The sequence below is a fragment of the Kribbella yunnanensis genome (assembly GCF_039529655.1).
Classification (GTDB): domain Bacteria; phylum Actinomycetota; class Actinomycetes; order Propionibacteriales; family Kribbellaceae; genus Kribbella; species Kribbella yunnanensis.
This window is the reverse complement of sequence record NZ_BAAANF010000016.1, coordinates 106,793-163,493: the sequence shown is the minus strand read 5'-3', so window position 1 is coordinate 163,493 and position 56,701 is coordinate 106,793. Positions and strand designations below refer to the sequence as shown.

The window sequence follows — 56,701 nt, the reverse complement described above, 5'->3', positions numbered from 1 at the left end:
TTCGAGGGCGCGGTCGAGCTCGAGGCGATCCGTGCACTCGGCAACAGGTTCCCGCAGGCCCGGATCACGATCGATCCGAACGGCGCGTGGCCGGTTCGCGAGGCCGTTGCCTTGTGCAATGGGTTGGACGACATCCTCGCGTACGTCGAGGATCCGTGTGGCGCCGAACCCGGGTTCTCCGGCCGCGAGACGATGGCCGAGTTCCGCCGTACGACGGGATTGCGGACGGCAACGAACATGATCGCGACCGACTGGCGTGAGCTGGCGCAGGCGGTCCGGACCGATGCCGTGGACATCCCGCTGGCGGATCCGCACTTCTGGACGATGGCCGGTTCGGTGCGGGTTGCCCAGCTCTGCAACGACTTCGGGCTCACCTGGGGTTCACACTCGAACAACCACTTCGACATCTCGCTGGCGATGTTCACCCAGGTCGGAGCGGCGGCTCCGGGTGAGATCACCGCGCTCGACACACACTGGATCTGGCAGGACGGTCAGGCGCTCACGAAGGAGCCGCTGCAGATCGTCGACGGCGCGATCGCCGTACCTACGCGGCCTGGGCTTGGCGTCGATCTCGACCGGGATGCGCTCGCTGCGGCTCACGCTCTCTACCTCGAACATGGACTCGGTGCGCGCGACGATTCGGTCGCCATGCAGTATGTGATGAAGGACTGGGCGTTCGATCCGAAGCGGCCCTGTCTGGTGCGCTGATGTTCATCTCTCGTTGATCGAGGAGTCTGGAATGCGTTGGCAGAAGCCGCTCGCCACTGCTGTTGTTCTGACCACTCTCACCACGCCACTCACCGCAACCGCTGCTGATCACCAAACCGGTGGAGCTTGCTCGCCGGATGCCCGCTTCCTCGGGTTCAGCGACGCACTGAACAAGACGACGTACGACGGGCAGCCGGTCGCCGGGTTGTCCGCGCTCAATGTCACCGGTCCGCACAGCGCGATCGCGCTGGTCGACAACGTGGGGACCACTCCCGCGCGCGTCTTCGATCTGAAGGTCAGTAGCAAGCCGACCGTCAGCGTCGACGGGATCACGATCCTCAAGCGCCCGGACGGTACGCCGTACACCGGACAGGACTTCGATGGCGAGGGACTGGTCGTCGAGCGCGGTCAGCGAACCGTCCTCGCGACGTCCGAGCGCGAGCCGTCGATCCGGCGGTTCCGGCTGTCCGATGGTCTGCAGATCGGGTCGCTGCCGGTGCCGGCGCGGTTCCAGGTGGCGCCGGCCGGTGAGGCGGTCTCGAACGGGACCTTCGAGTCGCTGACCGCGAGCCGGGACGGGCGGTCGGTGTTCGCGGGTATGGAGGAGCCGCTCGGACCTGACGGTCGGGATGCCGATGGGCGCGGGCGGAACCGGATCCTGCGGTACGCCGGGTTCTCCGGACATGACTACCGCGTTGCCGCGCAGTACGCGTACCACACCGACCCCGGGCTCTCGCTGGTCGAGTTGGCCTGGGTGAACCCGTCCGAACTGGTCTCGATGGAGCGGACCTTCGTGGCGGGCGTTGGGAACACCATCCGGGTGTTCACGGTGTCGTTGCGGCACGCAACCGATGTGACGGCGCAGGCCTCGCTCAAGGACGTGCCGGACAAGACGTTCGTGCAGAAGAAGTTGCTGTTCGATCTGGTCAACTGCCCGCCGTCCGGTGCGGTCGCCAAGCAGCCGCAGCCGAACCCGTTGCTGGACAACGTCGAGGCACTCGCGCTGGGCGGTCACCTGCCCGGTGGGCGTCGACAGCTGTACCTGCTGTCGGATGATAACAACGGCGCAACCCAGATCACCCGCTTCTACTCGTTGGCGGTTGACCTGCACTAGGCGACACTGTGCGTATGCGCGTGATCGTGGTGGGTGCCGGTGTTATCGGACTGACCTGTGCCGTTCGGCTGGCCGAGAACGGCTACGAGGTCGCAGTACTGGCTCGTGACCTGCCGCTGGAGACCACGTCTTCGGTGGCAGGCGCGATCTGGGGTCCCTACCTGGCCGAGCCCGCCGATCGGGTGGCCGCGTGGGCCAAGGCGTCGTACGACGAGTTCACCAAGCTGGCCGATCATGAGCCGTCGGTGCAGTTGCGGCACGGGCGTGAGCTGCTCGAGGAGCGGACTCCGGATCCGGCGTGGGCAGACGTCCTGCCGGATCTGACTCGGGTGGCGTCGCCGCCGACTGGGTTCGCCGACGGGTGGGCGTTCACGGCGCCAGTGGTCGAGATGCCGCAGTACTTGCCGTCGTTGGTGAAACGCCTCGAGAACGCAGGTGGCACGTTGACTCGCGCTGCATTGTCGGGCCTGCCCAGCTCGGCCGATCTCGTGGTCAACTGCACCGGTCTCGGTGCCCGGTTGACCGCGTCCGATCCGACGGTGACGCCGGTGCGCGGGCAGGTGTTGACCGTTGCGCAGTGCGGTCTTTCCGAGTGGCTGATCGCCGACTCCACCGTCGTGATCCCGCGCTCGAACGACGTGATCGTCGGCGGCACGAGCGAGGCAGGCGACTGGAACCTGGCCGCCGACCCAGCAGTCAGTACGGCGATTCTGGAGCGCGCCGCCGAGCTGGTTCCGCAGTTGCGTAAGGCAATGGTTCTGCGGGCGCGGGTCGGACTACGCCCGGCTCGGCCGTCTGTGCGTTGCGAGCTGGTGGACAGGGTCATCCACTGCTACGGCCACGGCGGATCCGGCGTGACGCTGTCCTGGGGTTGCGCCGACGACGTTCTGGCGTTGACCAATGGGCTCTGAGAAACCAATCATCCTCGACGGCGGTCTGTCGAACGCGCTCGAGGACCGCGGCCACGACCTGTCCGACGCGCTGTGGTCGGCTCGGCTGCTGAGGGACGCCCCGGCGGAGATCGCCGCCGTCCACCGCGCGTACTTCGAGGCCGGTGCGATGGTTGCGACGACCGCCAGTTATCAGGCGAGTGTGCCCGGGTTTGCGCAGGCCGGCGTACCGGTCGCGGAGGCTGAGCGGCTGATCGCGTCGAGTGTGCGGATCGCTCAGGAGGTCCGCGACGAGTTCGGTGGTGAGCGGCTGGTCGCCGCATCGGTTGGTCCGTACGGCGCGTTTCTCGCCGACGGCTCCGAATATCGCGGCCGGTACGGCGTCAGTGCGTCGGCGCTGCGTGATTTCCACGGGCCGCGGCTGGAGTTGCTGATCGGCGCCGGGCCCGACCTGCTCGCCGTCGAAACGATTCCTGATGTCGACGAGGCCGAAGTACTGGTTCAGTTGTTGCAGGAGCTCGACTTCCCGGCGTGGCTGTCGTACAGCGCCGCCGATGGCCGGACGCGGGCGGGGCAGCCGCTGGCCGAGGCGTTCGCGCTCGGCGGTATCGACCAAGTGGTTGCCGTGGGCATCAACTGTTGCGCGCCGGAGGAGGTCGCGGCAGACGTCGCTCTGGCAGCCACGGTCAGACCGGCCGTCGCGTACCCCAACAGCGGAGAGATCTGGGACGCCGACGCGCGCGGCTGGACCGGCTCGTCGGAGACTCTCACCGATCTCGCACCGGGCTGGGCCGCTGCCGGAGCTAAGTACATCGGCGGCTGCTGCCGCGTCGGCCCGAGCGGTATCCGCGCCCTGGCTGCCGCGTTGTCGGACGCCTAGCATCTGGCGGCCGCGGCAGGCTCTCAGACGCCTAGGACCTGGCAGAGCAGATCGAGGGCGCCGGGGTAGGCGTGGTCGGGCGGGGTGCCGTAGCCGACGATGACGGCTTGGCGGGTGGCTGGGGTCGGCGCGAAGTGGTAGGTGCTCATGCTGGTCAGGCCGAGGCCTTGGCGGGCGGCGCGTTCGACCATCTCGTCCGCATCGCCGGGTACGTCGAGCAGTACGTGCATGCCGGCCGCGATTCCGGCGACCTTGACGTTCGGGGCGCGTTCAGCGAGCAGTTCGACGAGGCGGTCGCGGCGACGGCGGTAGTGCAGGCGCGACCGCCGTACGTGCCGGTCGTAGTGGCCGGAGGCAATGAACTCGGCGAGGACCAGCTGCTCGAGCGTACCGGTCTGATAGTCGGCCACCCGCTTGACGGCGATCACTGGCTCGATCAGGTGTTGCGGGAGGACCATCCACGCCAGCCGCACGCCCGGTGCGAGGCTCTTGCTGGCGGTGCCCGTGTAGACGACTCGCTCCGGATCCAGCGCCTGCAGGGCTCCCACGGCCTGCCGGTCGTAGCGGAACTCGCCGTCGTAGTCGTCCTCGATCACCACCGCGCCCGACTTTGCCGCCCACTCGACGACCGCCGTACGGCGCTCTGGCGAGAGCGGGACGCCGGTCGGCATCTGGTGCGCGGGGGTCAGTAGCGCGGCTTGGCCGGTCAGCTGCGACACGTCGGCGCCGTACTCGTCGAGTGCGAGCGGGACAGGTCGCAAGCCACGCGCCCGGATGACGTCGCGGTGCAGGTCGTAGCCGAACTCCTCGGTGGCGACCGTCGTACCGCCGAGGTTGTGGACCGCCTCGCAGAGCAGGCTGAGGGCCTGGACGTAGCCGGAGCAGATCAGGATGCGTTCCGGATCGGCCCGTACGCCGCGGGCTCGGGCGAGGTAGTCGGCGAGGGTACGGCGAAGTTCGATCCGGCCGCGGGGGTCGCCCATGCCGAACGCCTCGTTCGGTGCGGCCGGCCAGGCCTTGCGGGCCGCGGCGAGCCACTCACCGCGTGGGAATGTCGAGACGTCGGGTGAGCCGGGGGTCAGGTCGTAGCGGTAGGTCCGGATCGGCGGAAGGGTCACGATCGGGGTTGGGGCGATGGTGGCGCGGCTGGCGACGACCGTGGCGGAGCCCTGTCTGGCGGTCAGCCAGCCTTCGGCGACGAGTTGGCCGTAGGCGTCGGCGACCGTGTTCCGGGCGATGCCGAGGTCCTTGGCGAGCGAGCGGGACGAGGGCAGCCGGGTCCCGGCCGGGAGCCGTCCGCTGCGGATCGAGGCGTGCAGGGCCTGGACCAGGTCGTTGCGGCCGCGCGACGCGGCCAGGTCGAGATGCAGATCAGCGCCGGCGGAATTGGCCCCTGAATCTTCCATGGAAGTGGACCATACACCTGGGCCGATCCACCTCTAGGTTGGAGCCATGAGCACAACGACCCGACGAGTGAAGCTGGCCAGCGTGGCCCCCGACTTCTACCAGGCCCTGATCGCACTGGACGAGACCGCGGGCGCCGGCCTCGACGCGAACTTCGCGAACCTGATCCGGACGCACGCCTCCCAGCTGAACGGCTGCGCCTACTGCACCGATATGCACGGCCTCGACTACCTGCACGGCGAAGGCCCGCAGCAGAAGCTGAACCTGCTGCCGGTCTGGCGTGAGTCCCGCAACCTGTTCACCGAGCAGGAGCAGGCCGCACTCGAGTTGACCGAAGCGATCACGCTGGTCAGCGACGGACATGTACCGGACTCGGTCTACAACCTGGCCGCCGAGCACTTCGACCAGAAGGAACTTGCACAGTTGATCGCATTGATCATCATGATCAATGCGTGGAACCGAGTCGGCATCACCGGCAAGATGGCCCCGGGCCACTACAAGCCATGACCGCCGAGGCGTTCCGCGCCCGGCACCACTCGGGCCCACCACTGATCCTGCCGAACGCGTGGGACCCGGTCAGCGCCCGGATCATCGCCGCCGGCGGCGCACCGGCGATCGCGACCAGCAGTGGCGCGATGGCGCGCGTGCTCGGGTACGACGACGGTCAGCTGACACCGGCTGCGGAGATGCTGACCGCGGTGGCGCGCGTCGTACGGGCTGTTGACCTACCGGTGACTGCGGATATGGAGGCCGGGTACGGTCTGCCGGCCAAGGAGTTCGCCGAGCGGTTGCTGGAGACCGGTGCGGTCGGCTGCAACCTCGAGGACTCGTTGTCGACTGGGCTGGTGGATCCGGTGGAGTTCGCCGACTACCTCGCCGAGGTGCGCGCGACTGCTGGTGCCGACCTGGTCATCAACGCGCGGGTGGACACGTTCCTGGTGCAGGGGACGCCCGCCGACGCCGTCGCGCGTGGACGGATCTATCGGCGGGCCGGCGCGGACTGCATCTACCCGATCTTCGCGCCACTCGACGTACTGCCGTCGCTGGTCAGTGAAATCGGCGGTCCGATCAACGCGCACGCCGCCATCGACGGACCGACGCCGGCCGAGCTGATCGCGGCCGGTGCGCACCGCATCTCCTACGGGACCAGCGTGCACGCGCATCTGATGGACTCGCTGCAGAAGCTCTTACCGAGCCTGCAGTGAAACAGGGTGGGCCGTTGCAGCGGCCCACCCTGCTCAGTTAGCTCACCACCACTTCTTCTTGCGGCCGTGGTAGGCGATGACGCCGCCCACACAGCCACCGATGCCCCAGCGGTACTTCATCTTCTTCAGCTTCTTCCAGCCGTTCTTGATGGTGTCCACAGTCAGTACGCCGAACGCACCGCCGAAGCAGGCCCGGACGTAGCGGTTGCGGGTCACCTTGCGCACGTACTTGTTCTTGTTGGCGCCCTTCCACCAACCCTTGAGGATCTTCTTCGTCGTCTTGTAGTGGCACCACGGCGTCCAGCAGCCCTTCTTGCCGTCGAGATCGACGCCGTTGATCGGGTCTGCACAGGTGTACTCGTAGGCGTTGCAGCTACCGCCGTACACCGGGTCCACCTGCAGGAAACGGCCGGTGACCGGGTTGTAGAGCCGGACACCCATCAACACGATGCCGCCGGGTGCGTCCGCAGCCCGCTGCTGCGCACCGAGCCAGCCGTACCGCTGCTTGCCCACCGTCTCCGAGTCGCCCGGCAGGCCGTACTCGGACACCTGGTTGGTAGTGGACAGCCCTTCCTCACCGGCGTGGATGGTGGCCACGATGTCGCCGGACAGGTCGGACACCTGCCACTCGGCCACTGCCGAGTCGCTGTCGACCACTGCGGTCATGCCGTCCAGACCCTGTACGACGCGCGTCCAGCGGTCCGGCCCTTCCTGGGTCCAGGCCGGGCTGTCCGTGTCGTCCTCGTAGTGATTGACGTTCTGCACCGCCGCACCGGTGGCGTTGTCGGACCAGGACCGGATCCGCTCCCCCATCACATCGATGGTGTAGTCGGTGGTCCGTCCGCCCTGGGTGATGGTGTCCACCAGGTCATCGGCCTGGTAGGTCGCGGTCAGGTTCCCCGCGGCCGGCGTACCGGTGTCTCCGGCAGGCACCGTCGTCGTGCGGCCGAGGGCGTCGTACACGTAGCCGGTGTTGGTGACCCGGCTGGCCGCGTCGTACGTCCAGGACTTGGAGCTGGCCGGACTGGTCGTCTGGCAACTGCCGTCTGCCGCCGGTCCGTACTCCTTGACGTCATCGCGGTCGGTGGCTGCACTGAAGCCGTAGACGCGGGTGACGCACTGCTCACCAGCGACTGCCTCCACCTTGGTGACCCGACCGGCCTTGTCCTGCGTGTAGACCTCGCTGGACAGTGTTGAGACCCGCTTGGCGGTGTCGCCGTGACCTGAGCTGGTCAGCACCTCCCGGAACAGCGTGCAGTCCGCTGCGGCACACCCTGGCTTGCTGTAGGTGATGCCGGACTTCTTGCCGGCCGGGTCGTACGTAGTGTCGACCTTGACGCCGTTCGGCCAGGTCTCGGTCCCGAGCTGACCGTCGGCGTTGTAGTCGCCGGTGTAGTTACCGGCCTGGTTGTCGGTGACGGAGGTCAGCAGACCACGGAAGTCGTAGCCATAGGTGCGGTCACCCTTGCCGTCGCTACTGGTGGCCTTCCGGCCGAGCAGGTCGTAGGTAGTTGTCGACAAGTTGCCATCGGCATCCTTGTACGACGTCATCCGGCCCTGCGTGTCGTAGGTGCGCACCACCTCGGACACGACCGTTCCGTTGACCACTGACTGGGTGCGGAGGATGTCACCGGTCGCAGCGTCGTACACATTGCGCTTGACCGGCGGAGTGCTGCCTAGACCGGCTGCCGCGACCACACTGGTCTCCAGCACCCGCCCGGCGGCGTCGTACGTGGTGGTGTTCGTGCGCAACACACCAGCGCTGGTCTTCTCGGTCTCCACGCGCGTCTGGTTGTAGATGTCGTACGTCGTCACATTGACCGCCAGCTCGGCGCCCGATGCGGGCTGACCGCCCGGCTGCACACGACAGGGCAGGTTGGCCCACTCCGGGCGCAGGTCGCATTCGGCGTACCCGGAACCGGAGGTGGCGCGGTAGTTGATCGTCTTGCGGGTGGCGGGGGTGTTGGTGCTCGTCCCGCCGGACGGCTGGGTGGTGGCGGTCTGCAGACCGGTCACCGGGTCCAGCGTGGTGCGTGTCGTCTGGCCGAGGCCACCGGGGTCGACAGTGACCACGGTCGGCTGGCGCAGCGCCCAGTTGTAGGCAGTGGTCTTGGACCGCTTGTCGGACTCGACCGTCGTGCCACCGGTGCCCCAGACCCGCACCTGAACGTCTTCGGTGGTGGCGAGGTTGTAGGGACCACCACTGGTCGGTGCGCCCTGGTCGTAGGAGCTGCGGGTCAGTTCACGACCCTTGGTGAGTGTGCCGTCATCCAGCCGTACGTCGGACTCCGGCGCGAGCACAGTCTCCAGTCGCACACCGTCGAGTGAGTAGGTGTTGATCGTCGAGTAGTTCTGGGCCAGCGTCTGCTCGGCCGTCTCGTTGTCGTTCGCCGACTGGTTGAGCGCCCGGGCCCGGTTGGCCGCGGTGAGCTTGCGCACCTCGTTGCCGAAGCCGTCGTACCAGGTGGAGGAGATCGCACCGCCCGGCTCGGCCTCGTTCACTGCACGCCCGTTGGCGTCCAGGTAGCTCAGGCTGGCCCGCTGGTAGTTGGAACCGTTGGGCTGCTGGTCTGCCGGGAAGACAGCGGTTGCGTCGGTCGGTGCCTCCGGCTGACCCCAACGCTTGGTCTGTGCCGGGGACAGGTCGTACGGCGCATTCAGCGGCACCTTGTAGACGACGGTCTCGGTCGCCGCCGCCCGCGTCATCTTCTGCAGACGGCCGGCACCAGGGTCGTTGGCCGTGGTGGTGTAGCTCAGCTGCCACGGGTCTTGCCCAGCCGGCTTCACCGATGCCAGTACGCCGTCAGCCTGGTAGCTGTACGTCTCTTGCGCACTCGTGCCGATCCGCGGGTCCCACGTCGAACGCAGGCGTCCAGTCGAGTCATAGTTGTACTGACGCATCGGAACGGTCCGCAGCGCCGGAGTGGTGAGGTCAGGATCCCAAGCAGTGAAGGAAACCTGCTTCACCCGGCCGATGTAGTCGCCTAGCGTGCTACCGGTCGCCGTGGTGGCACTGGCGTAGGTGAAGGTCAGTGCGCGGCACCCGCGCGACAACGTCGTGCAGTTGACGCCATCCGGTACCGGCGCGACCACTCTGGTCGGCCTGACCACCTCAGTCCCGTTGACGGTCACCTTCTCCCACGAGTACGACGTGGTCTGGTTGCTGCCCGGCAGCGTGGTCGTCGTCGGGAAGTACTTGCCCACCGCTGAGCCAGTCACCCGGCCGAACACCACAGCGGTGCCACGGTCATCAGTGAGCTTGTAGGTGTCGGACGAGCTGGTGTAGACGAGCTTCAGCGTCTCCTGGCCGACCTCGGGGTCGAAGTTCACCCCATCGCGTGCAGTGAAGCCGACGGTGTCTCCGTCTGGCGTGCCGATCTGCCGGAGGGAGCCGAAGACCTCGAGCGAGGTGTACGGCGTCTCCGCCTCGTCGACGATCGCACCGGAGATCCAACCCGGTCCGAACATGCCGGACGGGTCGGTCTTGGCCGCCTGCCGGCTGTTGTAGGTGCGGCTGACAGTCAGGTCGCTGCCATAGGCCTCGACCGTCACGTCGGTGTCGGAGAGCGTGACGTTGCCGGTCAGCAGGTTGACCTCACCCGGTCCGATCGGCTTCGACGCCGCCGTCGCGAGATTGCGGTCGAAGGTCAACTTCACGCCACCCGAATTGGCCGCCGTACCGCCGCTGAACGCACCACGGATCTGCAGCGGTCCGTCGCGCGGAATCGACAGGGCGTCGACCGCGGCGAGTGTCGCCTCCATGTCCCAGTTCAGCTTGGGGAACTGGCCATTTCCGGAGGTGGGCAACGGCCAAGTCACCGCGCTACCACCGGCAGCCTGCGTGACGTGACCGGCCGGAATGTTGGTCCACGTGTCGGTGTCGCCGCGACGCCACTGGTAGGTGACACCGGTCGCCGTACTGCGTCCTACACCGGTGATGGCGGTCTTGGCCGCGCTCACGTCACCCGGCTTGGGAGTCAGCACCGCTCCCCCGCCAACCGCGAACTGGTACGGCGTCAGGGGCGACCTGTTGCCGGCGCGGTCCCGGGTGCGGACCCACAGCGTGTGCGGTCCGTCAGTGGTCGGAGTGATCGAGACCGACGTACTGGCGCCGAGGCTGGCCGCGTTGACGACCTGGTCCGGCGGGTTCGTGTCGACGCCGTACTCGTAGGCGGCGATGTCACTCACACCAGAGGCGCCGAAGTTGAAGGTGCCTGAGGTACCGGCTGCTCCGGACCACTCCGACACCGGATAGGTCGTCGAGGCGACAGTCGGAGCTGCAGCCGGCGACATGGTGTCCACGGTGAACTCACACCAGTTGGACCACGCACCAGGCGCCGTACCGTCAGAGCCGCGGACTCGCCAGGCGTAGCTGCCGCCTTCGGCAAACGCGCCCTCCGGGATGTAGGTCCCGAGCCACGAACCGGATGCACCCGGTCCCTCGGTCACTGTGGTGCTGGCGGTGGCTCCGACCTGCTTGTACTCGAAGTCCCCGTACACGTTGGCAGCCAGACCGTCACTGACCTGCGCCCGCAACTGCGGTGTCAGGCTGGAGATGTACGGTCGGGTCGCACCGGTGGCACAGGTGGTGTCGGGTGCGGTAGCGACTGCGTCGACCGACGTCTTGGTCTGGTAGACGATCGTCACCGACGGCGGGTTGGCTGCCGCCTCACGGGAGGCGAACCGCTTCCAGCCGTAGCTGTCGGTCTCACTGGCCGCCTTGATCCCGACACTCGTCTTCGCGAGCTTGTTGGTCGCCGTGTACTGGAACGCGGCCGTCACCGGGATGGTGACCCAGCCGTCGCCACAGCCGGTCCCGAAACCCTTGGTCTGGGTCGAGGTCCCGACGCGGTCGTTCCAGGTCGGCTGGTTCGTCCAGCGGATCGCACTGGTGACGTCCGGCGTCCGGAAGGCCTGCCACTCCTTGGCGGTGCAGGAGTACGAGTGGTGTTCCCACAGGTTCAGCGTGGCGGATTGGATCTGCTTGTCCCACAACCACTCCTGGTTGTCGAACCGCAGGTAGGAGCGCGCCTTCGTCGTACCGCCGTCGTGGGTGCCCAGCTTGAGCTCTGTCGCACCGGACTGGTCGCTGGTGTACGAGGACTCGACGAAAGCGTCGAAGCTCGCACCAGCTGACTGCGACGGGTCGATCGTCACCGGGTAGACGGTCTTGGGATCCTTGAGGAACGCTGCGTCGGGTGTCAGCAGCAGTGCGTTCTTGGCCAGTCCGAGGCCGACCTTCGCCCGCCGGGTGTGCTCACCCGAGGCCTGGTCCACCGTCGAATCCCACATCAACGGAGCCGGTACGTCGTACTGCGTGGCGCCGGAGCGGACCGCGAGACCGCCCTTGCCGTCGGACTTGGCAGTCAGCCCGGTCATCGACCATGGCATCCGGATCTGCGCCAGCTGTGCCGCAGCGGACCGGTTCTTCACCAGCAGCCGCTGGGCATAGCCGGTGCGAGTCGCCTCGACCACGAGGTCGACTCCCGGCTTCACGTCGCGGTAGGTCGCGATGGTTCCATCGAGCTCCGGGGCGGGCAGCTCGCCGGACCAGCCGAGTGCAGAACGCTTGCCCTCGGCCCCCATCGAGACGAGCTGGTGATCGCCACGACCGGCTGCGCCGGCCAGCTTGAGCCCGTACGGATGCGCAATCGGAGCCACCGTGCCGTCGGACTGCCTGATGAGGTTGACGTCGACATCGATCCAGTCGCCGTCGGTATCGCGCATCCGGACCGGACCACCGGCGACAGTGGCCTCAATGCGCCCGTCAGGGAGCGCACGAAACTCGGTCGTCTCGGTGGTCCGGCCGGTGATCAGAACCGGCTTACCGGTGATCCGCGCAGTCACTGCGGCGGAGGCGTCGTCCGGTCGTTCCAGTGGAAGTTCGTCAGTGGTGGTGGACTGTGCGGCCGGTGGCGCTACCGCAACGGCGTCCTGGGGCAGGTACGTCGCAAGCAACGCCAGACCTGCGGTCGCGGCAACCCAGCGGGCCGATCGCCGGCTGGGGAACCCGTCGAACAAACGTGATCTCGGGAATGCGGACATGAGGTACCTCGAGAACTTGGGGGCGGGACGCTCCCAGAGTGAGGTTCACGAGTCCGGCTCGACAGAGCATTTGTGGACAGCTGCTGGAACTGGTCAGCGCTGCCCAGCAAAATTCATCCGAGCAACCCCAGTCGTTGGGCGGCTGCGCCGGCGGCGAAGCGGGTTGGCGCGTCGACGAACTCCATGATGGCGGCGATGTGACGCCGTACTGTGCGCACGCTGAGCTGCAGGTGGCGAGCGATTGCGTCGTCCTTGAGGCCGTGGACCAGTAGGCGGAGCACTTCGCGTTCGGTGCCACCTAGGCCCTTGGTCTGCGTCTGCACGACTGGTGTGGCGGCCTCCCACAGTTGGTCGTAGTACTGCGTCAGCGCAGCCACTAGTGGCGCTGAGCGGACCAGGAGCGCGCCAGTGCTGCCGCCACCGGCCAGACCGACCAGGGCGAAGTGGTCGTCGATGATGGCCATCCGAGTGGGCAGATTCCGGACTGTGCGAACCTCGACGCCCGCACTGATCGCAAGGTGGGCGCCGTGCTCGGCCAGGTACTCCGGTGTGCACAGCTCACGGAACTGCATGCTGCTGCACTGACCGTTGAGCGGCGACGGCAGCGCTGCCGGAGGGCCCTCGTCAGTGAGGACGGAGCGGTACGTGCACTGGACGGTGTGGATCGACGTCGTCCAGCGACCAGTCAGCTCATCCGGATCGGTCAGCACCTGGGCCAAAACCGACGGCACCTGATCGGCGCGACGATCGTGGAGCTGGAGCTGATGCATCTCGGCGGCGGCGACATAGCCCTGCAAGAGGCGGTCGTGCTGCTTGGTGAGCTCGTGGTGGACCTGGGTGAGCAGTCCGGTCACGGCGATCAACGGATCGACAGCACGCAGCAGTACGACGTCCGGTCCGTGCTGCAGGTACGCCAGGTGCCGGCTGAGCAGCTCCTGGTCGATCGGGTCCTCCGGATACGCCACCCGGGCACCTGCGTGTGTCAGGTCCAGGTAGGCATCGGCCACCTCATCGGGGAGCAGCTCGCGAACGAGCTTCTCGTGTTCGGACAAGTCCTGCGGCTGCCGGCTGAAGCCGGCCGTGACTCCTGCAACCACGGCGACATCCCCCACCACGATCGGCCACCAGGGCGGATGGCCTTCTTGTCGTGAAGTTACCATCCGGCACCCCTGCAAAGGTAGCTATCTTTCGTAAACTGCCGGTGGCATCTCTCACTCGACTGTGGTGCTTTTACCACCTTCCATCGTTAGAATGCAGAGTTCTTTCTGCGCAGGGCATACACCAGCGCCCAGTCCTGGTCGTTGGCGAGTGGGTCCGCGACATGCGCCGGCTGACCGTTCACACAACTCGGGTAGACGAACGCACAGGTCGCCGTACCGTCCGGTGCGAAGTTGACGAGGTTCGCGCGCAGGATGGCATCTGCCGCCGCATCCAGCCAGGCCGCCTGGGCGTCCGCCACCAGCTCGCGCGGCCAAGCGTCGTACACGGCCGCACTGAGCACCGACCAGTAGTGCGGGAAGACGTCGCCCCAGAGCCGCAGTCGTCCGAACCAGTAGCCGTCCCAGTGCCGGATCGGTACGTGCCGCAGCCGTACGTCGGGTTGGTCGGCAGCGAACGCGGTCAGCCACGGCAGTCGGCGGCTGAGCTCGGCAGCGTCGATCTGGTCGGGTGCAATCCGGTACGCCGCGACCAGGAGCTCGAGGAGTGGCGCGACCATGGATTGTTCGTAGTTGACCTCATGGGGCGGCAACTCGTCGCCGTACTGGAGAAACGTGCGCGCATGCCGGACTAGATGCTCATGCAGTCCCAGCTCGGTCAGCAGCGGCCCGAGGTCGAAGGCGAGGAAGTGGTCTCCACCCAGCTCGTAGTACCGGTTGAGGATGCGTACGGCACCGTCCCGGTCGCCCTGCCCCAGCAGGAACCGTGCGAACCACGGGAAGTTGTAGAGCCGCACCTCGCCGCGATGCTCGCTGTCCTCCTGGACCGTGCCGTCCTCGTCGACCAGATAGTCGTGGACGAAGCGCTCATACCCAGCCAGTGCCTCGTCGAGCTCAGCACGGTCACCCCAGCCACGATCACGGACCTCCTGGAGCAGCAGCGCCATGCCGATGCGCTCACGGCCGTCGGACCAGTCCCGCCAGTCGTTGGCCTGCACAGTCAGTCCGCTGTCGACGTCGTACGGGACGAAGGCGTACTGGCGACTGTCCGTCAGCTCGGGGCGACGCTGGTGATCCAGGACGAACCGCACGCGACGCTCTGCGATCACGCGCAGTGGCTCATGGAATAGCAACGCGATCCGCGCACCATCGGCCTCCACATACCTCAGGCCGGGCTGGGCACCGGTGACGGAGCCATGGCCATGTACCTCGATCGTCTCCCCCACCTCGGCGGCCAATCGGTCCGCAGCGAGCCGTGGCTGCCGATCGGCGTGGAACGCGGGCAGGTCGTCGTACCAACCAAGCTGCCAGGTCCACCGGTACGACGCTCCCGGGGCGAGGGTGATCTGCGGCTGACCGCCCATGGCGTGCGGTGCGCGTGCGTGGTCGGTGACGTGCAGGCAGAGGTGGCCGCGGGTGTTGCTGCCATTGCTGGGCTCACGGGACTCGACGGAGTACGCCCAGAGCTCGCCCTCTTTGAGCTGGAGCCCCAGACCGGGCCCACTGCCGTCCATCGGAACCGCCCACACCCAGGAGTCGGCTCCACCGGTCCAGACGTGCGCATGGACCGCACCGGTGAGGCTCTCGCGACTCGAGCGGTACACATCGCGGTACGGCGTACTGATCGCCAGCGAGCCGACCTCGACCGGCTCAGAGGTCGGGTTGCGGAGTTCGTAGGTCTCTGTCCAGTGGTCGCCGAAGCGGCGGCCGACCCGAAGCTCCAGGTCGCCCAGCTCGTACAGCAGGTCCACTCCGGTGCTCCGCCAGCGCATCAGCGCCGGCTGGTCGAAGCGGTGGCTGCCGCGGTCGGTGATGACGAACCCCTTGCCCCAGACGCGCTGGAGCACCTCACGGCCGTCTGGGTGCAGCACCTGAGCGACGGCGCCGTCGTCGGCGATCTGAACCGTCCCGGGACCGAATCCGAAAGATTCCACAATTCCCCAACCTACTGATGTCGAGGACCGCCGGATGGCTTCGTCCCCCTGATGAGAACACCAACCGGAAGGACTCGAAATGACCCCCGAAGAAATCTCCACGATCCTCGCCAAGCCCTACTCCCAGCAGCTGCTGAACGGCCCCGAGCCGGCCCGGTTCGCGTACGACGGCCTGGACGGCGACCCGCGGGTGGTCCCGATCGGGTTCTGGATGGAGGGCGGCAAGCTGCTCATCGCGACCGTGCCGAAGTCGGCCAAGGTCGCCGCGCTGAAGAAGAGCCCGAAGGTCGCGCTCACCATCGACAAAGGCGCCTTCCCGCCCAAGGTGCTGCTGCTGCGCGGCACCGCGGAGCTGGAGCTCGTCCAGGGCGTCCCCGAGGGCTACCTGGTCGCCGGCCACAAGGTGATGACCGACGACCAGTACGGCGACTGGGTGGCTGGTGTGAAAGGCCTCTACACCGAGATGACCGTCATCACGGTGACGCTGACCTGGGCGAAGCTGCTGGACTTCGAGACCACCATCCCGAAGGCCGTCGAGGACCTGATCAAGGAGAAGACGAGCGCCTAGAGGGCCAGGCTGAACGCGAGTAGTCCGGTTCCGGTCGCATTGGTAATCGCCGGCCCCGTCTTCAGGTGTCCCTGGTAGACGAGTGCGGTCGCACCGGTCGGCGTACCGGACAGGGACAGCTTGAGCGAGCCGTCGGCTTGGTAGACCACCGAGGTGACCGTGACGGTGGAGCCGACCAGGCGGAAGTCAGCGCCCACTCCGGCATCCACTGTCAGCGGGACAGTCGACCGGAGCTTCACAGTGAGGGTCGTACCGCTCTCAGTGACACTGGCCGGGTTCGGCGGAGCCACGCCGGCCGACGGGCCGCCGTACAGGTCTCTAGCCAGTACGGCGAACGTCTGGTCGCCCATCTCGCGGTAGCCATCGGCGTAGGCGTAGTGGCAGCCGTCGTGGCCGGGCAGGGCGGTAGTCGACAGCACAGTGACGTTGTGGGTGTCGCCGAGCTTGCGCTGCGCGTCGCGGAGGTTGATGTTCGTGGTGTTGTTACAGGGCGACGTGCGGACCTGGTAGACGAAGTACTTGGCAGTGGTCATCTCGGTTCGCCAGTCCGCCAGCAGTGAGGTGAAGCCGGAGACGTGGACTGAGGCGTTGTCGCTCTCCGCTTCGCCCTGGTACCAGAGCACGCCCTTGACCCGGCTGAGCACTCCGGACGCTTGCAAGCGGCTACGCAGCCGCCCGTAGTTGGTGGAGAGGTCGTTCGGGGTGGTGTCGTTGCGCTGGAAGAAGCTGACCGGCTTCCCGCCGTGAGAGCCGTTGAACAGCGCCACGGGAACCCCATAGGTGTCGACGATCTGGCGACCCATCCGGATCGCCCACTGGCCGGCCGAGCCGGACTGCTGCGTCACGTCACCAGTCGCGTAGTGCCAGACCCGGTCGGCACCGGAGATACCCGCTTCGGCGTTCGAGCTGCCGTAGCTCCTCAGGTAGGGCGATTCCTCGATGTTCGCGGCACCTGTGCGTTTGGCTGCCTCAGCGTTCGACTGGCCCTGTACGACGTACACATCACCGGAGACGATGCCGGTGCGCTTCGCCACGACCCGGTCGATTCCGGGCCCGGTGGCTCTCAGTTCGAAGGTGTAGTCCCACAGGCCCGCCAGGATGCGCGGTGTGAACCGGAAGGGCGCACCGGCCGGAGCTGTGAAGGTCTGCGTCTCGCCGTTGCCGGTGACGCGCAGCTCGACCTGATCCACCCCGGCCGCAGTGATTTCACCGGCCACTGCGGGGTTCGCGCCGTTCTGAGCGTCGCGCGGAATCAGCTTCAGGTCCTGGGGCATCTCGGTCAGCTTCACCAGCGACGGGCGGGCGTAGACGGTCAGCTTGCGCTGCGTGTACGACGCCGCATTGTCGGTCAGCGTCCAGTCGGGCGCCCCGCTGGCGTTGGTGCCGATGCCGAGCGCCAGCACCTTGCCGGCTGCTTCGGAGAACCTGTTGATCGATAGCACCGGCTTGGCAGGCACGCTCGACGGCTTGGTCGCACCGATCTGGTGAATCTGGAACGTGCCGTGGCCGATCACCGTCGTCGGGCTGTCGTCGGCGTCGTACCTGCTCGCTGAGGCGTTGGGCACCTGGCCGCTGGCGGAACCGCTGTACTGGTTCGGCCACATCTCGATGTAGCCGGTCTGGCCGGTCCCGGTCGTCACACCGGCGACGTTGGAGGCGACCTCGAGGTCGCCGACCTGCTGTCGGAAGAGCTGACCGGTGGACGTCTGCAGGCCCAGCCGCTTCGCATCACTGGTGAACGGCGCCATCGCCGTCCACACCCACTGAGGGCCCTTCGGACCGTTCAGCTCGATGCAGTAGCCGACCCGATCGAAGTTGGAGCCGATCGCCGCGGTGTTGTTCACCGTGTACGGCGGCGTCGTGTTGAGCCAGTTCGCGGACGTGGGCAGGTTGATCTGGAGAGCCGTGGTGTATCCGGCGGCAGCTGCGTCGCAACCGGCGGCCTGGGTATCGGCCGACGCGGGGCTGACGCCGAGAGCTGCGATGGCGGCGAGGACTGTGCTGACTATGGCAAGCGAGGACCGAGGCATGGCGGGACCTCCGACAGAGGGGCGATGTCGACTACGGGCGCCGGAAACCTACCACTGGACCACGATTGCCGGGGGAATCCTTCGCGCGCCTTAAAGTTTGTTCGCGGCCCGGATGACCTCGACCATGTCGGCCATCATCCCGGTCAGGTCGTAGTCCTTCGGGGTGTACACAGCCGCCACACCGGACGCCAGCAGCGCCCTCGCGTCAGCGTCCGGCACGATGCCGCCGACGACCACCGGCACGTCCTCGAGACCCGCCTCGCGCAGACCGGCCACGACAGCCGGGACCAGCTCCATGTGCGAGCCGGACAGGATCGACAACCCGACACAGTGCACGTCCTCGGCCACTGCGGCCGCCACGATCTGCTCGGGTGTCAGGCGGATGCCCTGGTAGATCACCTCGAAGCCGACGTCACGGGCCCGGACGGCGACCTGCTCAGCGCCGTTCGAGTGACCGTCCAGCCCAGGCTTGCCGACCAGGAACCGCAGCCGGCCACCCAGTTCCTCAGACGTTGCAGCGACCTTCTCCCGGACCGCGGCGATCGCCGCACCACCGGCGGACACCCCCACCGATCCGGAGACCCCGGTCGGCGCACGGTACTCGCCGAACATCTCCCGCAGTACGCCGGACCACTCGCCCGTGGTCACGCCGGCCCGGACACACTCGAGCGTTGCGGGCATCAGGTTGTCGGTGCCCTTCGCAGTCTCCCGCAGCTTCGTCAGAGCGGTCTCAACCGCCTGCTGGTCCCGCTGGGACCTCCACTCACGCAGAGAGGTCAGAGCGGCCTGTTCGGCGGCCGGGTCGACGGTCTGGATCGCAGTGTCCAGGTCAGCGGTCAGCGGCGACGGCTCGGTGTTCTCGAACTTGTTGACGCCGACGACGACCTGCTCACCAGACTCGATCCGCTGCCAGCGCTCCGCGTGTGAACCGACCAGAGCGCTCTTCAGATAACCACTCTCCACGGCCACGACCGCACCGCCCATCGCCTGCACGCGATCGATCTCCTCGCGCGCCCCGGCGACCAGCTCATCCACCTTGGCCGCGATGACATGCGAGCCGTCGAAGATGTCGTCGTACTCGAGCAGGTCGGACTCATACGCAAGCACCTGCTGCATCCGGAGCGACCACTGCTGGTCCCACGGCCTTGGGAGACCGAGTGCCTCGTTCCACGCCGGCAATTGCACCGCACGCGCCCGGGCGTTCTTGGAGAGGGTGACTCCGAGCATCTCCAGCACGATCCGCTGCACGTTGTTCTCAGGCTGCGCCTCGGTTAGACCGAGCGAGTTCACCTGGACGCCGTACCGCAGTCGCCGTGCTTTGGGGTCCGTGATGCCATAGCGCTCCAGCGTCAGCTCGTCCCACAGCTGGACGAACGCACGCATCTTGCACATCTCCTCGATGAACCGCACACCAGAGTTCACGAAGAAGGAGATGCGCTGCACGACATCACCGAAACGCTCCGGATCGACCTGTCCGCCGTCCCGCACCCGATCCAGTACGGCGATCGCCGTGGAGAGCGCAAAGGCGAGCTCTTGCACCGGAGTCGCCCCGGCCTCTTGCAGGTGGTAGCTGCAGATGTTGATCGGGTTCCACTTGGGCACGTTCGCGACCGTGTAGGCGATCAGGTCCGTGGTCAGCCGCAGCGACGCGTCCGGCGGGAACGCGTACGTGCCACGGGACAGGTACTCCTTGACGATGTCGTTCTGCGTCGTACCGGTCAGCTCGGACGGCAACGCGCCCTGCTCCTGCGCCGCGACCTGGTACAGCGCCAGCAACCACATGGCCGGCGCGTTGATCGTCATCGACGTGTTCATCTGCGCCAGCGGAATCTGGTCGAACAGCGCCCGCACATCCCCCAGATGCGCAACCGGCACCCCGACCTTGCCGACCTCCCCCTTCGCCAGCGGGTGGTCAGCGTCGTACCCGGTCTGCGTCGGCAGATCGAACGCCACCGACAACCCCGTCTGCCCCTTGGCCAGGTTCCGCCGGAACAGCGCGTTCGACTCCGCCGCGGACGAGTGCCCCGCGTACGTCCGCATCACCCACGGCCGGTCCCGCTCACCAGTCGTCATGTACCCGAGAGTAGGACTGTGTGAGCTTGTGAGTCGCCCCCTCGTGACTCGTGTCACCAGGGGGCTGCGTCACATTAGGCCGTCATCGGTAGCGGGGTGCGCTCCACGTGCAGGATGCGGTGCAGGCGGGTGACCGCCAGGATGCGCACCACGGACGGGAGGGGGTGCCACAGGACGAGCTGACGGCCCAGGAGCTGGGTGCGGCGATGGGTCGCCACCAGGAGACCCAGGCCGGTCGCGTCGACGGCGTCCACGGCTTCCAGATCGACGATCACGTCGCCTGACGAGGTGTCGATCAGCTGGTTGAGAGTCTGCCGGACGTCGCCTACCGAGCGGACGTCCAGGATGCCGGTCAGATGTATGACGTTGTCATGGGTCGGTGCGTTCATGTCCGTGCCCTCCGCTCGTCCGGCGGCCCCCGAGTGATCGGCCGCTGAGTGCGCGTGTGTTCGTAAAGACTCCCTGGAGACACGGAAGGTTGCCAAGGCTTCACGAGATTTTGTTTCGGGACAGAATGGGGTATGTGTTCGCCGAGCGGTATTTCCTGTTCCCCGTCGTGGCCATCGCCTTCGCCGGGGTGATGGTGCTGCTCTGCCGGTGGGCGTTCTCGAAGTCGAGACGCGGTTCGCTGGTCCGCCGGGTCGACGACCGCCCGGCCGAGCGGGACGCCTTCGGCCTGCTGATCGACGTACGGACCGAGAACAGCCACAACGAGGCCCGGATCACGGTCTCGAAGCTGAAGGATTTCGGCATCAAGGCCACGACTGCCCGCACCAAGGACGGCTGGACCGTCTACGTGTGGCCCAAGGACGAGGCCGCTGCGCGCGGGCTCCTGGACACCCACTAGCGCCGGCTGGCGTCGGTGACCCCGACGTGCGGGACCGGGCGGAACGCGGCGGCCTGGTGCCGGGTGAGCTCGTGCAGGGTGCGGAAGATCTGCGCCTGCGGCGACTGCCCTGGGTCCAGTACGTCGAATGACAGGATCTGCTTGTCTTCGTCGTACGTGATCAGCAGGGTGTGGTCGTAGAGCGCGAAGTCGCGCGGAATGATCAGGGCGGGGTAGTTCCGCCGGTAGTCCGAGACCGTGATCCAGTAGCTCGCGACATCCCCGGTGTGCTGCCAGTAGAACGCCAGCAGCTCCTCGTCGGCGAGATCGCGCTCCATCTGCTCGGCCTCGTCGTCGTCGATGACGAACAAGCGGGTCTTGAACTTCATCCGCTTGCTCTTCAGCTCCTGCAGATACGCCGTCGCGCCGCTCTCCTGGTACCACCGAAGGGTGTTGCGCTGGATCCCTTCGTAACCGTCCGAGTGCTCGACCGCGCTCCGCAGATACCCGAGGTAGGCGGCCGGGCCGACGTACGGGATGTTCCTGAAGTTGTCACTCATCGAGGACCTGATCAGCTTCGAGAGTGCGTCGTTGTGCCGCGGGCAGCTGGTCAGCATGCCGAGCGCGGTCTCCTGGTAGTCGATGCGCTCGGTCAGCGCCCCCAGGCTCGCGTTGAGCCGGCCGAGCTCCTCGAGCGAGTTGGACGTCGCCGACAGGAGTTGCCGGAACAGCTCGAAGATCCAGCCGCCGAGCGTGCCGACGATCACCGCGAGCACGTGGCTGGGCAGCTGCCGGGCTGTGAAGGCGTTGTTGGCGCCTGCGGAGAACAGCAGGATCGCTTCCAAGGTGAGCGTGCCGACGAGCGCCGAGCCCGCCAGACGCTTCGGATCGACGGACTGGATCACTGTCTTCGCCCCGGCGGACGCTGCCATGGAGTCCCCCACCCTTTGTCCTGCGTCACATGGTGCGGCCGGGTCGCGGCTGTGTGCAACACGATTCGGCGCGTGAGGGACAATGGCCTCGATGACGCTGACCGAGATGTTGCCGGGGACGACCGAGCCTGACGAGCTGTACGACGCGTTCGCGCGGTGGGTGGCGGAGCAGGGGATCTCGTTGTACCCGGCGCAGGAAGAGGCGTTGATCGAGGTGATGACCGGATCGAACGTGATCCTGTCCACCCCGACCGGGTCCGGGAAGAGCCTGGTCGCGACCGGCTCGCACTTCGCCGCGCTCGCGCACGGGAAGCGGACGTTCTACACCGCGCCGATCAAGGCGCTGGTCTCGGAGAAGTTCTTCGCGTTGTGCGACGTGTTCGGCGCGGACAAGGTCGGGATGCTGACCGGCGACGCCTCGGTGAACGCGGGCGCCCCGATCATCTGCTGTACGGCGGAGGTCCTGGCGAACGTCGCGTTGCGCGAGGGCGCGGCGGCCGATGTCGGTCAGGTGGTGATGGACGAGTTCCATTTCTACTCCGAGCCGGATCGCGGCTGGGCGTGGCAGGTGCCGTTGCTCGAACTGCCGCACGCGCAGTTCATCCTGATGTCCGCGACCCTCGGTGACGTCGAGCGGTTCAAGATCGACCTGTCCCGCCGTACCGGCCAGCCGACCGCGATCGTCTCGTCGGGTGAGCGCCCGGTTCCGCTGATCTACAAGTACGTCACGTCGCCGCTGCACGAGACGCTCGCCGAGCTCCTGGTCACCCACCAAGCCCCGGTCTACGTCGTCCACTTCACCCAGGCGTCGGCTCTGGAACGCGCCCAGGCGCTGACCAGCATCAACGTCTGCACGAAGGAGGAGAAGGACAAGATCAAGGAGCTGATCGGGCATTTCCGGTTCGGCTCCGGCTTCGGCAGGACACTACAGCGGCTCATCATGCACGGGATCGGCGTCCACCACGCCGGCATGCTCCCGAAGTACCGGCGGCTCGTCGAGCAGCTCGCGCAGGCGGGACTGCTGAAGGTCATCTGCGGGACGGACACGCTCGGGGTCGGTATCAACGTCCCGATCCGGACGGTGCTGCTGACCGCGCTCAGCAAGTACGACGGGCGCCGGCAGCGCATCCTCAAGGCGCGTGAGTTCCACCAGATCGCCGGGCGGGCGGGTCGCGCGGGATACGACACGTCGGGCACGGTCGTCGTACAGGCGCCTGATCACGTGGTCGAGAACGTCAAGCTGCTCGCGAAGGCCGGCGACGACCCGAAGAAGCAGCGCCGGGTCCAGCGCAAGAAACCGCCGGAGGGTTTCGTCACCTGGGGCGAGGACACCTTCGACCGGCTCGTCGCCGCCGACCCCGAACCGCTGCAGTCGCGGATGCGGGTCAACCACGCCATGCTGCTGAACGTGATCGCCCGCGACGGCGACGCGTTCGCGAGCATGCGGCACCTGCTGCAGGACAACCACGAGGACACCAAACAGCAGCGGCACCTGATCCGCCGCGCGATCCAGATCTACCGCACGCTGGTGACCGCGGGTGTGGTCGAGCGACTGCCGGAGCCCGACGAGTTCGGCCGGTCGCTGCGACTGACCGTCGATCTGCAGAAGGACTTCTCGCTCAACCAGCCGCTGTCGACGTTCGCCCTGGCTGCTCTTGACCTGCTCGATCCCGAGGACCCGCTGTACGCGCTCGATGTCGTGTCGGTGGTCGAGGCCACTCTCGAGGACCCCCGCGCGATCCTGATGGCGCAGCTGCACCATGCCAAGGGCGAGGCCATCCAAGGTATGAAGGCCGACGGGATCGAGTACGACGAGCGGATGGAACTGCTCGAGGAGATCAGCTGGCCGAAACCCCTCGAAGAGTTGCTCGAGGCAACTTTGGAGATCTACCGGCAGACGCACCCCTGGATCGCCGAGGCCGGGCTGTCGCCGAAGTCCGTCGTACGGGACATGTTCGAGCGGGCGATGACGTTCGGCGAATACATCCAGTACTACGGCCTCGCGCGTTCCGAAGGCATCGTGCTGCGGTACCTGAGCGACGCCTACAAGGCGCTGCGCCAGACAGTCCCACCGGACAAGGCGAACGAGGACCTCACCGACCTGATCGAGTGGCTCGGCGAGGTCGTCCGCCAGACCGACTCCAGCCTCCTCGACGAGTGGGAAGAACTCACCAACCCGATCACCGACGAGGTCGAGGTCACCCCCGTCGGCCCGCGCCGCATCACCCTCAACACCCGCGCCTTCCGCGTCCTCGTCCGCAACGCCGTCTTCCGCCGCGTCGAACTGGTAGCCCGCCACCGCTGGGCCGAACTAGGCCAACTCGACACCGACTCCGGCTGGGACGCCGCCCGCTGGGCCGAAGCCGGTACGACGTACTACGCCGAACACGACACCGTCAGCACCGGCCCCGCCGCCCGCGGCCCCGCCCTGTTCCTCGTCGAAGAACACCCCGGCTACTGGGAAGTCCAGCAAATCATCGACGACCCCGAAGGCAACCACGACTGGCGCATCACCGCCTCCGTAGACCTCACCGCCTCCGACGAAGCCGGCGAACTGATCCTCGAAATGGTCTCCTTCAAACCGCTGTAACCGTGGCCTGCCCCTCCCGTCGACCATCATGAGGGCCGGGTCGAGGTCACGAGGAGGCGCGGTGTCGGACGAACCACCCCAGCTACCTGGTCGTGTGCGAACCGCTCGGGAGCTGTCCCGGCAGTTCGGCTTCGACGAGGATTCCGAGGATCGCACCGGCGCTCTGCTCCGCTCCCTGGCCGCCACGAAACCGGATGGCCACCTGCTGGAGCTGGGCACCGGGACCGGCATCGGCACCGCCTGGCTGCTGGACGGCATGAACGCAAGCAGCCGGCTCCTGACGATCGACCGCAACCCGGAAACCACCGAGGTCGCCCGGAAGGCCGTCGGCGACGATTCCAGGGTCGAGCTGATCGTCTCCGACATCGGCGAGTGGCTCGACCGGTACGACGGGCCGCCGTTCGACCTGGTGTTCGTCGACACCTATCGCGGCAAGTTCATCGAGCGGGCGCAACTGCTGAGGTGGTTGGCGCCCGGTGGGATCTATCTCGCCGACCATCTGCTTCCGCATCCGGACTGGGCCCCCGATCAGCAGGACCTGGTCGAGACGTTCCGCCGCGAGATCGTGGCCGAACCCGACCTGGTCGTCACGGTGCTGAACTGGTCGTCAGGGCTGGTCCTGGCCACGAAACGCAGCTGGTGATCTCGACCAAGCCGACTCAGGCCTATCTGAGCGACCCATCGCTGCTGAGCACCCTGCGGACGATCGAGCAGACCGAACCGTTCGTGAGCTGGCCGCTCCAGGCCTTGCAGCGACCGCTCTTCGCCGATGCGCTGGAGATGAGCGAGCTGTGCACCGACCTCAGCCGGTTGCACTGGCTGCTCAACGACATCGGCGAGCGCTGCTTCGGCGGTAGCCGCGGTTACCTGGAGGCTCAGGGCGTCGCCGACGAACTCATCGACATCATCCTCGGCGGCACCGTCGGACGGTCCTGCACGCACCTTCGAGCCGACGTCTTCAGCACGGGCGGCCAAGCCAAGGTCATCGAGCTCAACCGGGGCAACGGACTCGGCAGCATCGACACCTCGCTGCTGAACGAGGCACTGCTGGCGCAATCAGGATTCGAGGCGTTCGCCGACGAGCACGGCCTTTCGTACGCCGACACCCTGCAGTTGGTGGCCGAGCAGCTCTCGGCCGTCGGCGCCGCGCCGGACGGAGGGCCGCCCAGCATCGCCCTGATCGAAGAGTCCGGGGCGCGGGACCAGCCTGGCGGAGCGACCGAGCGGATGTGCCGCAACCTGCGCAGCCGTGGTCTCACCATCGCCCTGGGCGAGCTCAGGGATCTCTCCGAGCGCGACGGCAGGATCTACCTGAACGGTGCGACTCGCGTCGACGTCATCTTCCGGTACTTCGATGCGACCAACCTCCTGACCACGCCCGGCGACAAACCTGTGCTGGCGGCGCTCACGAGCGCGCAGTACAGCGGGACCTTGGCGCTCTTCCCGCCACTCGACACCGACATCTCGGCTCGTAAGGCCACGCTCGGGCTCCTGCGCGAGCCGCAGGTGTGGTCGATGCTGACGCCCGACGAGCAGGCGCTGGTCGAGCGACGAGTTCCGTGGACCCGACTCATCGGATCCGATCGTCACCTGCTGATCGACGAGTGCCGCGGCCGTCGGCAGGAGCTGGTTCTCAAGCCTTCCGACGGGTTCCAAGGCTCCGGAGTGATCCTTGGCATGAATGTCAGTGATCGGGAGTGGCGGACCCGCCTGGAATCCCCGGCGCTGGAGAACTACCTGGTCCAGGAGCGCGTCGTACCGGACGAAGAGCTGATCCCGGAGTCCGGCCGGCTGGTGGACTGGCATGTCCTCTGGGGCGTCTTCGTCCTGGACGACGAGTACGGCGGCACGACGCTCCGTGGCCGGCCCGCAGCCGAGAACGGCGTCATCGGAATCCCCGGCAAGTTCAGCAGAGGTTGCGCGTTCCTTTCTGGAGGTAGCTCATGACCGCCGACAGCCCGCAGGAGTTCTACGACGGGTTCGCCGAGGACTACCACCTGATCTACCCGGACTGGCAGTCCTCGACGCGCCGCCAGGGCGGGGAGGTCCGGAACCTGATCACCTCGATCAAAGGCCCGGGCGCGTTCTCGGTCCTGGACTGTTCCTGCGGCATCGGTACCCAAGCAGTCGGCCTGGCCCTCGAGGGCTACGCCGTCCACGCAACCGACGTCAGTCCCCGCGCGATCGAGCGCGCGGCCGCGTCGGCGAAGGCTCTGGGGGCCGAGGTGACCTTCGGTACGGCGGACTTCCGCCACCTCGACGAGCAGGTCGACGGGACCTTCGATGTGGTGCTCTCGTTCGACAACTCCCTGGCGCATCTGCTGACCGACGCAGACCTCGCGCAAGCATTCGCGGCGATGAAGTCGAAGCTCGGCCCGGACGGGTTGCTGCTGATCAGCCTGCGCGATTACGAGGCCATGGTGAAGGAGAAGCCCGAGGGATCCGTGCCGCGCGTCATGGACCTGGGTGACCGGAAACGGATCTACTTCCAGACCTGGCAATGGCATGACGACGCGCCCGTCTACACGACCGACTTCTACGTGCTCAAGGAATCGGGCACCGGCTGGGACGTGACGACCGGCCGGACGACGCTCCGGGCACTGGACAAGGAAACGGTGCTGCGGTTGCTCGAGGAAGCAGGCTTCACCGACATCGCCTGGTTGCTGCCGCACGAGTCGGGCTATCACCAGCCGGTCGTCTCAGCCCGAAGCTTGTAGGCGCCACAACGTGGGCGGATCCGACGGACCACCGAAGGCCTTCGCGTAGGCCTCGGTGCTCAGGATGTGCTCCTGCTCCGTCCGTTGCTGACGGTCGATGAAGTGATGCAGCTCCGCGCGATCATCCGACCAGCGGAATCCGTTGAAGAACTGCATCCCGGGCACGCGGGTCTTGTAGAGCGCCTCGTCGGAGTAACAGGTGCCCACGTAGGCGTGCGTGCAGTCCAGGTCCTGCAGCTTCTTCAGGATCTCGGCGAGCATGTGGTTGCCGATGTTCACGGCGGTGTAGTCCGGCGCGTAGATCGAGATGCCGTACTCGCCGACCTGCGACTCGAGGTAGAGCGGCGCCAACCCGACCGGCGCTCCCGACACATCATCGGTCCACAGCATCACGTGCGTCGTGAACGGCGAGTCCAGCATCTCGAGGAACCGCCGTTGCCGGTACTCGACGGCGTCGGCCCGCGTCGCGAAGTACGCGGTCGCCAGGTCCTGCCACGCCTTGGTGAACTCGAAGTCGGTGCGTGCGAGGAGCCGGCTGCTGATGTGCTCGCATTGGCGCTGGGCGTAGCGAATCCGTTTGTTCGGGCCGAAGTCGCTCAGCTGGACACGGATACTCCTGGACAAGTAGAAGCGCGACAGGTCGAAGGTGAGCGGCAGGAAGCCGAGCGCCAGCGCTGTCGCCGGAGTCTCACCCTCTTCGAGGAAGCCCCAGACGTGATACGGAAAGGTGTAGCTGACGTAGTCCGGCATACATTCGGACAGCACCACTCTCATGAGGCCACCTTGTTTTCTTGACGATCCGCGCGGACGAGTTCGCCGGCCACCACGTTCGCGCCGCGTACGACGGCCGGCAGGCTGCTGGCGTAGTACAGCTCGCCCGCGGTGATCTCGCCGTACGCGTAGAGCCGGTGTGGTGCCGCGGCGGCGACCCGGCAGGTGTGGGGGTCGATCACCAAACCGTCGAACGAGTTCCAGGTCGCCAGCCGACCGGTGGACAGCGAATCCAGGAGTCCACGTGCACGGCCGTTGGTCCTTCGTGGGCTCAGCCGGGTCGCATCGATGACGACCTGCGCAGCTGGGACTGCGTCGTACGCGCTGGTCGAGAACGCACCGCCCTGGCGGCTGATTGCGGTGACGCCGGAGGCCACGACAAGTTGCCCGCTGTCCATCGCGGCCAGGAGTGTCCGGCCACTTGCCGGCGGCATCGGGCACTGGATGCTTTTGAGGTACGGCTTGTAGTCGAAGGCAACCTTCTGCATCTCGTCGGGTGCGAGTGCGGCCCTGATCATCGGCGGTACCGGTGTCTCGAGGTTCTCGAAGATCGATTGGATCGGAGCTGCGTCCAGCCGATCGAGCTGATAGCGCAGCCGATCCGCCGGGCTGCTCGACAGCAGCCACGAGATCTCCCGGTCGGCATCGAATCCCGCCGACGTCAGCTCGAGTTTGAGTAGCTCCCAGACGTCCCGCAGGCTGATCCGCCGAGCCTGTGCCTCGAAGGCACGGACGGTCTCGATCGTCAGGTGCTTGGGATCCAGCGGCATGATCTGCGGCCGGGGACTCGGCAGGATGCCGTTCCGGGACGTGAGGGTGATTCGCCCTCGGTGACCGAGATGGAGCAGTCCCAGAGCCACATCGATCGCGGTCAGCCCGGTCCCGATGACCAGCACATGGGCGGGTGGCGCGATCCCCGGCAGCGTCGCGGCCAACGGATACGGATCCGCGACATAGTTCGGTGCCCCGGTCAGCCGGTACGGATCCGCCGTCGTACCGGATCCGACCCCGAGGACCACGTGGGTGAACGAGCGGACGTCATTTCGGGTCCGCGCCAGCAGGTCGTTGTTGCTGCCCGCGGCCAGCGAGGTCACCGTCTCCGGCACCACCTCGACCGTCCATTGCAGCTCGCGCGCCCGGGCGACCAGCCGCCAGAACTCGTCGACCAGGTACTCGCCGAAGACCTGCCGCGGAACATATCCCTCCGCCGAGCCGCCGGGCCCCAGCCACCGGACGAACTGATCCGGATCGCCGAGATCCATCGACATCCGCCCGTTCGGCAGATTGATCAACGCCGACTCGAGATCCGGACCGAACGCGACCCCGTGTCCCAGGTTGTCCGGCTCGTAGATCACCACCCGCGGCGCCCGCCGGAACTCCCCCGCCCGGGCCAGCATGCTCCCCAGCAGCCCCACCGCCGCCGGCCCGCCTCCGATCACGGCAACAGCGCCAACCGCCGACGGTGAGTTCATCAGGACAACCTCATCACCCGCCAGGGTCAGAAGCCGGTCCTAGCCGCCGTGTTTCAGCCGGCGGGCCAGGGGACTTCCACTTCTACCTCGGCGTCGTAGTCGACACCCTCGACGTCGAAGCCGTAGAGCTTGCGGATTTCGGTGAAGAACCAGGTGGTGTCGGCTACTTGGGTGAGGTTTTCCTGGGTGGCGGATTGCCAGGCGGTGTGGACTTCGGACTGGGCTTCGGGGGTTAGTTCCCAGCGGTCGAGGCGGATGCGGTTGTCGTCGTCGAGGTCGTAGGGGGCGGCGCCGGTGAGTTGGGTCCAGAGGTTGATGGACTGCTCGATGGGGGTCTGCATGGTGTCGCCGAGGGTTTTGTGCAGGAGGCTGGTGTAGAGGCCGATGCCGGGGATCGCGGAGGAGGCTTGGGTGACGGCGGCGCCGTTGACCGAGGTGTAGGCGCTGAGGCCGTCCTTGGCCAGGGTGAGGGCGGTTTGCTCGAGGTCGGCCTTGGCGGTGCCGATGGAGCCTTGGCGGTAAATGGCGCTGGTGATGTCGGAGCCGATGTAGGTGAGGGCCACAGTGTTGAAGCCCTCGTTCAGCAAGCCGCGGTCCTGGAGGGCGGTGATCCAGCGGGCCCAGTCTTCGCCGCCCATCACCTTGACGGTCTGGGCGAGGTCGTCGTCCGTCGCCGGGTCGACGGTGACCTCGGTCAGTTGCGGTTCGGTGCCGTCGTACGCGAGGGACTTGGTCGTGTACGGCGCTCCGATCGTCTTCAGGGCGGATTGGTACGTCTCGCCGGTGCGCGGGTCGGTTCGGCGTGGGGCGGCGACGCTGTAGATCAGGTGGTCGATGCCGCCGAAGCGTTCGGCGATCAGGTCGAGCACCTCGGTCTTGGTGGTGTCGGCGAAGGCGTCGGCGTTCACGAAGGTGAAGTCCCGCCCAAGCTCAGCAGCCAACCGAGCGGTCTCGGCTGTCCGGTACCAGCCGGCCGACGCCGTCCGGCGGGCGGTCGCGTCCTTCTCGAAGGCGATCCCGACGCCGTCGATCCCGAACTGCGCGAGCCCGGCGATCGTGGTCGCCAGCCCGTATCCCGCGCTGGAACCGATCACCAACGCGACCCGGCGCTCCGCCGTACGGGGCTCGACAGCAGCGGCGAGATCTCTCACCACCTGAACACATCCCGCCGGATGTGAGTCCAGGAACAGGAAACCTCGGCCGACTGGCTTGACCACGCGCTCACTCATGCCAGGACCCTAACCCGCCGACCGAAGCTACCGGCCAGGAGTTCCAGAAGAGTGCCGAAAGAACGCGTGCTCAGTTCCAGTACAGTTCCGCGTCGTCCGGCTCGACGGTGACGTCGGCGCCGAGGCGACGGAGGTTGCCGGCGAAGTCGGTGTAGCCGCGATGTACGTGGTGCGCGGCGGAGACCAGGGTCTCGCCCTCGGCGGCCAGACCGGCCAGGACGAGGGCGGCGCCGGCGCGGATGTCGGAGGCGACGACGGGGGCTCCGGAGAGCCGCGGGACGCCGCGGACGACCGCGTGGTGACCGTCGGTCTGGATCTGGGCGCCGAGGCGCGTGAGCTCCTGGGCGAACGTGAAGCGGCCTTCGAACAGGTTCTCGGTGACCATCGCGGCGCCGTCACTCAGTGCGTTCAGCGCGATCACGAAGGCCTGCAGGTCAGTCGCGAAGCCGGGGTACGGCAGCGTGACCACATCGACCGGCTTCGGCCGCTCGTTCATCCGGACCCGGAAACCGGGGTTCAGCACCTCGATCTCGGCCCCGGCCTTGTGCAGCTTGTCCAGCGGCAACTCGAGGTGCTCGGCGTGACCATTCGTGATCGTCACATCACCACGAGTGATGGCAGCCGCGAATGCCCAGCTGCCGCTGACGATCCGGTCCGGTACGACGACGTGCTCGACCGGCTTGAGCAGTCCGCTGACACCGGTGATCTCGATCCGCGGTGAGCCGGCACCGTCGATCTGGGCGCCCATGGAGACCAGCAGCGCCGCGATGTCCTGGATCTCGGGCTCACGGGCGGCGTTCTCGATCACCGTCGTGCCGCGGGCCAGAACAGCGGCCATCATGATCGTCTCGGTCGCCCCGACGCTCGGGAAGTCCAGCCAGACCTCAGCGCCGTGCAGCCCCTGCGGAGCCTCGGCGATCACGAAGCCGTGCTCGATGTGCACCTTCGCGCCCATCGCCTCCAGGCCGGCCACGTGCATGTTCAGACCGCGGGAGCCGATGTTGTCCCCACCGGGCAGGGCGACCTCGGCGCGGCCGCAGCGGCCCAGCAGCGGTCCCAGCACCGAGATGGAGGCCCGGAGCTTGCGCACCAGGTCGTAGTCGCACTGGTAGCCGATCTCCCCCGGTACGGCGATCGTCGCGAGTCCGGCCTCCGCATCCACGGTGACCGAGCAGCCCAGGGTGTCCAGCAGTTGCGCCATGAAGGTGACGTCCAGGATGCCGGGCACCTGCCGCAGCGTCGTCGTCCCCTCCGCCAGCAGCGCCGCCGCCATCAGCTTGAGGACGCTGTTCTTCGCCCCAGCCACCTCCACAGCTCCCTCGAGCCGTGCCTCACCCGCGATCCGAAACCGTTCCACTGGTCGACTGTAGCGTTTAGACGGAGCGACCTTTGCGTAGAGTCCCTGCCATGGCTGTGAACTTGACGCGGATCTACACCCGCACCGGTGACGCAGGCGAGACCCGCCTGGGCGACAACTCGACCACTTCGAAGACGGACCCGCGACTGGCGGCGTACGGCGACGTGGACGAAGCGAACTCGGCGATCGGGGTCGCCATCGCGGCCGGGCACCTGAACAGCACCCTGGTGTTGCTGCTGACCAGGATCCAGAACGACCTGTTCGACGTCGGTGCGGACCTGTGCAACCCGATCACGCCGAACCCGGCCTACGAGCCCCTGCGGATCACCCAGGAGTACATCGACCGCCTCGAAGGCTGGTGCGACGAGTACAACGCGCGCCTCACCAAGCTGCGCTCGTTCATCCTCCCCGGCGGTGCCGTCGGCGCCGCCCACCTGAACGTCGCCCGGACGGTAGTCCGGCGGGCCGAGCGCACCGCGTGGGCCGCCGTCGAAGCGCACGGCCCGGCCGTGAACCTGCTGGCCATCACCTACCTGAACCGGCTGTCCGACCTGCTCTTCATCCTGGGCCGCGTCGCCAACCTGTCCTCCGGCGGCGACGTCCTCTGGGTGCCCGGCGGCGAGCGGACCTCTTAAGACAGCTGCCAGTTGAGCGGCATCCGGAGCAGTCCGGCCGGTGGGAGACCCAGCGCGGTATAGAGCCCACTGGTCAGGCCGTCCAGCGTCAGCGGCTGCGCTGTGACGGCCAGGTCGTCCGTAGTGGTCGGTGCCCGGAGCTGGTCGAGCAGATTGCGGTGCGGAACGGTGGCGAGCTGGATGTTGTCGCGGTCGAGCCCAGCGCGGTCGCATGCCAGTGTCAGCGCGTGCTGGAAGCCACCGAGCTCGTCAACCAGCTTCCGCTCGAAGGCGTCCGCACCGGTCCACACCCGACCACGCGCAAGCGCCTCAAGCTTCTCCTCCGGCAGCCCGCGGTCCAGCGCGGCCTTGGCGACGAAGTCCTGGTAGATCCGGTCGAGAGTCTCCTCCAGCCGATCCCACTGGTCGTCGCTGAACTCCTCCTGAGCGGAGAACATCCGCGCGTTCTCTCCCTCGGACACCGCCTGCTGCGAGATCCCGATCCGCGCGAGTGCATCCCGTACGACGCCCTTGCCGGTCAGCACGCCGATCGACCCGGTGATTGTGCCGGGCTGCGCGACAATCACATCGGCCGGCATTGCGACGAAGTACCCGCCTGATGCGGCCACGCTGCCCATCGACGCGATCACTGGCTTCCCGGTGGACCGCAGGCGCAGAACCTCGTTGCGGATCGCGTCAGAAGCGACGTACGAGCCGCCTGGGCTGTCCACTCGCAGTACGACGGCTTTGACCTTGTCGTCGTCCGCAACCGCGCGCAGTGCCGCGCCAACTGTGTCTGAACCGGACCCCGGCCCGCCGAGCGGGCTGTTCGCGTTCCGGCCGACCGTGATGCCGCCAGAGACTCGCACGACTGCAACGACTGGCTTCGGCGGCCACGGGAGTCGCCGCTGCAGCTCATCCAGGTTCCGCGGCCCACGCCGTACGTAGCGCTCTGCCAGCAGCCTGGTGGTCTCACCGAGCGTCTTCTCCAGCTCGTCGTACACATCCGACCGGTAGCCGAGTCGATCGACCAGTCCGGCATCCAGAGCGGCCTGTGCAGGTAGCGGCGCGCTGTCGACCAACTCACGCACCCGCTCCGGCGACAGCCGACGCCGTACGGCGATTCCGTCAACGATCTGCTCGTACGCCGACTCTGCCAGCCGCGAGGCCATCTCGCGCGCCGGACCGGTCATCTGCTTCTCGGTGAACGTGTCGGCGGCGGTCTTGTACTCACGCCGCTTCCCGAACTGCGGAATCACCCCGGCCTTGTCCAGCGCCCCACGAATGAAGACCGCCTGCATGGTGACACCGGTGATCCCGAGCTCACCCGACGGCTGCACCCAAACCTCGTCGAACGCGGTAGCGAGGTAGTAGGGCACTGTCCCGCCACCGGCCTCACCGAACGACTCGGTCCACGCGACCGCAGGCTTCCCCGACTCGCGGTAGTCCGCCAGTGCGTCCCGCAGGTCCTGCACCTGGGACAGCGACAACCGCGCGCCGCCCAGATGCGCGACCAGACCGGCCACGGACTCGTCCCGTGCCGCCTTGCGCAGCGCTGCGACCAGCTCACGCAGTGTCGGCAGGTGCCGCGCGCGGAACGCGGCCACCGGCGAGGCGGGCGGCGTCTCGAGCACACCCCGAGTCAGATCCAACTCCAGTAGAAGGCCCATACCTCGACCCTAGACCGCCCTGACAAGCCAACGCAGACAAACCCGACCTGGTGGCTCGTGGCCCCTCAACCGCGAGCCACCAGGAGTTCGGACTACTTCACCTCGTACGCCCGAGTGATCGTCTGGTCGACGCGGTTACCGGCTGCGTCCCGCGCCTGAGCCCGGAGCGTGACGAAACCGGACGGCTGGTCGAGCGACGCCTTCCATCCACTAGCACCAGTGCGTCGTACCGGCACCGTCTGCCAGGTCTTGCCGTCGTCGAAGGACGCCGACAGTTGCAGGTCCACGATCGGCCGGACCGGTGCCTTGAACGCCGTCTGCACAGTCACCGGGAACTCGAAGCGCCCTTGTGGCGCACGGTTCCGCTCGTCCAGCTGTGGTGAGTAGCGCACGTTCAGCAGCGGCAGAGCGGTGTCTACACCATCCGGAGTCCGCTTGGACCGGAAGGTCCACTGTGAGGAGATCTCCGGGGACAGCTTGGTCCAATTGCCCGCCCGCTTGGTCACCTTGGTCAGCTGGTACGTCGCCTCGTCCGGCGGGACCGCGAAGGTCTGGATCCCGAGTGAATCGGACGCACCGATCTCCTGACCGTTGCGGATCAGCGTGGTGCGCTCGGACTTGAGCGGCGCGTCGCCCAACCGGTTGGGGACACCATCTGCGAACGACGGCACGTAGATGCCCAGACTGTCGCCGTCCCGGGCGACCACGGCAGGGCGTCTCGACCGGGGTTACCGATCCGCGGATCCGGCAGGCTGGGTCCGAAGACACCACGCTGCCAGTCGACCCGCGTCGTACGGCCGGCCGGGTAGGCCTGCGGTGCGGAGTCGACCAGGGTCAGGTACTCGTAGTTGCCCTCCGGCGTGTGCTGGTAGACCTCGTTGCTGAAGGACCACTGCACGTTCTTCGTCGAGTAGTACTCGTCCCTGCGGAACGGCAGGTTCATCCCGATCGCCGGGGTGAAGACGAACGCCGGTACCCAGTGACCACTCGGGTCCCGCTGCGGCAGAGTCGGGAAGGTGTAGTTGTTGAGGCGGTAGCCGGGCTCTCCGGCGTACGACGCGTCCACGTGCGCGTAGTCACGCGGATCGGTGATGACGGAAGGGTTGGCCGGGATCTGGCCTGGCCAGACTGCGGAGTCGTGGTAGAAGTACGGGCTGTCGAGGTACAGGTCTCCACCGGGGTCCTGTCCGTCTGCCATGCCGGCCCAGGCGACATGGGCGTAGGCCGTGTACTTGTACGGCGCGACAGTCCGGTTCGGGACGACGTACATGGTGGGGACGAAGTTCGCCGTACCGGCATTGTCGACGCCGACGCCGCCGATGTAGTTCCCGTCGCCGACGGTCCGGGCAACGCCGATTCCGGTGGCTGCGGCGGTCGCGTCGGTGACCGGCTGCCGGACCGCGAGCTTGCGGGCCTGGCGGCCGTCGAGGGTGATCGGGCCGGATGCACCGACGACCAGGTTGGGCTCGGTGAAGTAGGTGACCTCGCTGAATCCGGCACCGTTGTCGTTCACGGTCGCGGTGTACCCGTCGACGATGTAGTGGCCGGACGGGAGCTTCACCGACTCCCCCGCCGCGACGGAGTACATCGTTAGCCGGTCCACGTCGATCAGGTAGGTGCTGGAGACGTGCTTGTCGTCGTTGACCGCCGGTGCGCCGTTCCGGTCGAGCATCTGCACCTTGTGGTCGTAGGTGGTGATCTCCTTGCCCACACCGACGTTGGTGCGGACCGTCTGACCGTTGCCGGTGGCAACCAGCCAGGCGCCGTACGCACTCTCGGCCTCGGGCCCGGAGGTCTCCGCGGTGACGTCGACCGTCGCACTGCCGTGTGCCGGGACCTCAAGCGCGGCGCTGCTCAGTTTGAACAGCTTGGCGCCGTTGAGCTTGAGTGACAGGCGCACTGGCTCCGCACTGTTGTTGAAGTAGGTCACCGGCTTGGTAACTGGCTTGTCGTCGTTGTGCGGCGCGAGCTGCAGTCCCAGGTTCAGACTGCTCGGCGTGGCCAGCACCGGCTGCTTGAGCGCCGCTGCGACGTCTACCCGTCCTGCACCCTGGGTGTAGATGCTCTGGTCGCGCAGACCGAGTGACGAGCCCATGAGGGCCGACTTCAGCTGGGGCGCCTTCCAGTCCGGGTGCGCCTGTGCCAGCAGAGCAGCGGCACCAGCAACGTGCGGTGCGGCCATCGAGGTGCCCGAGAGTTCAGCGTACGACGCATTGATCGCTACCGGATCGAGTGGCGTGTTCGCAGCCCGCGCAGCGACGATGCGACTGCCCGGTGCCGAGATGTCGGGCTTGACGGCCAGGTCCCCGACTCGCGGTCCCTGGCTGGAGAAATCGCTGTGTCCATCGGACTTGGTCACCGATGCGACTGCCAGTGCGGCGTCTGCGGCGGCTGGTTCGGACACTGTCGACGCAGCGCCGAAGTTGCCGGCGGAGACGACGAACAGGGTGCCGGTGTCAGCAGACAGCTTGTTGAGCGTTTCGGACAGGATGTCCGTGCCGTCCGACGGGCCGCCGCCGATGCTCATGTTGACGACCCGTGCACCGGAGTTCGCGGCCCACTCCATGCCGGCGATGATGGCGGAGGTTTCGCAGCTGCGGCCGCCACAGATCTTGCCGATCATCAGGTCCGCGTCCGGTGCGACCCCGCGGTACTTGCCGGCCGAGGCAGCACCGGTACCCGCCACAGTCGAAGCGGTGTGCGTACCGTGCCCCACGATGTCGAGCACGTCCTTGTCGTCATCGCTGGTGAAGCCCTTGGTCGCGATGACTCGGCCCTTGAAGTCCGGGTGGGTGGCGTCGTACCCGCTGTCGAGTACGGCGACCTTGACGCCCTTGCCGGTGAGTCCGGCCTGCCACGCGACCGGTGCGCCGATCTGCGCGGCACTGCGGTCCAGGTTCGGCGTCACACCGCCGTCCAGCATGACCTTCTTGACCGTGCCGGCCAGTCCGGTACGGCGCCTGGCCTGTGGGCTGTTCAGCCAGCTCCACCACAGGTCTGTGGCCTGAGTGCGTGTCTGGCCGATCGCTACGGCGTCGATGATCGGCAGATCCCGCTTGACCTCGGTGCCTTCCGGCAGTGCGCTCCGGACTGCGCGAGCGGTACCACTGGCGGCGTACTGCACGAGTAGTGGGAGCTTCGGTGCGGACTTGTCGTCCAGACCGAGTTCACCGAGCAGTGCGACGTCGAACAGCCTCGGGTCGACCACACCGGAGTTCACCAGCGGCATGGCGTCCAGCGGTACCACCAACTGCTTCTTGCCAAAGGCAAGCTTGTGGAAAGCCATCCGGTCGCGGCCGGGACCGGGCCGGACGTCGATGGGGACGACACCGGCGTTGGTCCGCCGGGCGATCACCTTGTCGCCGGTCACCAGCGTGAAGCTCAGCGAGTTGTCGGCCGCCAGAGGCTCAGCGCCGGCAGCATGCGGGACGGTCGAAGCCAGTACGACGAGTGACACGGCTACTGCGGTTGCGACAACTTTTCGGGGGCGGAATGTGGGCATAGGTCACCTCATTGGGAGGAGGGCAGGGCACAGCGCGGTGACGGCTCGGAGTGAGCCGCCACCGTTTCTGGGGAGAGGTCAGCGAATGGCGGTGGAGGGCGGGGTGGGGCGCTCGTCGGTCCAGCCGGACTCGAGGACGATGTCGGCGCCGCGCTTCATACCGAAGGTCTCCGAGGCGAGCAGCCGGCCGTGCACCGGGTCGATGATGTAGTCCACCCGGCCCTCGCTGAACAGTGTGGGCTGCGCACTGGGCTCGGCACCCGGCTTGACCCGCCCGAAGTCGGTGATCAGCGAGATCCGCGTCCCGGTGCGGCCGAGCGGGTCCTTGACGTTCTGCTGGATCGTCACACCCGGGATCATCGACAGCACCCGCAGTGCGGCGCCGCGCAGCTTCGGCGGTGAGGGCGCCTCGAAGAGCAGCCGCCCGGCCGCGGTGTACACGCCGTAGTCCCGAAGCTCTTCGCTGGCAGCAGAGGCCTGCCGGGCGAGTACCGCGCGCAGCTTCACCGGATCGGTAGGCAGGGCAGCGATCTGCTCTGCCGTCAGCGGCTTGTCGCCGGACAGGTAGTAGCCGGGCGGCACGTCCTCGAAGGACATCTGGTTGACCACCGGCCTGGTCGGAGCGGCAGTGATCGGGTCCGCCAGCTCACTCTGGACCCAGGACGTAGGTGAACCCTGCGCGCGCCACTTGGCCTCGTCGCCGGGGGTCGCCGGCTTGTAGCCAAGTTCCACCCAGCCGAACCAGGAGCGGACTCCCGGCTTCATCGGCATCCAGCGCTCGGTGATGCTCTGCCGCTTCAGCGTGTACTTCGGATTGCCGACGCGCGTGCCGGTGTCGACATGCAGCGTGCGGACCAGGAAGTACTTGCCGGACACCTTCTCGTCGGCCTCCTGCTTCACCGCGGCCGCGATCAGCACCTCGCTCGCGCTGGCCAGCCGAGGCGGTGTCAACGTAGCGGGTGCGACACCGACGTCGCCGCCGGAGCCAGGTCCCTGCAGCAGCGGTACGCCCAGAGCCACCACTGTCACCACAGCAGTAGTCGCGGTGACGACACCACCGATCCAGCCGACCCGTGCCAGCGTGGATCGGCCGCGGTGCTTCTCCTCGTGGATGAGTGACTGCAGCTGCCGGCGTGCGGCGGCCGATGCCTCCGGGCTGGGCCCGTCATTCTCGGGGAACGCCTTGCGGATCGACTCGAGCTCGTTCATCAGGAGTCAGCTCCTGTCGGATCGGTGTGGCCAAGAGATTCGCGGATGATGCGCCGGGCCCGGGACAACCGCGAGCAGACCGTGCCGTACGCGATTCCGAGTGCGGCGGCGACTTCGTCGTACGTGAGCTCGCCGAGGGCGACCAGCAACAGCACCTCGCGGTCCCTGGCGGAGACCTTGGCCAGTGCGGCAGCCAGCTCGCGGCTGACGCCCTCTGCGGTCACCTGTGCTGTCACTCGGTCCTCGTGACCACTAGTCGGCTCCGGGAGCGGGAGCTTGCTGGTCGCTCTCCAGGCCCGCACCTCGTTGCGCCGGTGCCGCCGGATCAGATTGGTCGCGATGCCGTAGAGCCAGGCCCGCACGACTCCGTTGCGGCTGTTGAACCGCTCCCGCTGCCGAAACGCGATCAGGAACGTCTCCGCGGCCAGATCGTCGGCCAGATCGCTGCCGAGCCGTCTGGCGACGTACGAGTGCACCTGCCCGAAGTACTGGTCGAAGATGTGCGTGAACCGGTCAGGCTCCCGCACTGACGCCTCCAACACTCGACTGTCCTCGTCTGCCGAGCTGGGCGCAGTGTGCACCCTGCCCGCAGTACTCACCCGGCCCGGAAGGGCGATGGCCGCCAAGGCCCCGTCGGGCGTCATCGGACTCCTCACGTCTGCTGGGTCGCCGCCGATCGGCTCGCCCTGTTCTTGCCCGATGTCCCCAGACCCCTTCTCGTGACCCCCGTCACACCTGCGTCAGCACAACGAGTGCCGGCGGGTAGACGCGCAGCCAGGGCCACCGGAGGACATCCGGCCGCAGAAAGTCAGCGAGTGAACAGTGCGGCGATGAGCTCGGCAGGGTCTCGCGACGCGGGCCAGTCACTCACCTGCCCATCCCCCAGCTCCACAACGCGCCACGCGCCGTCCACACGCCTCGTGAGGTCCACTGTCACGAACGGCAGCGCCAGGTCCGCTACCAGCGGCTCGACCTCCACCAGGTCCACCCCGGCCGGTACGTCGTCTGGTGTGTCCGGATGCGGAGTCACCAGCACGCAGCGCCCGCCGACCCACCACGTCCGCGCTTCCACACCGGTGAACTGCTCAAAGCGCCGTACGACGAACCCTCCGGCAAACGAGTCCTCCCGCAGCTCCAGGAACCGCCGTGCGACCCGCTCAACCGCGGCTGCATCCGCAACGTCCGGGATGTAGGCCGCCTCATCCCAGTAGTGCTTCATCGACTTCACGTAGTCCCGCAGCACAGCAGGACCCTCACCGAGCTCCCCCACCGCAGTAACCAATGCGGCAACGTTATCCCCCACGGTCCACACCGACTCAGGCGTCACCTCAAGCAGAGCGTCGTACCAGCCCGGCAACTCGTGCGCCGCCCGATAGCTGTCCGCACCGGTCCGCAGCGCCACCCCACGCTCCTCGAGCGCGCCCGCAAACCCGTCGTACTGCACAGTCGTCATCATCCAGCCGCGGTACACCACGTCCTCCCCCGCGGGCACCCCGTCCACAGTGAGCGCGTCATGGTCGATCCGCGCGACCGGCACTCCCAGCTCGCGCGCAGCCACCGCCTGCGCCGCGAAATGCGGATCCACCCGCCGCATGTTCAAGGGGTCCCCAGGCACCAGCAACATGCCCCTCATCCTCCCTGAATCACCCGCGTCGTGCGGGCCGTCAGGCGTGGCTCAGAGGTAGGTCTGGGTGCTGGGGGGTGCGGATTCCATCCAGGCGAGGACGCCGGTGAGGGCTTCTTCGGTCATCGCGAAGTGGACGGTGCGATCGCGGAGCTCGGCGTCGACGATGACGTGGCCGGCGTACGTGACGAGGGGCTCGTTGCCCATCGGGCGGCGGGTCTTGATGCCTTCGAGCTGGCGGCGGTTGACGGTCAGCTTGGGCCACCAGGCGAGGCTGAAGACGCGGAACCACTGCAGGTCGTCACCGACGTAGCGGGCCAGGCCGAGGGCCCAGCCGCGGCCGTGGTCCTTCTCGGCCAGTTGGAGGCTGCAATCGAAGGTGCCGCCGTCCCTGGTCAACCAGCGACGACGGCACGCGAAAGCGATGATCAGCAGTACGGCGGCAGCCAGACAGACCCCGACGACATCGAGGACTGTTCTCATACCCTGCCGACCCCATTTCCGGTGCCCACTTGATCCCGGCACCGCCGGAGAACCCGTACTGTCAGTGACGTTGTTCGATTATGGCAGGTGGGGTGAAGCCGTGATCGGCCCCACCCCACCCACGGTCGTTCAGGATGCTGTTTCGGCGGCCCGGACCCGGGCCTCGGCGGCGCGGACCTCGTCCGCGTCGGCCTCACCGGCGGTACCGGTCGCGAGCGCCTGCTCGAGCTCGCGCCGGGCGTCCTCCAGGTCGATGTCGTGACCCAGCTCGGCGTTCTCGGCCAGGATCGACACCCGGTCGTTCGCCACCGAGATGAACCCGTCCGGAGCGGCCGCGACGAGGAACTCCCCGTCGACGGTCCGCACCTGGACGGTGCCGCCCTGCAGCAGACCCAGCAGCGGGGCATGGCCGGGGAGGATACCGACGTCACCGTCGGTGGTGCGGGCGATCACGATCGTCGCCTGCCCCTCCCAGACCACCCGCTCGGCCGCGACCAGCGCGACCTCGAGGTGCTTGCTGCTTTCCTCAGCCATTACAGCTCCTTCTGGAGCTCAGCCCAACGCCGCTCGACGTCGTCGAGCGAACCGACGTTGAAGAAGGCCTGCTCGGCGATGTGGTCGCACTCGCCGTCCGCGATCTTCTTGAACGACTCGATGGTGTCCTTCAGCGGCACCGTCGAACCCGGCGTGTTGGTGAACTTCTCCGCCATGTAGGTGTTCTGCGAGAGGAACTGCTCGATCCGGCGCGCGCGGGCGACGGTGATCTTGTCCTCTTCGGAGAGCTCGTCGACACCGAGGATGGCGATGATGTCCTGCAGTTCCTTGTTCTTCTGCAGGATCTGCTTCACCCGGACGGCCACGTCGTAGTGCTCCTGGCCGATGTACTGCGGGTCGAGGATCCGCGACGTGGAGGTCAGCGGGTCGACGGCCGGGTACAGACCACGCGACGCGATCACTCGCGACAGCTCGGTGGTCGCGTCCAGGTGCGCGAACGTGGTGGCCGGCGCCGGGTCGGTGTAGTCGTCGGCGGGCACGTAGATCGCCTGCATCGAGGTGATCGAGTGACCGCGCGTCGAGGTGATCCGCTCCTGCAGAACGCCCATCTCGTCGGCCAGGTTCGGCTGGTAACCCACGGCGCTGGGCATCCGGCCGAGCAGCGTGGAGACCTCGGAACCGGCCTGGGTGAACCGGAAGATGTTGTCGATGAAGAGCAGTACGTCCTGCTCCTTCACGTCGCGGAAGTACTCCGCCATCGTGAGGGCCGACAGCGCGACGCGAAGACGCGTGCCCGGCGGCTCGTCCATCTGGCCGAAGACGAGCGCGGTGTCCTTGAACACGCCCGCGTCTTCCATCTCGTGGATCAGGTCGTTGCCCTCACGGGTGCGCTCACCGACCCCGGCGAACACCGAGGTGCCACCGAAGTTGTGGGCGATCCGGTAGATCATCTCCTGGATCATGACGGTCTTGCCGACACCCGCACCGCCGAACAGGCCGATCTTGCCACCCTGCACGTACGGCGTGAGCAGGTCGAGCACCTTGATGCCGGTCTCGAGCATCTCGGTCTTGGACTCGAGCTGGTCGAAGGCCGGCGCCTTGCGGTGGATCGGCCAGCGCTCGGTGACCTCGAACTCGGACTCGTCCTGGTTCAGGCACTTGCCGGTCACCGACCACACGCGGCCCTTGGTGACGTCGCCGACCGGGACGGAGATCGCGGCGCCGGTGTCGCGCACCTGCGCGCCCCGGACCAGACCGTCGGTGGGCTTCATCGAGATCGCCCGGACGATGTTGTCGCCGACGTGCAGCGCAACCTCGAGGGTGATCGTCGTGGTGACCTCGGCCAAGGTGATGTCCACCTCGAGCGCGTTGTACATGTCCGGCATCGCGTCCGCGGGGAACTCGATGTCGACGACCGGGCCGATGACCCGGGCGACGCGGCCCACGGCACCCGCCGTACCGCTGTTGTCCTTCTCGGTAACCGTCGCTGTCATCTCTCTCACTCGCTCCCGGCGTTGGCGTCAGCCAGCGCGTTGGCGCCACCGACGATCTCGCTGATTTCCTGGGTAATGGCCGACTGCCGCACCTGGTTGTACTCGCGGGTCAGTCGTTCGATCAGATCCTGTGCGTTGTCCGTCGCGGACTTCATCGCGCGCTGCCGGCTGGCCAGCTCGGAGGCCGCCGCCTGCAGCATGCAGTAGTGGATCCGGCTCGCGACGTACTTCGGCAGCAGCCCGTCGAGCACGTCCTCGGCGGACGGCTCGAACTCGTACAGCGGCAGCACGTCCTCGGCGGCCGGGGCCTCCTCGCCCTCGACGACCTCGAGCGGCAGCAGCCGGATGACATCCGGCTTCTGGGTCAGCATCGAGACGAACCGGGTGAAGACGATGTGGATCTCGTCCACGCCGCCTTCCTCGGTCGGGGTCAGGAAGGCCTCGATCAGGGCGTCGGCGACCTCCCGGGCCCGGGCGAACGTCGGCGCGTCGGACTCGCCGCTCCACGACTGCGAGATCTCCCGCTGCCGGAAGGTGTAGTACGCGATCCCCTTGCGGCCGGTGACGTACGGCACGATCTCTTTCTCGTCCTCGCGCAGCAGCTGGTTCAGCCGCTCACCCTCCCGGATGACCGAGGACGAGTAGGCGCCGGCCTGGCCGCGGTCCGAGGTGATCAACAGCACCGCGGCACGCTTCGGGTTCGGCTTCTCCGTGGTCAGCGGGTGGTCGACGTTCGAGAACGTCGCCACCGCCGACACGGCACGGGTGAGCTCACGCGCGTACGGACCGGCCGCCTGGGCGCGTTGCTGCGCCTTGACGATCCGGGACGCCGCGATGAGCTCCATCGCACGGGTGAGCTTCTTGATCGTCGAGACCGAGGCCCGCCGATCCTTCAGCTCGCGTTGGGTTGCCGGCATGGACGATCAGCCCCGCTTCTGCCGGACGATCTGCTCCTGCTCGACATCCTCTTCGGCCAGGGCCTCGCTCTCCTCGCGGCCCACGAGCAGCTGCCCGTCGGAGGTCTGGAAGGTCGGCTTGAACGCGTCCAGCGCGGCCACCACGGCCTGCTGGGCGTCGTCCTCGAAGAGGTTCGACTCGCGGATCCCGTCGAGCACCTTGCTGTCCCGCCGCAGGTACTCGAGGAACTCACGCTCGAAGCGCAGCACGTCGTTGACCGGTACGTCGTCGAACTTGCCGGTGGTACCGGCCCAGATCGAGACGACCTGGTCCTCGACCGCGTACGGCGAGTACTGCGGCTGGCGGAGCAGCTCGACCAGACGCTGTCCCCGGTCCAGCTGACGGCGCGAGGTGGCGTCGAGGTCGGAGGCGAACATCGCGAAGGCCTCCATCGCGCGGAACTGCGCGAGGTCGAGCTTCAGCGTGCCGGAGACCTTCTTCATCGCCTTCACCTGCGCGGCGCCGCCGACGCGGGACACCGAGATACCGACGTCGATGGCCGGGCGGATGTTGGCGTTGAACAGGTCCGACTGCAGGAAGATCTGGCCGTCGGTGATCGAGATGACGTTGGTCGGGATGAACGCCGAGACGTCGTTCGCCTTGGTCTCGATGACCGGCAGACCCGTCATCGAGCCGGCGCCGAGCTCGTCGCTCAGCTTCGCGCAGCGCTCCAGCAGACGGCTGTGCAGGTAGAAGACGTCACCCGGGTAGGCCTCACGGCCCGGCGGGCGGCGCAGCAGCAGCGACATCGAGCGGTAGGCCTCGGCCTGCTTGCTCAGGTCGTCGAACACGATCAGGACGTGCTTGCCCTGGTACATCCAGTGCTGGCCGATGGCCGAGCCGGTGTAGGGAGCGACGTACTTGTAGCCGGCCGGGTCGGACGCCGGGGAGGCGACGATGGTGGTGTACTCCATCGCGCCGGCCTCTTCGAGCGCGCCGCGCACGGAGGCGATCGTCGAGCCCTTCTGGCCGATGGCGACGTAGATGCAGCGAACCTGCTTCTTCGGGTCGCCGGACTCCCAGTTGGCCTTCTGGTTGATGATCGTGTCGACCGCGATCGCCGTCTTACCGGTCTTGCGGTCGCCGATGATCAGCTGACGCTGGCCGCGGCCGACGGGGATCATGCCGTCGATCGCCTTGATACCGGTCTGCAGCGGCTCGCGGACCTCCTGGCGGTCCATCACGCCGGCGGCCTGGAGCTCCAGGGCGCGGGTGCCGTCGATACCGTCGATCTCGCCGAGGCCGTCGATCGGCACGCCCAGCGGGTCGACGACGCGACCGAGGTAGCCGTCGCCGACGGGCACGGACAGGACCTGGCCGGTACGCCGGACCTGCTGGCCCTCCTCGATGCCGCCGAACTCACCGAGTACGGCCACACCGATGTCGCGGACATCGAGGTTCAGGGCGATGCCCTTGGTGCCGTCCTCGAACTCGAGCAGCTCGTTGGTCATCGCCGAGGGCAGGCCCTCGACGTGCGCGATGCCGTCACCGGCGTCGATGACAGTGCCGACCTCTTCGCGGGCCGCTTCGGCCGGCTGGTAGTCGGTGACGAACCGATCCAGGGCGTCCCGGATCTCCTCCGGCCTGATCGTGAGCTCAGCCATTTCGTGTTTCCTGCTTCCTTGACCCTTGCTGGCCTGTTGTGGCTCTAAAGGCTTAGCCGTCCCTTAGCGCCGCTGTCTGTCGTTAAGGGGCGTTCAGCCCGCGATGCGCCGTTGCGCCTCGTCGAGCCTGGCCGCGATGGTTGCGTCGATCACTTCGTCACCGATGTCCACCCGGACGCCGCCGATCACCTTGGGGTCGACGATCACGTTCAGCTGGATCTCCCGGCCGTACTGGCGTCCGAGCGCCGTGGCGAGCCGCGTCCGCTCCGCCTCGGACAGGTCGGTGGCGACCCGGACCGTGGCGATGCTGGCGCTGCGCCGGGCAGCGGCCGCGACCTGGTACGAGCGCAGCGAGGCAGCGAAGCTGCGGCCCCGGCCGTCGACGGCCCGCTCGGCCAGTCGCACCGTGACCTCGTCGGCCTTGCCCCGCAGCAGTCCGGCCAGCAGCTCCTGCCGGGCGGACACCGGGATGTTGCGGTCGCTGAGCTTGTCGCTCAGTCCCCGCTCGGCCGCGACGATCCGGTCCAGCCGGAACAGCTCGTCCTCGACGTCGTCCAGCTTGCGCCGGCCGTCCGCGTAGGCCACCTCGGCCTCGACGCTGAGCTGGTCCAGCGCGTTGCCGAGATCGCGGCCGCTGACCCAGCGGCCGGCCACGGCGGCGGTCAGGATCTCCTGCGCCTGGGCGGAGATCTTGCCACCGAACAACTGCTGGACGAGCGCGCTGCGCTGGTCCCGCGAACGGGCCGGGTCGGTCAGCGCGCGGCGCAACGCACCGGTGCTGTCCAGGAGCCGGGCCACCGAGAACAACTCGGCCCCCAGCCCCTCGGTGACGGCGGCACTCGCCAGGGCCTCCTGGGCCTTGGCGAGCGACTCGTTCGATGCGCCGCGCATCAGCCGTCCGTTCCGACGGCCGCGCGCGCCGACTCCGATGCCTCGAGCTCGGCCAGGAAGCGCTCGACGGTCCGGCGCTGCCGGGCCTCGTCCTCCAGCGACTCCCCGACGATGCGACCGGCCAGCGTGGTCGCCATCGTGCCGACCTCACCGCGCAGCGAGGCAACCGCCTGCGTCCGCTCGGCGTCGATCTGGGTGCGCGCGTGCGTGACGATCCGCTCGGCTTCGACGTTCGCCTGCTCGCGCATCTCCGCGATGATCTGCGCACCCTGCTCACGCGCGTCCTCGCGGATCTTCGCAGCCTCCGAGCGGGCCTCGGCCAACTGCGCGTTGTACTTCTCCAAAGCCGCCTTCGCCTCGGCCTGGGCCTGCTTGGCCTCGTTCATCCCGCCTTCGATCGCCGCGGTCCGATCGGCGTACGCCTTCTCGAACTTCGGAACGACGACCTTGGCGAAGGCGATGGCCAGCAGGATCAGGAAGACGAAGCCGAAGATGATCTCGGCAGTGTGCGGCAGCAGCGGGGACGGTTCCTCGCCTGCTGCTTCTGCCAGCGGTAGCACCAACGTCAACATGTCTGGATCCTGTCAGTCAGAGGAAGGTGGATCAGGGCTGGCGGAACACGAAGGCCAGGGCGATACCGATGATCGCCAGAACCTCGGTGACACCGAAGCCGATCCACGCGATCGACTGCAGCTTGTTCTGAGCCTCCGGCTGCCGCGCCGTGCCGTTGATGACAGCAGCGAAGATCAGGCCGACGCCGACGCCCGGGCCGATCGCCGCAAGGCCGTAACCGAGGACCGCGATGTTTCCGCCCAACTCGAGGGCCAGCTGAGAAACCATGGTTCCGGTGTTTCCTTTCAGTACGGATAGGGACTATCCGGGTTTCCGTTACTACGGGTCAGTGGGGGTGGTGCGGATCAGTGCTCGTCTGCGATGGCGCTACCGATGTACTGCGCGGTGAGAACCACGAAGATGTACGCCTGGATGCACTGGACGAACAACTCCAGCCCGGCGATCGCGATACCCATCAGGAAGGTGATGATGCCGACGCCGCCCAGCGCGAGGCTGCCGGACTCGAAGACCATGTACTCGCCACCGAGCACGAACACCAGCAGCAGGATGTGACCGGCGAACATGTTGGCGAACAGCCGCAGGCTCAGCGAGACCGGGCGGACCAGGATGTTCGAGATGAACTCGATCGGGATCATCAGCGGCATCAGCCAGGCCGGAACACCGGCGGGCATGGTCTGGTGCTTGAAGTAGCCCCAGAGGCCCTTCTTCTTGATCCCGACCGCGTTGTAGATGACCCAGCTCATGATCGCGGCCACGTACGCCCAGCCGATGTGGCTGAAGGTCGGGAACTGGATCAGCGGGACCGTCGCGGCCACGTTGTTCAGCAGGATGAAGAAGAACAGGCCGGTCAGATACGGCACGAACCTCATGTAGTCCTGGCTGCCGATCGCGTCGCGCGCGATCGAGTTGCGGACGAAGTTGTAGCCCAGCTCGCCGGCGAACTGCAGCTTGCTCGGCACCACAGCGGCCTTACGGGATGCGCCCCAGAAGAACCAGATGATGACCACGACACTCAGCGCGGCCACCAGGACAGGCTTGGTGAACCAGTCCACGCCGTGAATGATCGGCAGGGTGTCAAAGCTCTCGGGACCGGGCGGGGTGAACTCGGTCGGAACGCCGGCAGTCACCGGGTCTCCTCTCGCGTCGTGCTCAAGTCGGACGCCTTGTAGCAAAGGGCAGGGCGGCTCAGGGCATGGCGGTCAACAACGTCAGACCCGGTGCGGATCAGTCCTTCGACCCGTACCGGAAGTTCAGCAACAAGATGGTGAGCCCGGCACCGAGCACGATGCCCACCAGCACTAAGAACTGGGTGCCGAACAAGCGATCCAGCCCGAACCCGATGCCCCCGTAGACCAGGACACCGCCGATCAAGTAGGACAGGACCCGCCAGCCGTCGCCCGAATTGCGGGGTGATGGCTTCGGATCCCTGTGCTCGCTCATTGGCACCCGAAAGGTACCAGCCCGAAACACGCCGGGTCACATCGGCACCCGCGACCTCAATCACAGCCTCACAACTGTTACCGGGCGTGGTCATGGGTTCACCTCGTTGTCGAGGTCGTAGATCGGCACCCGCAGCCGCGACCAGGCCCACATCTCGCCGGCCATCCAGCCCAGCACCACCAGCATGGCAACGATGCCGAGCACGGTCAGATTCACGTGCGTGGCAAGGCTGTCCGAGCTGATCGCCAGCGCCAGCAGACCGCCGAAGATCGCGATCCGCCCAGTGTACGACGCCATCGCCATCGCGAGCTGCATCTGCGGGGACGCGTGCCGCGACAGGTGCAGCGCAAACAGTCCCAGACCGGAGAAGACGATCACCATCAGCAACCCCAGCAGCGCGCCCCACAAGCCTTTGAGGCCGGCGGCAACGGCCGAGACTGCTGCGGCGTTGAGGCCGACCACGAGCGCCGCGACCAATGCGCCGCGCAGCATCGCCAGCGCCGGGTGCCGAGTGACTTGGCCGGCGACTTTCGGGGTCCTGGCTGAGGAAGCCATCTGGTGGTTCCGTCCTGCGGGCGACCAGGTCTCGCGGCCAGGTCGTCGGGTGGGCGGGGTCAGGGGTGTCAAAGTTCTTTGCTGGTGCTTGTGAAAACTAGCACAAAGTCTGCACCGTCAGCAAAACGAGTCCCCTGCCGCTGTACAGGCACACCTTATCGGTAGCCCACACGCCCCAGTGGTCTGGTCCCCGCCCGGGCTCCGACGGCCGCCCGTCAAGGCCCCCGGCGTCCACGCCGAACTGCTGGATCCACTCCGAGGTCTGCGCCGTCTGCAGGTTCGTGCAAATTGGCCAACTGTACGGGTTGTAGGTGTTGTCTCACGCTCTGCATCCGGCAAGCTCCGAGGATCAACCGCTAACTGGGGAGAAAAACATGAATCTCGTGGCGCAACACTTCGAACACTCGGTACGTCAAGGTGCACAACAACTGTGGAAACAAGCAGTGCTACCGGGTCGAGCAGGACTGGACCGGCGATCAACTGGAGAGTGTTGCCGCGTACGCGACGGAGGAGGACAGCTACTCGACGACGTTCTTCGGGCAGGGTAAGCGGATCTACGGAGCCTCCTGCACGGGCTGATCCCCCGGCCGGCTCGGCTCCCTTGTGGAGCCGGGCCGGTCAGACTTTGGCCAGGGGCTTGGCGGCGCGGCGTTTTGGGATGCCGGTGGTGAGGACTACGGCGATGACGGCGATGGTGAGGACTATGAGGGCGGTCCACCAGGTGAGGACTAGGCCGAGGACTACGACGCCGAAGGCGATCAGGATGGTCCACAGGTACATCAGGAGGACGGCTCGGCGGTGGGAGTGGCCGCGTTGCATGAGGCGGTGGTGGAGGTGGAGTTTGTCGGCGGCGAAGGGTGAGCGGCCGGCTTTGGTACGGCGGACGTAGGCCATCGTCAGGTCTAGGGCGGGGATGGCCAGGACCGCGATCGGTAGGACGAGTGGCAGGAGTGCGGGGAGGAGGCTGGAACCGCCTACCTCGTACGGAACGGCGTACGGGTCCATCTGGCCGGTGAGGCTGATGGTGGACGCGGCCAGCATGAGGCCGATCAGGAGGGCGCCGGAGTCGCCCATGAAGACCCTTGCGGGGAAGAAGTTGTGCGGCAGGAAGCCTAGGCAGGCGCCGGCCAGGGCGACGGTGATGAGGGTCGAGGTGGTGGCTCGGTCCAGGTCCTGCTCGACGTTCAGGAGGTAGGAGTAGGTGAAGAACGCGAGGGCGCCGATCGCTGTGACGCCGGCGGCTAGGCCGTCGAGGCCGTCTACGAAGTTCACGGCGTTGCAGGAGACCAGGAGGATGCCTGCGGTGATGACGGCTAGGAGGGCTGCTGATGGTGAGACGACGCCGCCGGGGAGCGGGAGCCAGTACAGCTGGATGCCTTGGACAACCATTACGCCGACGGCGAGGACCTCACCGGCGAGCTTGGTGATCGCGTCGAGTTCGTAGAGGTCGTCGATCACGCCGACCGCGCAGATCACCACGCCGCCGATCAGGATCGCGCGGCCGTCGTGGGCGACCTGCAGGCTGTCGCCGAGGAACGGCAGGCTGGAGGCGACCGCGAAGGCGGCGATCAGGCCGCCGAGGATCGAGACGCCGCCGAAGTACGGGATCGGGACCTTGTGCACGTCCCGGGCGCGGACCTTGGCCACGGCGCCGTACCGAAGGGCGATCTGCCGGGCCACACCGGTCAGCAGGAAGGTCGTGGCCATCGCCACGAACAGGACCAGCAGGTACTCGCGCACTAGTCCGCAGGCCTCACATCAGGGTTGGCAGCCTTCTCGTCCACCTTGGACGCCTCAGCAGCACCTTCGGTTGGCTTGTCGTCCACGGATGTCTCGACGGCAGCCTCGGCGGGCTTCTCGTCCGCGTCGGCGGGCTTGTCGTCGGTGACCGCCTCGGCCGGCTTGGCGTCCGTGGGGTTGTCGACGGGTGCCTTTGCCTCGGTGGGGGGCTCTTCGTCGGTGGTTACCTCGGGGACTACCTCGCGGAGTTGGGCCAGGGAGAGGGCTCCTAGGCGGACTACGCGGGGGGTGTCGGTGGTGATGTCGACGATGGTGGAGGGCTCGCCGCCGGTTACTTCGCCGCCGTCCAGGTACACCGCGACTGTGTCGGCTAGTTGGTCCTCGGCGTCGTAGACGTCCAGGGCTGCGGGGCGGCCGCTCTTGTTGGCGGAGCTGACGGCCAGGGGGCCGGTGCGGGAGAGGAGTTCGCGGGTGTTCTCGTGGTCGGGGACGCGGAGGGCTACGGTGCCCTGGGTCTCGCCGAGGTCCCACATGAGTGAGCCCTGGGCGTGGCAGATCACGGTCAGCGGGCCGGGCCAGAACTTCTCGCAGAGTTTGCGGCCGGCTTCGGGGACGTCGGTGGCGAGCGCGTCGAGCGACTCGACCACCGAGATCAGCACCGGCGGCGGCATGTCGCGGCCGCGGCCCTTGGCGTCCAGGAGCCGCTGGACGGCGTCGGACTTGAAGGCGTCCGCGGCCAGTCCGTAGACGGTGTCGGTCGGCAGGACCACCAGGTCGCCGGCCTCGATGGCGTCCACTGCGGCACGGTACGCCGGGGCCAGTTCGTCACCCGTGAAATCGAAGCGCTCACTCACGCACCGAATCGTGCCACTCACCCGGCTCCGCGCCTAAACCGGCCCGACTTCCGGGCAAACCTGACCGTCAATTGTCAATTTTCCGGCGAACCAGGCCCGAACCTCCCTAGGATCCCGGACATGACTGTGACGCGTGAGTTCCTCGAAGGGCTGCCGAAGGCCGAGTTGCATGTCCACCACGTCGGTTCCGCCTCGCCGCGGATCGTCGCCGAACTGGCTGCCCGGCACCCCGGATCGCCGGTTCCGGCCGACCCGGCCGCGCTGGCCGAGTACTTCCAGTTCACCGACTTCGCGAAGTTCATCGAGATCTACCTGAGCGTCGTCGACCTGATCAAGACGCCCGACGACGTCCGGCTGCTGACGTACGAGATCGCCCGCGAGATGGCCGGGCAGCACCTGCGGTACGCCGAGCTCACGGTGACGCCGTACACGTCGCAGCTGCGCGGGATCGCGCCCGAGGCGTTCTGCGAGGCGATCGAGGACGCCCGGACCGCCGCCGAGAAGGAGCTGGGGATCACCCTGCGGTGGATCTTCGACATCCCCGGTGAGGCCGGTCTCGCGGGCGCCGAGGAGACGCTCCGGGTCGCGACCAAGATCCGTCCGGAGGGGCTGGTCGGATTCGGGCTCGGCGGCCCGGAGATCGGCGTACCGCGGCCGCAGTTCAAGCCGTTCTTCGACGAGGCCATCGCGGCCGGGCTGCACAGCGTGCCGCACGCCGGTGAGACGACCGGACCGGAGACGATCTGGGACGCCTTGCGGGTGCTGCGTGCCGAGCGGATCGGCCACGGTACGTCGACCATGCAGGACCCGGCTCTGGTCGACTACCTGGGTGAGCACCGGATCCCGCTCGAGGTGAGCCCGACCTCGAACCTCGCCACCCGCGCGGTCGCGTCGTACGACGTGCATCCGCTCAAGGCGATGGTCGAGGCCGGACTGGTCGTCACGATCAACTCCGACGACCCGCCGATGTTCAGCACCACGCTGACCAACGAGTACGCCGTCGCCGCGGACCTGCTCGGTCTGGACAACGCAGGGGTCGGTGAGCTCGCCAAGACCGCCGTACGGGTGTCCTTCGCCGAGGACTCACTGAAGGACACCCTGACGGCCGAGATCGACCAGTACGTCGCCGCGAACAGCTAGGCGACGTCTAGACCGCGTCGAAGTACCAGCGCTGGCAGGCGCCGCCGTGGAACGGCCAGATGATCACGTCGGCTCCTGCTGCCGCGCTGCAGCCCGCGACGTCGAGTGACTTGCCACTACCGACGCCGAGGATCTGGTACGCGCCGTTCGAGAGCGCACTGATCCGCCACTGCTGGCAGGTGTTGGCGGAGCTCGGCGCAAGCTGCACAGGCCTGGCGTCCGTGGTCACACAGCCACTGACCTCGACGGCGTTTCCGGTGTTGCTGTCGACGATCTTGTAGACGTTGTCGGTGACCGCAGTGACCTGCCAACGCTGACAGGGGCTGCCTGCGACGCGGTCCCACATCCGGATGTCGGTGCCCTGGCAGTTGACGACGTCCAGGTCCTTGCCGAGCTCGCTGCGGATCCGGTACGTGCCGTTGGGCACGCTGACCGGCCGGAGCTTGAACTGCTGGGTCGCAGCACCTGTGAACGGCTGCTGCTCGAGTGCCGCCGGGTGCGCGCCCGCATCGGTCATGGCCAGTCCAGACAGCGTGTTGATGATGCCGTAGACATCGCCACCGAGCGGGTGCAGTGTCCAGCGCATGCCGTCCTGGCCGTTGCACGAATACTGCAGCACCTTCGTGCCCGGCGTCGTACCGCTGAAGGCGCTGTCCGCACACTTGCCGCTGTTGACGTTCTGCAGCTGCCAGCCCGTCTCGTACTGGAACCGCCACTGCTGGCTGGTCGCACCACTGCGCGGCCGGTGGCTCAGGTTCGCCAGGTTGGCCGTCGAACCGTCAACCACGTCGATAGCTTCACCACTGGACGGACTGACGAACTCGTAGATCTGTCCATGCCGTGGCCCGGGCCGCGGGTCCGGAGTGGCGCTCTTGATCAGCCAGTCGCTGTTGGCGAGGTTCCAGTGCGTGGCGAGGTAGCTGCCGGCCGGCGGGTTGGTGTTGAAGTAGTCGTCCTTGTTGCAGTCCAGCAACCGGTCGTTGTCCTTGTCGGCGCACACCACGCGGGTGTCCGAGCCGTAACACATCAGGTCGTACTCGTCGTTGCAGTGCCCGTTGTAGTTGGGAGCAGACGACTGTACGGCGCCCAGGTTGTGCCCGAGCTCGTGCGCAGCGGCGTTGAAGCCCCAGCAGTTCGCCGACGCGTCCACGCGGGCGTAGCCGGTGTTGTTGTTGTTCGCGTTGTCCAGGCCCGGTCGGTCGTCGCCGTACAGCGTCCCGACGCCACAGACCTTCTGAGCGTCCGCGTAGACGAGGTACTTGCGGGTGCTGTCCTTGTAGCCGAGGTTCTGCAGTGCAGTGACCATGGAGTTCCAGGTCTCCAGCCCACCGGTCGGTACGACGGCCTCCCTGACGTTCACCTGGCAGCCACCGGACACCGCGTCCGTGACGTACCGGATGTGCCGGCTGGCACCGGTCTGGAACGCACTGTCGTTGTAGGCCGCGTCGATCTCGTGGGACCACGCCCGGAACGACGGCAGGAACAGCTGCAACCGGCTGGCCTGCTGCGACTCCCGCGCGTACAGAACCTGGACTCGCTTACCAGCCACGCCATTGCCGTCACAGACGATCGCATTGGCAGCCATGGTGGCGTCCGCAACCGCCTTCGGCAGCGGCTTCGCCTTTTCACTCAGATCGGCGTTCGGAAGCACCTCAGGACCGCGCGTGCACTGGTCGATACCAGCCAGCTCCAGCCGCTGCATGCCCGCACACAGCTCAGCCTCGGTCTTCGGCTTCGGACTCGGTGGTGCGGCTTGCGCCGGGGTCAGCATCGGCGTACTGATCGCCAGCGCGACCGTCGCGGCCAGAACCCCCAGTTGTGACAGCACGGACCTCACGCGTGCACTCCTCACCCGCGGCCGGTCCGACCGTCAGCAGGCGGCTGACAGTGGGCGGCGAACCAGCCACGATCCACGCCATCCTGTGCGATCACAGGTTCAAGAGCGAGACTTTCGACCGTGATGACAACGTTTAGCCACGGCCGGGGCGGGTTACAGGAGACACCGTGATGACCCAGGGGTGGTACGACGTCGTCGACCGGGTTCGCGCGTTCTGGATGGTGAAGGGGGCGCGGGCTGAGCTGGTACTCGCGGGGGTTCTGCTGGTGCTCGCCGTGGTGGCGTTCGAGCTCTAGACCCTGCGGCCGGTCGCGAATCTGTTGCGGCCAGCCAAGTCCAGCTGGTCGCGGACTTCGGTGAAGTGGCCGGTGGCGGCGAAGACGGCGGGAGCCGACTCGCCCTGCACATCGGCGTGCTCGCAGGCGAACCAGCCGCCTGGCTTGAGCAGGCGGGCTGCGGTCACCGCGACGACCTTGACCTCGTCCAGGCCGTCGTCGCCGGACCAGAGCGCCAGCGCCGGGTCGTGGTCGCGGACCTCAGCGGTGACCGACTCCCAGGCTGTCAGCGGGATGTACGGCGGGTTGCTGATGACCGCGTCGGCCAGACCGTTGAGCTCGGGCAGGCAACCGTCGATGTCGCCCTCGTGCAGGGTAGCGCCGGTGCCGGCCAGGTTGCGGCGGGCCCAGACGCACGCCTCGGGTGACAGCTCGACCGCATGCACGACGGCATCCGGGCGCTCAGTCGCGACCGCGCCAGCGATCGCACCGGAACCCGAGCACAGGTCGATCACCAGCGGGGACTCGACGGCGGCGATCCGGTCGAGGATCCAGCCGACCATCACCTCAGTCTCCGGGCGCGGTACGAACACCCCCGGTCCGACGGCCAGCTCGCGGTACCGGAAGGCCGCCGTACCGGTCAGGTGCTGTAGCGGCTCGCGGGCAGCGCGCCGCGCGATCAACTCGGCATAGGTACGGCGCTCCGCGTCGGAAGGCTCGCGCAGGTTCAGCCGCGAAGAGCCGGTAACGAACGCGAGCAGCTCGGCCGCATCGAACTCAGGTGACGCGACCCCGGCCGCCCGGAGCTGGTCTGCGGCCGCTGCGATCAAACCCTTCACTGGGAGTCGACGGCCTCGAGACGTGCGGCCAGGTCGGCCTCGGTGAGCGCCTGGATGACCGGTGCGAGGTCGCCACCGAGCACCTGGTCGAGGTTGTGCGCCTTGTAGCCGACCCGGTGGTCGGAGAACCGGTTCTCCGGGAAGTTGTACGTGCGCACCCGCTCGGACCGGTCGACGGTCCGGATCTGCGACCGGCGGGCGTCGGACGCCTCCTGGTCGGCCGCCTCCTGCGCCGCCGCCAGCAACCGCGACCGCAGCACGCGCATGGCCTGCTCACGGTTCTGCAGCTGGGACTTCTCGTTCTGCATCGAGACGACGATGCCGGTCGGCAGGTGGGTGATCCGGACGGCGGAGTCGGTCGTGTTGACGCTCTGCCCACCGGGACCCGACGAGCGGAAGACGTCAATTCGCAGGTCGTTCACGTCGATCTCGACATCGACGTCCTCGGCCTCCGGCAGCACCAGGACACCGGCCGCGGACGTGTGGATCCGGCCCTGCGACTCGGTCACCGGCACCCGCTGCACCCGGTGCACGCCGCCTTCGAACTTCAGCTTCGCGTACGGCGCCTCGCCCGGCTCCGGGGTACCTTTCGCCTTCACCGCGACCGTGATCGACTTGTACCCGCCCAGGTCGGACTCGGCCGAGTCGATCACCTCGGTCTTCCAGTTCTGCGACTCGGCGTACTTCAGGTACATCTTCAGCAGGTCCCCGGCGAACAGCGCGGACTCGTCGCCACCCTCACCGGCCTTGATCTCGAGGATCGCGTCCTTGTCGTCACTCGGGTCCCGCGGCACCAGCAGCATCTGCAGCTTCTCGGCCAGCTCGTCACGCCGATGGGTCAGCTTCACAGCCTCGTCGGCGAACGCCGGGTCCTCGGCCGCCAGCTCCTTCGCCGCCTCGATGTCGTCGGCCGTCTGCAGCCACTCGTCATACGTCCGTACGACGGGCGCCAGGCCGGCATACCGCTTGCCGACGCGCCGCGCGTTCGCCTGGTCGGAGTGCAG

At 67.3% G+C, this 56,701-nt stretch carries 50 protein-coding genes (2 of these 50 cut by a window edge); 16 read left to right on the top strand and 34 right to left on the bottom strand.

The genetic code is table 11. From position 1 onward, the window contains the following. The 4 genes in view from ABD231_RS21720 to mmuM are tightly spaced (at most 31 nt apart) and all read left to right on the top strand, a layout consistent with a single transcriptional unit that may run on beyond the window. Positions 1-708: the 3' portion of an enolase C-terminal domain-like protein gene (locus ABD231_RS21720; RefSeq protein WP_344154824.1), read on the top strand. Its footprint begins 612 nt before the window's first position; the window shows 708 of its 1,320 coding nt (coding positions 613-1,320); its start codon lies off the left edge, out of view; the stop codon is at positions 706-708. 31 nt (positions 709-739) lie between these two features. Further along, the gene (locus tag ABD231_RS21715) at positions 740-1,822 is read left to right on the top strand and encodes an esterase-like activity of phytase family protein (protein WP_344154821.1); all 1,083 of its coding nucleotides are present in this window, start codon (positions 740-742) and stop codon (positions 1,820-1,822) included. 14 nt (positions 1,823-1,836) lie between these two features. Further along, the gene (locus ABD231_RS21710) at positions 1,837-2,733 is read left to right on the top strand and encodes an FAD-dependent oxidoreductase (protein WP_344154818.1); all 897 of its coding nucleotides are present in this window, start codon (positions 1,837-1,839) and stop codon (positions 2,731-2,733) included. After that, positions 2,723-3,592, top strand: coding sequence for a homocysteine S-methyltransferase (gene mmuM / locus ABD231_RS21705; RefSeq protein ID WP_344154815.1), 870 nt, complete (start codon positions 2,723-2,725; stop codon positions 3,590-3,592). Before ABD231_RS21710 ends, mmuM begins: the two co-directional genes overlap by 11 nt. A gap of 23 nt (positions 3,593-3,615) precedes the next feature. Here the strand turns inward: mmuM and pdxR are convergent, their stop codons facing one another. After that, positions 3,616-4,998, bottom strand: a complete 1,383-nt coding sequence (pdxR, locus tag ABD231_RS21700) for a MocR-like pyridoxine biosynthesis transcription factor PdxR (protein WP_344154812.1) — start codon at positions 4,996-4,998, stop codon at positions 3,616-3,618. Between the two features lie 46 nt (positions 4,999-5,044). Here pdxR and ABD231_RS21695 point away from each other — a divergent pair, with 46 nt between their 5' ends. Continuing rightward, positions 5,045-5,503, top strand: a complete 459-nt coding sequence (locus ABD231_RS21695) for a carboxymuconolactone decarboxylase family protein (RefSeq protein ID WP_344154809.1) — start codon at positions 5,045-5,047, stop codon at positions 5,501-5,503. Continuing rightward, positions 5,500-6,201, top strand: a complete 702-nt coding sequence (locus ABD231_RS21690) for an isocitrate lyase/PEP mutase family protein (protein ID WP_344154806.1) — start codon at positions 5,500-5,502, stop codon at positions 6,199-6,201. Before ABD231_RS21695 ends, ABD231_RS21690 begins: the two co-directional genes overlap by 4 nt. A gap of 42 nt (positions 6,202-6,243) precedes the next feature. On the opposite strand, the gene ABD231_RS21685 is transcribed toward ABD231_RS21690, so the two are convergent. The 3 genes from ABD231_RS21685 to ABD231_RS21675 form a co-directional block, all read right to left on the bottom strand. Further along, positions 6,244-12,246, bottom strand: coding sequence for a DNRLRE domain-containing protein (locus ABD231_RS21685; RefSeq protein ID WP_344154803.1), 6,003 nt, complete (start codon positions 12,244-12,246; stop codon positions 6,244-6,246). Between the two features lie 113 nt (positions 12,247-12,359). After that, positions 12,360-13,343, bottom strand: coding sequence for a helix-turn-helix transcriptional regulator (locus ABD231_RS21680; protein WP_344154800.1), 984 nt, complete (start codon positions 13,341-13,343; stop codon positions 12,360-12,362). A gap of 149 nt (positions 13,344-13,492) precedes the next feature. After that, positions 13,493-15,337: a hypothetical protein gene (locus tag ABD231_RS21675; RefSeq protein ID WP_344154797.1), complete on the bottom strand. Its 1,845-nt coding sequence runs from the start codon at positions 15,335-15,337 to the stop codon at positions 13,493-13,495. A 79-nt stretch (positions 15,338-15,416) separates the two neighbouring features. Here ABD231_RS21675 and ABD231_RS21670 point away from each other — a divergent pair, with 79 nt between their 5' ends. After that, complete coding sequence (locus tag ABD231_RS21670) at positions 15,417-15,905, top strand: pyridoxamine 5'-phosphate oxidase family protein (protein WP_344154794.1); 489 nt, start codon at positions 15,417-15,419, stop codon at positions 15,903-15,905. Here the strand turns inward: ABD231_RS21670 and ABD231_RS21665 are convergent. The 3 genes from ABD231_RS21665 to ABD231_RS21655 form a co-directional block, all read right to left on the bottom strand. Next, positions 15,902-17,935: a sialate O-acetylesterase gene (locus tag ABD231_RS21665; protein WP_344154791.1), complete on the bottom strand. Its 2,034-nt coding sequence runs from the start codon at positions 17,933-17,935 to the stop codon at positions 15,902-15,904. The genes ABD231_RS21670 and ABD231_RS21665 overlap by 4 nt on opposite strands. Before the next feature lie 90 nt (positions 17,936-18,025). Then, the gene (locus ABD231_RS21660) at positions 18,026-20,008 is read right to left on the bottom strand and encodes a protein meaA (protein WP_344154787.1); all 1,983 of its coding nucleotides are present in this window, start codon (positions 20,006-20,008) and stop codon (positions 18,026-18,028) included. 74 nt (positions 20,009-20,082) lie between these two features. Next, a complete protein-coding gene (locus ABD231_RS21655) occupies positions 20,083-20,397 on the bottom strand; it encodes an STAS domain-containing protein (protein ID WP_344154784.1) in 315 nt (104 codons plus the stop codon). A 134-nt stretch (positions 20,398-20,531) separates the two neighbouring features. On the opposite strand from ABD231_RS21655, the gene ABD231_RS21650 reads away from it, so the two are divergent. Further along, positions 20,532-20,855, top strand: a complete 324-nt coding sequence (locus ABD231_RS21650) for a hypothetical protein (RefSeq protein WP_425554195.1) — start codon at positions 20,532-20,534, stop codon at positions 20,853-20,855. On the opposite strand, the gene ABD231_RS21645 is transcribed toward ABD231_RS21650, so the two are convergent. After that, positions 20,852-21,766 (bottom strand): hypothetical protein, encoded by a 915-nt coding sequence (locus ABD231_RS21645; protein ID WP_344154778.1) that lies wholly within the window; start codon positions 21,764-21,766, stop codon positions 20,852-20,854. The genes ABD231_RS21650 and ABD231_RS21645 overlap by 4 nt on opposite strands. Positions 21,767-21,857: 91 nt before the next feature. Here ABD231_RS21645 and ABD231_RS21640 point away from each other — a divergent pair, with 91 nt between their 5' ends. From ABD231_RS21640 to ABD231_RS21625, 4 genes are all read left to right on the top strand, one after another. Continuing rightward, positions 21,858-24,356 carry a DEAD/DEAH box helicase gene (locus tag ABD231_RS21640; RefSeq protein WP_344154775.1) on the top strand — a complete coding sequence of 833 codons (2,499 nt, stop codon included), beginning with the start codon at positions 21,858-21,860 and terminating at the stop codon, positions 24,354-24,356. 61 nt (positions 24,357-24,417) lie between these two features. After that, positions 24,418-24,999, top strand: coding sequence for an O-methyltransferase (locus tag ABD231_RS21635; RefSeq protein WP_344154772.1), 582 nt, complete (start codon positions 24,418-24,420; stop codon positions 24,997-24,999). After that, entirely contained in the window at positions 24,996-26,303 is a 1,308-nt protein-coding gene (locus ABD231_RS21630; RefSeq protein WP_344154769.1) for a hypothetical protein, read from the top strand. Before ABD231_RS21635 ends, ABD231_RS21630 begins: the two co-directional genes overlap by 4 nt. Continuing rightward, on the top strand, positions 26,300-27,073 hold the full coding sequence (locus ABD231_RS21625) for a class I SAM-dependent methyltransferase (protein WP_344154766.1): 774 nt from the start codon (positions 26,300-26,302) through the stop codon (positions 27,071-27,073). The genes ABD231_RS21630 and ABD231_RS21625 overlap by 4 nt, the downstream gene beginning before the upstream one ends. Here the strand turns inward: ABD231_RS21625 and ABD231_RS21620 are convergent. From ABD231_RS21620 to murA, 4 genes are all read right to left on the bottom strand, one after another. Next, positions 27,056-27,847, bottom strand: coding sequence for a hypothetical protein (locus ABD231_RS21620; protein WP_344154763.1), 792 nt, complete (start codon positions 27,845-27,847; stop codon positions 27,056-27,058). The genes ABD231_RS21625 and ABD231_RS21620 overlap by 18 nt on opposite strands. After that, positions 27,844-29,316 carry an FAD/NAD(P)-binding protein gene (locus tag ABD231_RS21615; protein WP_344154760.1) on the bottom strand — a complete coding sequence of 491 codons (1,473 nt, stop codon included), beginning with the start codon at positions 29,314-29,316 and terminating at the stop codon, positions 27,844-27,846. Before ABD231_RS21615 ends, ABD231_RS21620 begins: the two co-directional genes overlap by 4 nt. Before the next feature lie 53 nt (positions 29,317-29,369). Then, entirely contained in the window at positions 29,370-30,545 is a 1,176-nt protein-coding gene (gene fabV, locus ABD231_RS21610; RefSeq protein ID WP_344154757.1) for an enoyl-[acyl-carrier-protein] reductase FabV, read from the bottom strand. Between the two features lie 70 nt (positions 30,546-30,615). Further along, the gene (gene murA / locus ABD231_RS21605) at positions 30,616-31,902 is read right to left on the bottom strand and encodes a UDP-N-acetylglucosamine 1-carboxyvinyltransferase (protein WP_344154754.1); all 1,287 of its coding nucleotides are present in this window, start codon (positions 31,900-31,902) and stop codon (positions 30,616-30,618) included. A gap of 50 nt (positions 31,903-31,952) precedes the next feature. On the opposite strand from murA, the gene ABD231_RS21600 reads away from it, so the two are divergent. Continuing rightward, a complete protein-coding gene (locus ABD231_RS21600) occupies positions 31,953-32,537 on the top strand; it encodes a cob(I)yrinic acid a,c-diamide adenosyltransferase (RefSeq protein WP_344154751.1) in 585 nt (194 codons plus the stop codon). Here ABD231_RS21600 and sppA read toward each other — a convergent pair. The 17 genes from sppA to ABD231_RS21515 form a co-directional block, all read right to left on the bottom strand. Beyond that, the gene (sppA, locus tag ABD231_RS21595) at positions 32,534-34,186 is read right to left on the bottom strand and encodes a signal peptide peptidase SppA (protein ID WP_344154748.1); all 1,653 of its coding nucleotides are present in this window, start codon (positions 34,184-34,186) and stop codon (positions 32,534-32,536) included. The genes ABD231_RS21600 and sppA overlap by 4 nt on opposite strands. A 92-nt stretch (positions 34,187-34,278) precedes the next feature. After that, complete coding sequence (locus ABD231_RS21590) at positions 34,279-34,824, bottom strand: hypothetical protein (RefSeq protein WP_344154745.1); 546 nt, start codon at positions 34,822-34,824, stop codon at positions 34,279-34,281. After that, complete coding sequence (locus ABD231_RS21585) at positions 34,785-37,688, bottom strand: S8 family serine peptidase (RefSeq protein ID WP_344154742.1); 2,904 nt, start codon at positions 37,686-37,688, stop codon at positions 34,785-34,787. Before ABD231_RS21585 ends, ABD231_RS21590 begins: the two co-directional genes overlap by 40 nt. A 78-nt stretch (positions 37,689-37,766) precedes the next feature. Beyond that, on the bottom strand, positions 37,767-38,897 hold the full coding sequence (locus ABD231_RS21580) for a CU044_5270 family protein (RefSeq protein WP_344154740.1): 1,131 nt from the start codon (positions 38,895-38,897) through the stop codon (positions 37,767-37,769). Beyond that, entirely contained in the window at positions 38,897-39,424 is a 528-nt protein-coding gene (locus ABD231_RS21575; protein WP_344154737.1) for an RNA polymerase sigma factor, read from the bottom strand. Before ABD231_RS21575 ends, ABD231_RS21580 begins: the two co-directional genes overlap by 1 nt. 281 nt (positions 39,425-39,705) lie before the next feature. After that, positions 39,706-40,521 carry an ATP-grasp domain-containing protein gene (locus tag ABD231_RS21570; protein ID WP_344154734.1) on the bottom strand — a complete coding sequence of 272 codons (816 nt, stop codon included), beginning with the start codon at positions 40,519-40,521 and terminating at the stop codon, positions 39,706-39,708. A gap of 51 nt (positions 40,522-40,572) precedes the next feature. After that, positions 40,573-41,004: a DUF2550 domain-containing protein gene (locus ABD231_RS21565; protein WP_344154731.1), complete on the bottom strand. Its 432-nt coding sequence runs from the start codon at positions 41,002-41,004 to the stop codon at positions 40,573-40,575. Between the two features lie 129 nt (positions 41,005-41,133). Further along, positions 41,134-41,538 carry a F0F1 ATP synthase subunit epsilon gene (locus ABD231_RS21560; RefSeq protein ID WP_344154729.1) on the bottom strand — a complete coding sequence of 135 codons (405 nt, stop codon included), beginning with the start codon at positions 41,536-41,538 and terminating at the stop codon, positions 41,134-41,136. Next, positions 41,538-42,992, bottom strand: coding sequence for a F0F1 ATP synthase subunit beta (gene atpD / locus ABD231_RS21555; RefSeq protein WP_344154726.1), 1,455 nt, complete (start codon positions 42,990-42,992; stop codon positions 41,538-41,540). The genes ABD231_RS21560 and atpD overlap by 1 nt, the downstream gene beginning before the upstream one ends. A gap of 5 nt (positions 42,993-42,997) precedes the next feature. Beyond that, positions 42,998-43,909 (bottom strand): F0F1 ATP synthase subunit gamma, encoded by a 912-nt coding sequence (locus ABD231_RS21550; RefSeq protein ID WP_344154723.1) that lies wholly within the window; start codon positions 43,907-43,909, stop codon positions 42,998-43,000. Positions 43,910-43,915: 6 nt separating this feature from the next. After that, positions 43,916-45,553, bottom strand: a complete 1,638-nt coding sequence (atpA, locus tag ABD231_RS21545; protein WP_344154720.1) for a F0F1 ATP synthase subunit alpha — start codon at positions 45,551-45,553, stop codon at positions 43,916-43,918. Between the two features lie 93 nt (positions 45,554-45,646). After that, positions 45,647-46,444: a F0F1 ATP synthase subunit delta gene (locus ABD231_RS21540; RefSeq protein WP_344154717.1), complete on the bottom strand. Its 798-nt coding sequence runs from the start codon at positions 46,442-46,444 to the stop codon at positions 45,647-45,649. Continuing rightward, positions 46,444-47,016 carry a F0F1 ATP synthase subunit B gene (locus ABD231_RS21535; RefSeq protein ID WP_344154714.1) on the bottom strand — a complete coding sequence of 191 codons (573 nt, stop codon included), beginning with the start codon at positions 47,014-47,016 and terminating at the stop codon, positions 46,444-46,446. The genes ABD231_RS21540 and ABD231_RS21535 overlap by 1 nt, the downstream gene beginning before the upstream one ends. Before the next feature lie 31 nt (positions 47,017-47,047). Beyond that, a complete protein-coding gene (atpE, locus tag ABD231_RS21530; RefSeq protein WP_344154711.1) occupies positions 47,048-47,284 on the bottom strand; it encodes an ATP synthase F0 subunit C in 237 nt (78 codons plus the stop codon). Positions 47,285-47,361: 77 nt separating this feature from the next. After that, positions 47,362-48,144 (bottom strand): F0F1 ATP synthase subunit A, encoded by a 783-nt coding sequence (gene atpB, locus ABD231_RS21525; protein ID WP_344154708.1) that lies wholly within the window; start codon positions 48,142-48,144, stop codon positions 47,362-47,364. A 97-nt stretch (positions 48,145-48,241) separates the two neighbouring features. Further along, a complete protein-coding gene (locus ABD231_RS21520) occupies positions 48,242-48,457 on the bottom strand; it encodes an AtpZ/AtpI family protein (RefSeq protein WP_344154704.1) in 216 nt (71 codons plus the stop codon). 90 nt (positions 48,458-48,547) lie between these two features. Continuing rightward, positions 48,548-49,012: a Cg1360 family ATP-synthase-associated protein gene (locus tag ABD231_RS21515; protein WP_344154701.1), complete on the bottom strand. Its 465-nt coding sequence runs from the start codon at positions 49,010-49,012 to the stop codon at positions 48,548-48,550. Positions 49,013-49,429: 417 nt separating this feature from the next. On the opposite strand from ABD231_RS21515, the gene ABD231_RS21510 reads away from it, so the two are divergent. After that, entirely contained in the window at positions 49,430-49,591 is a 162-nt protein-coding gene (locus ABD231_RS21510; protein ID WP_344154698.1) for a hypothetical protein, read from the top strand. A 39-nt stretch (positions 49,592-49,630) separates the two neighbouring features. Here ABD231_RS21510 and ABD231_RS21505 read toward each other — a convergent pair whose 3' ends face one another. Beyond that, complete coding sequence (locus ABD231_RS21505) at positions 49,631-50,752, bottom strand: glycosyltransferase family 4 protein (RefSeq protein WP_344154695.1); 1,122 nt, start codon at positions 50,750-50,752, stop codon at positions 49,631-49,633. Beyond that, the gene (locus ABD231_RS21500; RefSeq protein ID WP_344154692.1) at positions 50,752-51,606 is read right to left on the bottom strand and encodes an L-threonylcarbamoyladenylate synthase; all 855 of its coding nucleotides are present in this window, start codon (positions 51,604-51,606) and stop codon (positions 50,752-50,754) included. The genes ABD231_RS21505 and ABD231_RS21500 overlap by 1 nt, the downstream gene beginning before the upstream one ends. A gap of 120 nt (positions 51,607-51,726) precedes the next feature. On the opposite strand from ABD231_RS21500, the gene ABD231_RS21495 reads away from it, so the two are divergent. Next, complete coding sequence (locus ABD231_RS21495) at positions 51,727-52,746, top strand: adenosine deaminase (protein WP_344154689.1); 1,020 nt, start codon at positions 51,727-51,729, stop codon at positions 52,744-52,746. Between the two features lie 7 nt (positions 52,747-52,753). Here the strand turns inward: ABD231_RS21495 and ABD231_RS21490 are convergent, their stop codons facing one another. Next, on the bottom strand, positions 52,754-54,583 hold the full coding sequence (locus tag ABD231_RS21490) for an RICIN domain-containing protein (RefSeq protein ID WP_344154686.1): 1,830 nt from the start codon (positions 54,581-54,583) through the stop codon (positions 52,754-52,756). Positions 54,584-54,750: 167 nt separating this feature from the next. Between ABD231_RS21490 and ABD231_RS21485 the strand changes: the two genes are divergently transcribed. Further along, on the top strand, positions 54,751-54,879 hold the full coding sequence (locus tag ABD231_RS21485; protein WP_344154683.1) for a hypothetical protein: 129 nt from the start codon (positions 54,751-54,753) through the stop codon (positions 54,877-54,879). Here the strand turns inward: ABD231_RS21485 and prmC are convergent. Together prmC and prfA are read right to left on the bottom strand one after the other, a co-directional pair. Further along, entirely contained in the window at positions 54,876-55,697 is an 822-nt protein-coding gene (gene prmC / locus ABD231_RS21480) for a peptide chain release factor N(5)-glutamine methyltransferase (RefSeq protein WP_344154680.1), read from the bottom strand. The two genes, ABD231_RS21485 and prmC, sit on opposite strands and share 4 nt — an antisense overlap. Next, a protein-coding gene (gene prfA / locus ABD231_RS21475) for a peptide chain release factor 1 (protein WP_344154677.1) crosses the window boundary here: on the bottom strand, positions 55,694-56,701 show its 3' portion. The gene runs 69 nt beyond the window's last position; 1,008 of the gene's 1,077 nt are visible here — the last part of the coding sequence; the start codon falls outside the window, past its right edge — the gene reads right to left on this strand; its stop codon occupies positions 55,694-55,696. Before prfA ends, prmC begins: the two co-directional genes overlap by 4 nt.

What these genes read in the sequence shown, in the direction of transcription:
- ABD231_RS21665 (WP_344154791.1), bottom strand. Translation starts at nt 17,935, where the DNA reads ATGCCTCGGTCCTCGCTTGCCATAGTCAGCACAGTCCTCGCCGCCATC.
- ABD231_RS21660 (WP_344154787.1), bottom strand. Translation starts at nt 20,008, where the DNA reads ATGACGACTGGTGAGCGGGACCGGCCGTGGGTGATGCGGACGTACGCG.
- ABD231_RS21570 (WP_344154734.1), bottom strand. Translation starts at nt 40,521, where the DNA reads ATGTTGCTGGTGCCTGGGGACCCCTTGAACATGCGGCGGGTGGATCCG.
- ABD231_RS21515 (WP_344154701.1), bottom strand. Translation starts at nt 49,012, where the DNA reads ATGGCTTCCTCAGCCAGGACCCCGAAAGTCGCCGGCCAAGTCACTCGG.
- ABD231_RS21685 (WP_344154803.1), bottom strand. Translation starts at nt 12,246, where the DNA reads ATGTCCGCATTCCCGAGATCACGTTTGTTCGACGGGTTCCCCAGCCGG.
- ABD231_RS21540 (WP_344154717.1), bottom strand. Translation starts at nt 46,444, where the DNA reads ATGCGCGGCGCATCGAACGAGTCGCTCGCCAAGGCCCAGGAGGCCCTG.
- ABD231_RS21520 (WP_344154704.1), bottom strand. Translation starts at nt 48,457, where the DNA reads ATGAGCGAGCACAGGGATCCGAAGCCATCACCCCGCAATTCGGGCGAC.
- ABD231_RS21615 (WP_344154760.1), bottom strand. Translation starts at nt 29,316, where the DNA reads ATGAACTCACCGTCGGCGGTTGGCGCTGTTGCCGTGATCGGAGGCGGG.
- atpD (WP_344154726.1), bottom strand. Translation starts at nt 42,992, where the DNA reads ATGACAGCGACGGTTACCGAGAAGGACAACAGCGGTACGGCGGGTGCC.
- atpE (WP_344154711.1), bottom strand. Translation starts at nt 47,284, where the DNA reads ATGGTTTCTCAGCTGGCCCTCGAGTTGGGCGGAAACATCGCGGTCCTC.
- atpA (WP_344154720.1), bottom strand. Translation starts at nt 45,553, where the DNA reads ATGGCTGAGCTCACGATCAGGCCGGAGGAGATCCGGGACGCCCTGGAT.
- pdxR (WP_344154812.1), bottom strand. Translation starts at nt 4,998, where the DNA reads ATGGAAGATTCAGGGGCCAATTCCGCCGGCGCTGATCTGCATCTCGAC.
- sppA (WP_344154748.1), bottom strand. Translation starts at nt 34,186, where the DNA reads ATGGGCCTTCTACTGGAGTTGGATCTGACTCGGGGTGTGCTCGAGACG.
- fabV (WP_344154757.1), bottom strand. Translation starts at nt 30,545, where the DNA reads ATGAGTGAGCGCGTGGTCAAGCCAGTCGGCCGAGGTTTCCTGTTCCTG.
- ABD231_RS21715 (WP_344154821.1), top strand. Translation starts at nt 740, where the DNA reads ATGCGTTGGCAGAAGCCGCTCGCCACTGCTGTTGTTCTGACCACTCTC.
- ABD231_RS21655 (WP_344154784.1), bottom strand. Translation starts at nt 20,397, where the DNA reads ATGAACGCACCGACCCATGACAACGTCATACATCTGACCGGCATCCTG.
- ABD231_RS21535 (WP_344154714.1), bottom strand. Translation starts at nt 47,016, where the DNA reads ATGTTGACGTTGGTGCTACCGCTGGCAGAAGCAGCAGGCGAGGAACCG.
- ABD231_RS21710 (WP_344154818.1), top strand. Translation starts at nt 1,837, where the DNA reads ATGCGCGTGATCGTGGTGGGTGCCGGTGTTATCGGACTGACCTGTGCC.
- ABD231_RS21495 (WP_344154689.1), top strand. Translation starts at nt 51,727, where the DNA reads ATGACTGTGACGCGTGAGTTCCTCGAAGGGCTGCCGAAGGCCGAGTTG.
- ABD231_RS21600 (WP_344154751.1), top strand. Translation starts at nt 31,953, where the DNA reads ATGGCTGTGAACTTGACGCGGATCTACACCCGCACCGGTGACGCAGGC.
- ABD231_RS21645 (WP_344154778.1), bottom strand. Translation starts at nt 21,766, where the DNA reads ATGGCAGCGTCCGCCGGGGCGAAGACAGTGATCCAGTCCGTCGATCCG.
- ABD231_RS21560 (WP_344154729.1), bottom strand. Translation starts at nt 41,538, where the DNA reads ATGGCTGAGGAAAGCAGCAAGCACCTCGAGGTCGCGCTGGTCGCGGCC.
- mmuM (WP_344154815.1), top strand. Translation starts at nt 2,723, where the DNA reads ATGGGCTCTGAGAAACCAATCATCCTCGACGGCGGTCTGTCGAACGCG.
- ABD231_RS21670 (WP_344154794.1), top strand. Translation starts at nt 15,417, where the DNA reads ATGACCCCCGAAGAAATCTCCACGATCCTCGCCAAGCCCTACTCCCAG.
- ABD231_RS21580 (WP_344154740.1), bottom strand. Translation starts at nt 38,897, where the DNA reads ATGAACGAGCTCGAGTCGATCCGCAAGGCGTTCCCCGAGAATGACGGG.
- ABD231_RS21695 (WP_344154809.1), top strand. Translation starts at nt 5,045, where the DNA reads ATGAGCACAACGACCCGACGAGTGAAGCTGGCCAGCGTGGCCCCCGAC.
- ABD231_RS21565 (WP_344154731.1), bottom strand. Translation starts at nt 41,004, where the DNA reads ATGAGAACAGTCCTCGATGTCGTCGGGGTCTGTCTGGCTGCCGCCGTA.
- ABD231_RS21550 (WP_344154723.1), bottom strand. Translation starts at nt 43,909, where the DNA reads ATGCCGGCAACCCAACGCGAGCTGAAGGATCGGCGGGCCTCGGTCTCG.
- ABD231_RS21585 (WP_344154742.1), bottom strand. Translation starts at nt 37,688, where the DNA reads ATGCCCACATTCCGCCCCCGAAAAGTTGTCGCAACCGCAGTAGCCGTG.
- ABD231_RS21620 (WP_344154763.1), bottom strand. Translation starts at nt 27,847, where the DNA reads ATGAGAGTGGTGCTGTCCGAATGTATGCCGGACTACGTCAGCTACACC.
- ABD231_RS21625 (WP_344154766.1), top strand. Translation starts at nt 26,300, where the DNA reads ATGACCGCCGACAGCCCGCAGGAGTTCTACGACGGGTTCGCCGAGGAC.
- ABD231_RS21690 (WP_344154806.1), top strand. Translation starts at nt 5,500, where the DNA reads ATGACCGCCGAGGCGTTCCGCGCCCGGCACCACTCGGGCCCACCACTG.
- ABD231_RS21640 (WP_344154775.1), top strand. Translation starts at nt 21,858, where the DNA reads ATGACGCTGACCGAGATGTTGCCGGGGACGACCGAGCCTGACGAGCTG.